Consider the following 51,227-nt stretch of genomic DNA (forward strand, 5'->3'; position numbering starts at 1 on the left):
CGAGGACGCCCCCGCCTCGCCGTCGACAACCTCGGCAACACCAGACTCACCGCCTCCGTCGGCGGCAACGACAACGGCGACCACCTCAGTTACGACATCCACCCCAGCAACATCCAGATCGAACCCGGACGCGCCGCCTTCCTCAAGACCACCCTCAAACCACGCAAGATCATCTGGTTCGGACCCAAAGAACAACGCCCCTACACCCTCACCGTCCAACGCTCCGGCACCACCCCCCTCCCCGTCGAAGGCACCTACATCCAGCGGGGCTTCCTCCCCCGCTGGCTCGCCACCTTCCTCGGCATGCTCCTCGCCCTCGCCATCACCTTCGTCATGATCTGGATCTCCTACAAACCCCAGGTCAAAAGCCTCGCCACCGAAAAACTCCAGGACGCCGGCGTCAGCACCCTCGCCCCCAGCCCCTCCGCCACCCCGGCCCTGGCTCCCGCACCCTCCCCCGCCGCCCCGACGTCGGAGGCGCCGAAGTCCGGCTCGGGGAACGGCGACGGGGGCGGAGGCGGCGGGGGCGGCCCGGCGCCCAGCAAGAAGGCCGGCCCGCCGCCCGTCGTCCCGGCGAGCAACGTGCTGCTGCGGAACACGACGACCAAGAAGTGCGTCGACATCCCGGGCTACGACCAGGGGAAGATCAACGGCGGGGTCGGCCAGTTCACCTGCGACCAGACCACGGCGGACAACCAGCTCTGGAACCTGGAGGTGCGGTACCCGAAGCTCGGCCCCGGTGGAACCCCGCTCTTCCAGATCCGCAACGTCAAGGACCAGTTGTGCCTGGACCTTCCGTACTTCGGGGAGCAGCCGATCAGGACGCCGCTGTCGGAGTTCACCTGCAACGGGACGACCGCCGACAACCAGCTGTGGTGGCTCGACAAGCAACCGAGCGGCGCCTACTGGATCCGCAACTACGCCAGTGACAACAAGTGCCTGGACGTGGCCGGATACGCCGACGACGGCAGCGACGCGAAGAACGGCAACAGGCTCACCCTGTTCGACTGCTCCAACGTCGACGACCAGGAGTGGGAGATCATCCACCCCTCCGAGGGCTGAGTCTCCTGGCGGGGCGTCACCAGGTGCCTTCCCCCGGCACCAGGCGCCCCGCCTTGCGGTACTCCCGTCGGGCTCCCTCCAGGAGGTCCGCCGTGGTGACCGGTTCGTCCCGCCCGGCCGCCCCGTACGCGGCCGTCACCACGGCGCTGCGGATGGATCCACCGGCCAGCTCGAAGTCCGCCGCCAGTGACCCGAGTTCGATGTCCGGGACGTGGGGCACATGACCCAGGCCATGGCGCCACAGGGCGTGCCTCTGGGAGGCGTCGGGGAACGGGAAGTCGATCACGAGGTCGAGGCGCCGGGTGAAGGCCTCGTCGATGTTGGCGCGCAGGTTGGTGGTGAGCAGCGCGATGCCGTGGAAGGCTTCGAGGCGCTGGAGGAGGTAGGCGCTCTCCATGTTGGCGTAGCGGTCGTGGGCGTCCTTGACCTCCGACCTCTTGCCGAAGACCGCGTCGGCCTCGTCGAAGAGCAGGACGGCGTCCGTGCGGTCGGCCTCGGTGAAGATCCGTTCGAGGTTCTTCTCGGTCTCTCCGACGTACTTGTCCACGACGGACGACAGTTGCACCACATAGAGGTCGAGTCCGAGTTCGGCGGCGACGACCTCCGCGGACAGCGTCTTGCCGGTGCCGGACTCGCCCGCGAACAGGCCCAGTACACCGCGGCCCCGGCCGCCGCCCGCGCTCAGCCGCCAGTCGCCGAGGACACGGTCGCGGTGCCGCGCGCGCAGGGCCAGTTCGTGCAACTGGGCCAGGGGCTGATCGGGCAGGACGAGGTCCTCCCAGCCCACGGCGGGGCGGATACGGCGCGCGTGCCGTTCCAGGCCGGACGCGGACTGCTGGCGGGCGGCGAGGCGCAGGTGGGCGGCCGTCAGCGGGGTCCCGTCGAAGGCCGCGAGCGCGAGCGCGGCGTGGGCGGCGCGGGTGACGCGCTCGCCACCCAGGTGGTACGGGGCGACGGTGGCCGCGAGGTCGAACGCGGGCTCCTCGCCGAGCGCCGCGGCCCAGGCGTGGACGGCGCCGGCACGGCGGGTGGGCACCTCCAGGACCAGGGGGTCCCGCTCGCACCAGTGCGGGTCATAGGGCCGCGCGTCCACGATGAGGACGCTCACATCCGCGGCCCTGCTCAACTCCGCCAGCAGGTCGCCCGGTTGTTCGGGGAGCCCGGGGACCACCACGGCCCGGCGGCTGAGCCGTGCCTCCCGGAGCAGGTGGGGAAGCCGGTCGGCCGGTCCCGTGAAGCGCAGGACCGAGGTGCCGGCCGAGCGCAGGGCGGCCGACGCGCAGGCGAGCCCGTCGCCTTCGCGCCGCTCCCGGAGATAGGCCGTACGCGGGCCGCCGGCCAGCAGGGCGGCGAGCCGGCGGGTGAACGCGCCGAAGTCGTCGTCGTCCTGGCCGCCGTCCTCGTCAGCGAGGGTTCCGTCGCCGGTCGGGGCGTGGTCGGCGTCGAGGTCGCCGAAGCCCGCCTGCGGGGTGTCGTCGCCGAGCAGATGGGCCACCACCCGGTCCGGCACGCTCACCTCGCGGCTCAGCAGCGGCCGTTCCGGCTCACCGACCGTGAGCAGCCCCAACTCGGCCAGCGGGGCCGCCGGGTGGAACCTGCCGCGCGCCCAGGCGTCGTGCGCGGGCAGACCGCACAGGTCGAGGACCAGCCCCACGGTGGCCCGGCGGCGGCTGACGTCGTCGTTGAGGTACCCGTACAGCGACTCGAAGGAGCGGTCCAGGTCGGGCGCGAGGGCGATGAGGAGCGCGGTGGTGTCGAAGGAGGTCAGCCGGAAGCGGGTGGACAGCTCGGTCAGCCGGTCGCGCGCACCGTCCGTGTCCGGCGGCTGCGGCTGGACGTCCACGCTCCGGTCGCCGGGTGGCTGCGCCGGGTACAGCAGTCGCCGTACGGCGTCCTCGGACAGATACAGGCCCCGCAGCGGGTCGGCCGCCGTAGGGTCGTCCGCCGACCGGTGCTCGACCAGGGCGGCCACGCGGTCGCGCAGCAGGGCGAGCCGGCTCAGAAGGGCGTCGGTCGTGACGACCGGCGAGGTGAGGTCCGCGGTCATTCCGGAGTCCCCGCCTCGCGCCGCAGCTCCGCCCGGCGGGCCTGCTTCGCCTCGGCGACCTGCCGCGGCCGGTGCGCCCGCTCCTCCGGCGCCGCGGCCGGATCGTCCAGGCGGTCGACCCGGACCATCGCGCCCTCGGTGACGGGTGGTCCGGCGTCGTACTCGGGGTAGGCCGGGAAGGGGGCGGTGATGACGACGTCGAGGGACGGCTTGAGTTCGCCACCGAGGGCGGACCAGATCTCGGCCAGGGAGCGGGCCTCGGTCTGGATGCTGGCCACCGACATGGGCACCGCCATGCCCAGCGCCCCCAGGGAGCCGGGCAGTTCCGTGGCGGCGATGATCTCGCGCGGAATCAGGGTGGCCAACACAGCCGAGATGAGGCGGTGTTCGTCCTCCGGGCGCTTGGTCCACGCCGTCACCAGGTACGACAGGCGGAACCAGCGGGGCGGCTGACGCCGCTTCACCACGACGTCCCGCTCGTCGCGCACGGCGATGTGGCCGCGCTGGCGCCGGTTCACGTCCTCGCGGATGTCGTACAGGTAGGAGTTGATGACGGGCCCGTTGCGTCGGGCCGCCCAGTCACGGGTCGGGGCCTCGAACGAGACATCGATGCCCGAACCGGCCAGCGCGCCGCCCTCCAACAGGCCCTTCAGCACCTGGTCCACCTCGTGGATCACGCCGTACTCATCCCTCCGGATCCACCCGTGCTTCTCGGCCGGGCGGCACTGTCGTCGTCCGCGCGAGCTCCCCGCCCCGCGGCCACGGACATCGTGCGTCGCCCCGCCCCGTCCTCGCGAGCGCGTCCGGGCCGTTGCGCGGGCGAAGCGGAGTGCCCGAGGGTGCGTGCCGGGTGCCCGAACGATCAGATGTAACCTTCCCTCAGGGCATACGCCACCGCGTGGGCCCGGTTGCGCAGATGCAGCCGGGTGGTCAGACCGTGGATCACGTTCTTCACAGTGCGTTCGGAGTACGACAACTTGCCGGCTATCTCCGACGTGTCGAAGCCCTCGGCGACCAGTCGCAGGACATCGGACTCGCGCGGCGTCAGCCCCGAGGTGGAGGCCAGGCCCGGGCCTCCCGCGGCACTGCGGTGCAGCGTGCCCACCTGGTTGATGAGCCGGCCGAGCAGGTCGGCGGGCAGGTCCCCGTCGCCCCGCGCGGCGGCGAGCACCGCCTGCACCAGGCGGGAGGCGGTGGCCTCGCGGCGCCAGACGATGGCACCGACCCCGCACTCGATCACGTCGAGGAGTTCGCTCTCGCGCAGCGCGCCCACCACGAGCACGGCCCGGGCGCCCTCGCTCCGCGCCAGTCTGCGCAGCCGGGTGAGCGTGGGTTCGTCCAGCGTGTCACCGATGAGCAGGGCCACCGTGCCGGGGCCGGAAGCGGACTCCTCCCGCAGTTCGATCTCGGGGTGCCGGCGCAACTGGCCGATTGCCCCCTCGCGCGAGATGGGGTCCGGGGCGTGGACTGCCACAGGTATCCGCGCCGGCGTCTGGGCCGGGCTGTCGGTCGTTCCGGGATGTGTGGTCCGAAAGGTGCTGAGCAACGACGTCCCCCCAGTGCACGAGCCCGCCACCTCTGTGGGGCGGGTGGCGGGCGGGTGTCTCACACCTTCGTTCGACGACCGTGAGCGGCGCAATCGTGGAGCACCACGACATGCACCACGAGATCGGCCGCGCGAAGCCACGATGCGGAAGGGAACACAGGGGTTCCGTGCCCGGGGTAGGAGCCGGGGGTGGTTCTTCTCACGGCGCGGGCCGGGCCACCGGTGTCCTGCTGAGCCCGTCCACATTTATGTCACGAACATGAGGTCCGTCACATCCACGCGAGGAGGCACAAGGCAGTGATGTCCCGACCGCCATCCGAACTGCACGACGCCATCAGCCTGTTGGGTGCCGTGGCGGAGCGCGCCCGGGGCGGCACGGGTCGTCTGGTCGTGGTGCGCGGCTCCACCGGGAGGGGCCGCACCACCGTCCTCGAGGCCGCCGCCGAGGACGCCGCCGCGCAGGGCATGCGCGTCCTGCGTGCCCGCTGCTCGCGCGCCGACCGTGCCATCCCCTTCGCGTCCGTTCTGCAACTGCTGGGTCCCGTGCCCGAGTTCGCCGACCTGGCGGTGGACGGCGACGAGCGGGCCACCGCGGCCGGGCTGTGGCGGGTCCTGCGCTCCTACGCGGAGCGGTCGCCGCTGTTCGTCGCCGTGGACGACGTGCACCTGGCCGACGAGGCCTCCCACCGGTGGCTGGTGGAAGCCGCGCGGCACGTGGACCGGCTGCCGATCGCGCTGGTCGCCACCGAGCGCAGCCAGTACGACGTCGATCCGCCCGCGCAGGGGCTCGCCCACACCCTCTCCCCGGCCCTGGTCAGCACCTGCACCCTGGCCCCCCTCTCCCCCGAACGCGCCGCGGCGAAGGTCCGTACGGCGTTCCCCGAGGCCTCCGCCGACTGGGTCGCCGACTGCGTCCGGATCGCGGGCGGCAACCCCCTGCTGCTGCGCGCCCTCCTCGACGATCTCGCGGAGGGGCATCACCAGGTCGTGCCCGAGAGCGCGGCGGCGCTGTATCCGGGAGCGTTTCCGCAGGCCGTGCAGTGGATGCTGGACAGTGCCGGACCCGGCACCATCGAAGCGGCACGGACGCTGGCCGTGCTGAACGAGGGCTGGGACCACCGGCCCTTCGCCGGCGCGGAGCCGGCCGACGTCGAGCGACCCGGGGGCCCCGACGACTCCCCCGACGACGAACAGGCCGTCCCCCAGGCCGACTTCCTCGGCATCGACGTGCCCGCGCTGCTCGCCGAGCTCACCGGAACGGACCCGGTGCGGGTCGCGGGCTGGCTCACCTCCATGACCGGCTTCGGTGTGCTGTGTCAGGACGCCTCGGGCCGCGCCCGCTTCGGCCACCCCCTGATGCGGGACGCCGTGCTCACCGCCGTCCCCGTGGCTCGGCGGCGTGCCGTGCATCGGGCGACGGCCGAGGCGATGCTGCGCCACGGCGCCTCCACCGAACTGATCGCCCGTCAACTGCTGTTGTCCGAGACGGTCGACGCTCCCTGGACGCTCCCCGTGCTCCAGGACGCGGCCTCGGTGGCACTGCGCGAGGACCGGGTGGACGACGCGGTCGCGTTCCTGCGCCGCGCCCTGGACGAGCCCCTGTCCGACGAGGGCAGGCAGCGGCTGCTGACCGAACTGGGCTCCCTGGAGTACGCGGCGCCCGGCTCCGCGGCCGGCATCCTGCGGCTGAGCGAGGCACTGCGGCTGCCGGGGCTGCCGCAGGACCGGGTGCGCGCGGCCGTGGCACTGGGGACGGCGCTGACCGGCCGCGGCAGGACCCGGGCGGGCGTCGAGGTGCTGCGCTCGCTGTACGGCGCCCTCGACGACCGTCCCGACCTGGTGCGCATCCTGCGGCAGGCGTTCCTGCAGCTGTCCGACCGGGACCAGCTGGTCCGGCACGACGCCTACAAGCGGCTGGCCGAGGCCGCCGCGCGGTCTCCGGAGTCGATCAGCGCCACCGGCAACGCGTTCATGGTCAAGTACGCGGTCACGGCCGGCCTGACCTCGGCGCCCGAGGCGATGCAGCGGCTGCGGGGGCTGCTGGCCGAGCCGGCCGACCCGCTGTCGGAGCCGTACCTGCTGGGGACGGCCGGCTCGGTCGCCCAGTGGGCCGACGAACTCGACGAGGCGGAACGGCTGGTGGAGCGCGGCCTGGCCGGGCAGCGGCCCGACGTTCTGCACCCCATGCAGGCGGCACTGCTCGACACCCGGCTGGACATCCTGGCGGCACGCTCCGACTACGCGCGTCTCCTGGCCCAGCCACCACCGGACACGGAGCACCCCACCAACGCCCATGCCCACACCGTGACGGCACTCGTGGAGACGAGCCGCTTCGCCGAGGCCGAGCGTCTGGTCGACTCCTTCGACCTGCGGACGGCACCGGCCTGCTGGGAACTGAACCGCTTCCTGTACGCGCGGGGGCTGCTGCGGGCCGCGAGCGGTGACCCGGCCGGGGCCCTGCACGACTTCCTGGAGTGCGGGCGCCGCCAGTCGGCCCGGGAGGTGGTCAGCCCGGTCGTCACCCCGTGGCGTTCGGCCGCCGCCGAGTGCCATCTGGCGCTGGGAGCCCCCCAGGAGGCGCTCGCCCTGGCCGAGGAGGAACTGCGTCTGGCCCGGGTGTGGGACACGCCCCGCACGGTGGGCCGGGCCCTGCGGGTGCTCGGCGCCGCGACCGGGGGGCGCCGCGGCCTGGAACTGACCGAGGAGGCGGTACGGCTGCTGCGCGAGGGCCCCGCCGCCCTCGAACTCGTGGCGGCGCTGATCGCCCTGGGCCACCGTCTGACCGTCTCGGGCGAGTCCTCGCGCGCCCGCGACGTGCTGCGGGAGGCCGCCCGACTCGCCGAACGCCAGGGCGCCGTACGGCTGCGGGACCTGGCGGAGGACGCGCTGCGGGCGGGCGGGGCGCGGCGCCCGACCACCCGCACCGGTGCCGCCTCCCTCACGGACAGCGAGCGCCGCGTGGCCGAACTGGCCTCGCAGGGGCGCACCAACGGGGAGATCGCGGATCTGCTGCATCTGGCCCGCCGCACCGTGGAGACCCATCTGACCCACAGCTACCGCAAGTTGGGCATACGCAGGCGCGGCGCACTGCGTTCGGCGCTGGCAGGGAAGGACACCGTCGGCGAACGGGAAGGCGCCCGGTGACCGGGTGAGCCCTGACCATGAATGACGGCAGGGCCGGAGTGAGCCCCCGGCCGTGACCGGCGTGTCAGACGACGCCCGCGCCCCGGCCCGGGGCGAGCACGGCCTTCAGCTCGGCGAGCGCCTCCCGGATCAGCGGTGCCAGCCCGCCCTCCTCGTCCGCCCCGATCCAGCGCTCGAAGGCGACCTTGAAGACGGCGATCCCCGCTTCCGCGGCCAGGCTCGCGGCGGGCTCCGACACCCCGCGCGCACGCAGGGTGTCGGCGAGCTCGTCGGCCATCGAGGCGAGCTTGACCAGCTCGCGCTCCTGGAGTTCCGCGTTCGCCGTGATCACCTCCTGCCGTACGCGGGAGAACGCACGGCGGTCGGACGGGAACGCCTCGCCGAGCGCCTCCAGGCCCAGCGCGACCGCGTCGACGGGCGCGGCGGCCCCGGGGGCGTCGGCGACCGCCCGCGTGAACAGGTCCCGCAGCGGGACGACGCCGGAGAACAGCACCTCGCGCTTGTCGGCGTAGTGGCGGAAGAAGGTCCGCTCGGTGAGTCCGGCCCGCCGGGCGATCTCCGCCACGGTCGTCTGCTCGAATCCCCGCTCGCTGTAGAGCTCCAGCGCCGCTTCCGCCAGGCGCCCGCGCGCGTTCGGCTCCCATCGTCCCATGGGCGGATTCTATGCGATGACAGTGTCTGACATCAGGTGCTACTGTCGATGACAGTTACTGACATCAGTGGCGATCGAGCGACAAGACTCAGGACTGGGGTACTTCCATGCGCATCTTCGTGACCGGAGCATCCGGCTGGATCGGCTCCGCCGTCGTCCCCGAGCTCATCGGCGCGGGGCACGAGGTGACCGGGCTCGCCCGGTCCGACGCCTCCGGCGCGGCACTCACCGCCGCCGGGGCCAAGGTGGTCCGCGGCACCGTCGACGACCTGGACGTCCTGCGAGACGCCGCCTCCGCCTCGGACGGGGTCATCCACCTCGCCTTCAAGCACGACCTCGCCTTCGGCGGCGACTTCCCCGGCGCCGCCCAGGCCGACCGCCGCGCCGCCGACACGATCGGCGACGCGCTCGCCGGCAGCGACCGCCCCTTCGTCCTGGCGGCCGGGCTGATCGGGCTGGAGCCCGGGCGGGTGGCCACCGAGCGGGACAAGCCCGTCCTCGACGGCTCCCCGATCTCGATGCGGTCCGCGACAGCCGCGTCCGTGCTCGACCTCGCCGCACGCGGTGTGCGCTCCTCGGTGGTCCGGCTCGCCCCGACGTGCCACGGCGACGGCGACAACGGCTTCATGGCCGCCCTGGTGGCCATCGCCCGCCAGAAGGGCGTGTCGGGCTACCTGGGCGACGGCACGAACCGCTGGCCCGCCGCCCACCGGCTGGACGTCGCACGCCTGTTCCGTCTGGCGGTCGAGAAGGCTCCGGCCGGCTCGGTGCTGCACGGCGCCGCGGAGGAGGGCGTCGCGATCCGCGACGTCGCCGAGGTGATCGGACGCCACCTCGGTCTGCCGGTGACCTCCGTGGCCCCCGAGGCCTCAGCCGACCACTTCGCCTGGCTCGCCGGCTTCCTGGGCTCCGACTCACCGGCGTCCAACACGCTGACCCGCGAGCTGCTGGGATGGGAGCCGGTCCAGACCGGGCTGCTGGCGGACCTGGACGAGGGCCACTACTTCCGCGCCCCTGCCGCCGGTTAGACCGTGCCGACACACGGCTGGGCCGCCGCCCGGAATCCGGGCGGCGGCCCAGCCTGTGGTCAAGGAGATCAGGGCCTCCCGCGACCCGTCACGACGTCACGCGCCCGGTGCACCAGGCCGGATCCGGGAGCCGAGAGCCCGGTACCCGGCGGTGCGCCCCGAGCGCTGCGTCGCGACGCGGGCCGACCGGCGCGAGGCGGGGAGATCAGCCGCTGCGCCTCCTCGGCCACGCACTCGGCCGCACGCGCGTGCCCGGGTGACCGCACCCGGGTCCGCGCGGCCGGTCAGATCCGGCCGCCGGTGAGCCGGGTCAGCGGACCCAGATGGGGCCTCGCCGTACGACGGCCCACCGCGAACGCCGCTCCCGCGACTCCCGCCACGGTCGCCGCCGCTCCCGCCGCGATCGCCTTGCGATGCTTGACGACCGTCCACGCCGAACCCGCGACCGCCGCGACCTTGGCGGCGTTGGCGGTGACGGCCTGCCGACCGCTCTCCAGGCTGACGGCCGCCATCTTGCCCACGCCCTGCGCGGCATCACCGGCCGACCGGGCGCTGGAGGCCGTGGACTTCTTCGCGTCCCGAGCCGTCTCCTTGGCCTCACGGGCCGTCTCACGCGCCGCCGCGGTCCGCGTGGCGGCGGTCTTCTTGGCCGCCGAGGCGGTCGCATTCCTGGTGTTCTTGTTCTCGGTGGTCATGATGCTCCTTCTGCCCTCAACTCATCGGTGAAAACAAGGTGCTTCCGCCTTCTCCACCCGCCCGCCCGTACCGTCACAGATCACGGGGAAGCAAGGAACCCAGAGGGCCCAGATCCAAATTCAGGTCATTCATCGTGAGGCCGTACCGCTCGCACAATTCCTCCATCCGTTCCTGGAGGATCATCAGAGTCATGCCGATGCGCTCCTCCTGCTCCTCGCCCAGATCGCCCTGTTCGACACGGTGGATCGCGGTCCTCTCCATGAGCTGGCGCAGCAGCTCGACAATCGTGAGGACCAACTTGATGAGATCCCGCTCCACCGTGTCGGGGTCCGTCTTCCAGCGCTGGTGTACGGGGTTTTCCGGCATGGTCAGAACTCCTGGGTTCGCGGCTGCGGAATGCCGCATCGGGGCGCCGGATCGTCCGAGGTGATCGACCGGATGACAGCACGCAGATTGATATGGACCAGATCCACGTCGGCGATGCTCAGGACCAGATCGCCGGTCAGCACCGCTCCACCGTTCAGCAGGCGGTCCAGCAGGTCGATGAGGGCGACGGGCGGTCCGGCGACGTGATCGGGCGGCTGGGTACCCGGGCTGCGCGCCGTCATGCTCGCTCCGGCGCGGTCTCCGGCGCCGTCGCGAAGGAGTACGGGGCCCACGGCCCGGTCACCTCGACGCTGACTCCCTGCTCGCCCCGCGCGAGCCCGCTCAGCTCCTCCCGGAACTCCTCGACCGCCTCCAGGGGCACGAGATACGACTCGTTGGCCACGTTCTCACCCCGCCCCTCGGACCATTCGCCCTGTTGGGGCCGGTGCACCGCACGGGCCCTGGCGAGCGCGTCCGCCTTGTCCACCACGGCATCCGCCAGCTCGGACGCGGCGTCGTAGGCCCGCCGTACGGTGTTGCGCTGCGTCTGGCGTCGGCGCAGGTAGGCGCGGCCCGGCGTCGACGCGGGCGGCTCGGTCTCCGGCGGTGCCGGCGAGGCCTCCGGTACGGCGTAGACCTTCACCCCCATCTCCACATGGCCCTCGAGCACGCGCAGCGTCTCCTCGAAGTACGCGTGCCGGTCCTCGAGCACGGCGGCCACCCCTGCCTCGTCGCGATACACCGTGGCGAGGCGCATCGGCAGCACCGTCGCCTCGGCGAAGGCGGCGTCCACCACGGCGTGGTGCGCCCGGGCCAGGCCCTCCAGCCTGCCCAGGTCCTCCAGTTGCGCCGCGAGGCCCGCCTGCCCGAACCGGTCGGCGGGGACGGCCGACACCACGGCGACCAGACGGTGGCCGCCCACCAGCCGCAGTGCGTGGCCGTCCACTCCGGTGAGCAGGCACGTCATGCGGTCCAAGGCGTGGTCGTCCCGGCCGACGGCGTACACGTACAGCAGCTGTTCCTCACTCATGGTCGGCCTTCCCCTGTCCGGAGCCGGCGCTTCGCCCTTCCTTCGTCACCGGGGAGGCAGGGGCCCGGGCGGCCGCCTCCAGTTCGGCCGCGGCGCGCAGGTGGGCGACCTCGGCGCGCAGCCGTTCGTTCTCCACGGTCAGGTCGGCGGCCGAGGCGGCCGCACTCGGATCGGTGGCCGAGGCGGCGCGCGAGGCGGACGAGGCGCCGGAGGACAGGGACGGGTCGTGCTCCCACCAGTCGATGCCCATCTCCTTCGCCTTGTCCACTGACGCCACCAGCAGACGGAGTTTGATGGTCAGCAACTCGATGTCGAGCAGATTGATCTTGATGTCGCCCGCGATCACGACGCCCTTGTCGAGCACGCGCTCCAGGATGTCGGCCAGGTTGGCGGACGATCCCTGGCCCGCGTAGGCGGGTGCGGAGCGCGTGGGGGTGGGCAAACGGCCGCTGAGTGAATCGGACACGTCGTCAACCTCTGTCTTTCGGCCGGACCCGGATCAGGTCCGCGCGTCGGCGCGACGCCGACGCCGGGAGGCGCGGGGTGCCGGCTCGTCGTCGTGTTCGGGCTCGCCGTCATCGTCCGCGAGGTCGTCCGGCTCGCCCTCCTCGTCCTCGTCCTCGAACTCGTCCTCCTCGTACGGCTCCTCGTCGTCGTAGGCCTCTTCGTACTCGTCGGTGAACTCGTCGTCCTCGGAGCCCTCGCCGTCGCCCTCGTCGTGAGGAGGCTCATCGTGCTCGCCTTCGATCTCCTCGATCTCCTCGTGCTCGGTGTCCGAGCCGTCGTGCTCGTCGCTCTCGTACCCGACCGCCTCGGACGCCCCGGACTCTTCCTCTTCCGACTCGTCCGACTCCTCGGCATCCTCGGCCTGCTCGCGTTCGACGGCGTCGTCGTGCGTGACGACGACCTCCCCGTCGCGGATCTCTCCTCGCCAGCCGTCCGTCGCCTCCCCGCGCATCATGATGAACTTGCGGTAGAGCTTCAGGTCGAGCCTCGCGCGGCGTCCCTGGGCACGCCAGATGTTGCCGGTCTTCTCGAACAGGCCCTTGGGGAAGTACTCCAGGACGAGCAGGACCTTGGTGAGGTTGTCGGTGACCGCGTGGAAGGTCACGACGCCCTTGACCGTGCCCTTGGCGCCCTCAGTCGTCCAGGTGATCCGCTCGTCGGGAACCTGCTCGGTGACGTTCGCCTTCCAGCTTCGGGTGGACTTGGCCACCTTCACCTTCCAGTTGCTGGTGGTGTCGTCCGCCTTCTCGACACTCACCACCCCCTTGGCGAAGGTGCTGAACTCCTGGAACTGGGTCCACTGGTCGTAGGCCTCGCGCACCGGCACGCCCACGTCGATGTCCTCGACGATGGTGACGCTCTTCGACTTGCCGCCGCCCGACTTGCGTCCCTTGCCGAACAGCCCCTTCACCTTGTCCTTCACCGTCTCCTTGAGGTGGGAGACGCCCGCGGTCATCACCGCCTGGGCCGGGCTCTTCCCGTCCTTGAGAGCCTGGCCGCCCTTGGCGAGACTCTTGAGCGCACCGCCGGCGCCGCCGGGCTGGGCCAGGCCGCTGACGCCCTCGCCCAGGCGCCGGCCGATACCGGTGACGGTGTGCTCGGCACGTGCGAGCAGGTAGTTGCGCAGTTCCTCCTTGAGCCGGTCGGCGGCGGGGCTGGCGAGTACGTCGCTCCTGACTTTGCCGAGGGTGGAGTCAGGCATCGCCCTCACCGCCGCTCTTGCGGCTCGGGGCGGTCCGCTTCCGGGCGGCGCCCGACCGGCTCCCACCCGCCTTCTCGGCCCCGGACTTCGCGGAGGAGGTGCGCTTGCGGGCGCCGGTTCCGGCCCGGCGGGCACCGCCCGACGCGGCCGAGGCGGCTCGCTTGGCCGGCGTCCGCGCGCCGCCCGACGACGTCTTGCCGCCGCTGCCTCCCGACGTCCTGCGGCGGGCCGGCGGGTCGTCGCGTTCCTCGTCGTCGGAGGTGTCCTCGTCGTCGGAGGTGTCGGCGGAGGCGTCCTGCGCGGTGTCGAGCGCCTGGGTGCGCCGCGCGAGCGAGGCGGCGAGTCCGGACGCGCGCTGGGTGATCGCCTCGGTGGCAGCGGATCGGGTGGCCTCCACCAGTTCCGTGCGCACCTGCTGGTTGAGACCGTCGAGCGCGGGCGAATTGGCGATCATCTTGCCGATCCGCCCGGGGTCGAGGTCCAGTTTCTTGCCGGCCAGGAACAGGCCGAGCCCCATGGCCATCTTGGCCTTCTTCGTTCGCCCCAGCAGGTATCCACCCACCAGAGCGACACCTATCTTGACGTTCTTGGTCATGCCGTGTGCACCTCGGTCTCTTCCCCTCTTCTCGCGTCGCGGACCGTCACGTGCTCGCTCCGCCTGTCCGCCGCTGAAAGTGCTCGATCTCCTCCAGCCGGTCGAGCAACTCGTCCTCGCGGCGGTCGTACTCCTCTTCGTCGATGCGTCCCTCGGTCAACGCCCGTTCGAGCTCCGCCAGCCCGCGCCGCACCGGCTCGGGGTTGTAGTACTCCTGCTCCGCGGCCGTGAGGACCTGGTCGACCACCCAGGCGGTGCCCCGGACCGGGGCCAGGGGCAGAGTGAGGAGGCTGGTGATCAGGCCCATGGCCGGCACATCACACGAAGCTGTACGGCGGCAGCGGGCCGGTGAGGGTGAACGTGTAGGCGTCCCCGAGCCGATCGGCCTCACGCCGCACGGCCTCGACCAGTTCCTCCGTCTTCGCGTCCTGGACCAGGAACGACAAGCTGAGGAGATGGTCGGCGCCGGCCTCGCCCACGGACACGCTCGTGGCGGCGGGAGCCAGCGTGTTCAGGAGCGCCTCGCCCTCGGCCGCGCGCCGTGCGTCCACCTCATGGGAGATCAGCTCGCCGAGAGCGAGGCGCTCCTCCTGGGCGGCCGGGTCGGCCAGGGTCCGCTCGCGCAGCTCCCGTGCCCGGGGGGAACTGGTGACGATCTCACGCAACAGGTCGTCCTCGTCGCGGGCGACCTTCAGGTTGAACTCGACGTGGCCGTCGAGTTGCCGCAGCCGGGTGCGGTAGCCGTCCGCCTCCGCGTCGAGTGCCGCCGCGAGTTGGTCGTCGTCCGGGGCGAGAAGCCCGAAGCGCATGGGAAGGGTCGCGCCGTCGGCCATCAACCCCTCCAGAACGGCCTGGTGAGCTCGCACATCGCGGCGCTTGGCGCGCAGTCCCTCGGGCGCGTCGCTGACGACAGCGGTGAGGGTGTCCGTCCGAACCGTGCGCAGGGCGGTCGGGGGTTCACCGACGCCCTCGACGCCGTCGAGACGCAGCGGGTGGTCCGCACCGGTGATGCCATAGACGTAGGTGGGCACTTCTTACTCCTCGCGGCGGCTGGACTGGCGGCTGGACGTCGATTTGCGCGGGGCGCGCTTGCGGGGTTCTTCCTCGGGTTCGTCGCGACCGCCCTGAAGGGACTCCGTGAACGCCTCGACCGCTCCGGTCAGCGCTCCTTTGGACTTGCCCTTCGCGCCGCTCTCCGTCATGTCGCCCACGAGGTCGGTGAGTTTGCTGGGGGCCTTGCGGCCCGATTCCAGATCGAGGCGGTTGCACGCTTCGGCGAACCGCAGATAGGTGTCCACGCTGGCGACGACGACACGAACGTCGATCTTGAGTATCTCGATTCCCACGAGAGACACCCGCACGAACGCGTCGATCACGAGTCCCCGGTCCAGAATGAGTTCGAGGACGTCGTAGAGATTTCCTGATCCACTTCCACCGGAGGTGGCGCTGCTCTGTTGAACGACGGTCATGGTGACCACTCCTTCCGTAGATCTGTGGGGCTTTCTTCCGCGCCGACTCAGCGGCGGTCGATCTGGCCCCGTGCATAGCGGCGTATCCGCTCATAGGCGAGAAGGCGGCCCTTCGCGTCGAGTTCGATGTGGTAGGTCGCCATGACGCTCATCGTGTCCGGCACCCTTTCCAGTTCGACCACCTCGACCTGTGCCGACCAGCCGTCGTCCGTCGCTCTGACCGAGGACACGGCCGCCGTCTCGTGCTGCAACAACGCGGAGAGCTGAACACCCGCCTGACGTATCACCGTCGGCAGATCAAGGCGTTCCTCCTCGGCGTCGTCGGACCGGCTTCCGCTCTCGTGGTTTCCGTCATCTTTCTTGGTGGTGCTCATGGGCTCCGCCCGCCGGAAGGTTTCTTGAAGTCGTCCGTCATCTGTTCGCTACGACTTCACCTCCGATTGCCCATGGGTCGGACACGTATGCATGGGTGGCGACATCCGAGGTGTGTGAGCGTGTGTGAGCGGACACGGGAACGTCGCGGCCCGAGCGCCGCGCCACGGTCCCCGGGCCAGGTACGGGTAGCCTCTGCGGCATGAGCTCCGATGTGCCGACCCTGCACGGCCGGCTGGGCGTCGTCCTGCGGGCCGCCGAGGAGCGGGACGTGGCGGCGCTGGCCGCGATCCGGGCCACACCCGAGGTACGCCGGTGGTGGCGGGGCGGCCCGGACCTGGCGGCGGAGGTGGCCGGCGACCTCGCCGACGCGGACACCGAGGTGTTCGCGGTGGAGCACGAGGGGCGGGTGGTCGGGCAGATCCAGTGGTACGCCGAGGACGACCCGGAGTACCGCCACGCGGGAATCGACGTCTTCCTCGACCCCGCGGTGCACGGGCGGGGCGTGGGCACCGAAGCCGTCCGGACGCTTGCCCGCCATCTGATCCAGGGCCACGGCCACCACCGCCTGGTCATCGACCCGGCGGCCGACAACGCGGCGGCCATCGCCTGCTACCGCCGGGCGGGGTTCCGGCCGGTCGGCGTCATGAGGTCGTACGAGCGCGGCGCGGACGGGAGCTGGCACGACGGCCTGTTGATGGATCTGCTCGCCGCCGAACTGACCTGACCTGAACCGATGGCGGGCGGACGCCGGGGCCCTCCTCGACCCCGACCGCTGTGAACCAGCTGTGCGTTCCCCTTGACTCGGCATACCGCGACGGCGATCCTCAGGGGCGTATCTCGCGATGAGCATGACAATGTCAAGCCAAGTCCACGGGGACGTCGGCCGGCCCGGACCGTCGACCGCGCGTCCCCGCCGACCGAGGGACGTGGGCCGTGACCCCGACCAGTCGCCCGTACCGCGCACGCGCACACGTCACCCTCGTGTCGCTGCTGCTCCTCCTGCTGTCCCTCACGCTGAGCCCCAGCCAGAGCGCGGCGGCGGGCGGCACCTGGTGGGACCCGGTCGCGCGGCCCGCCCCGGACTCCCAGATCGGCGTCACCGGCGCACCGTTCACGGGGACCGGTCCGGACGGCCGTGTGCGGGGCTTCGTGGACGCCCATGACCACCTGTTCGCCAACGAGGCGTTCGGCGGCCGCCTCATCTGCGGCAAGGTGTTCTCCGAGGCCGGTGTCGCCGACGCGCTCAAGGACTGCCCCGAGCACTACCCCGACGGCTCCCTCGCCGTCTTCGACTTCATCACCAAGGGCGGCGACGGCCGGCACGACCCGGTCGGCTGGCCCACCTTCAAGGACTGGCCCGCCCACGACTCGCTCACCCACCAGCAGAACTACTACGCCTGGGTCGAGCGCGCCTGGCGCGGCGGCCAGCGCGTCCTGGTCAACGACCTCGTCACCAACGGAGTCATCTGCTCGGTCTACTTCTTCAAGGACCGCAGCTGCGACGAGATGACCTCGCTCAGGCTCCAGGCCCGGATGACCTACGACCTTGAGGCCTACGTCGACCGGATGTACGGCGGCCCGGGCAAGGGCTGGTTCCGCGTCGTCACCGACAGCGCCCAGGCCCGCGAGGTCATCGAGCAGGGCAAACTGGCGGTCGTCCTGGGCGTGGAGACCTCCGAGCCCTTCGGCTGCAAGATGATCCTGGACGTCCCGCAGTGCGACAAGGGCGACATCGACCGGGGCCTGGACGAGCTGTACTCGCTGGGTGTGCGCAGCATGTTCCTGTGCCACAAGTTCGACAACGCGCTGTGCGGCGTGCGCTTCGACTCCGGCTCGCTCGGCACCGCCATCAACGTCGGGCAGTTCCTGTCCACCGGCACCTTCTGGAAGACCGAGAAGTGCGCCGGCCCCCAGCACGACAACCCGATCGGGTCGGCCGCGGCCCCCGAGGCCGAGGCGAAGCTGCCGCCCGGCGTGGGCGTCCCGTCGTACGCGCAGGACGCCCAGTGCAACAGCCGCGGGCTCACCGGCCTCGGCGAGTACGCCGTGCGCGGCATGATGAAACGCAAGATGATGCTGGAGATCGACCACATGAGCGTCAAGGGCGTCGCCAGTGTGCTCGACATCATGGAGTCGGCCTCCTACCCCGGCGTGCTCTCCTCGCACAGCTGGATGGACAGCGACTGGACCGACCGGGTCTACGGTCTCGGCGGCTTCGTCGCCCAGTACATGCACGGCTCGGAGGGATTCGTCGCCGAGGCCGACCGCACCAAGTCCCTGCGTGACAAGTACGGCGTCGGCTACGGCTACGGCACCGACATGAACGGCGTGGGCGGCTGGCCCGGACCGCGCGGCGCGGACGCCCCGCACAAGGTCACCTACCCGTTCCGCAGCGTGGACGGCGGCTCCCTCGTCGACCGGCAGACCACGGGGCAGCGCACCTGGGACTTCAACACGGACGGCGCCGCCCACTACGGTCTCGTCCCGGACTGGATCGAGGACATCCGCAAGTCCCCCGGCGGCCAGAGCGTGGTCGACGACCTGTTCCGCGGCGCCGCGTCGTACCTGGGCACCTGGGGCGCCACTGAACACCACCAGGCATCGGTGGACCTGGCCAGGGGAGCGCCCGCCACGGCCAGTTCGACCGAGTGGAACCCGTTCGTCAGCTACGCGCCCGATCGCGCCGTCGACGGCACCCGCGACACCCGCTGGGCCAGCGGCTGGAGCGACGACCAGTGGCTGCGGATCGACCTGGGCGCGACCCACCGGGTCGGCCGCGTCACCCTGGACTGGGAGCGCGCGTACGCGAAGTCGTACCGCGTCGAACTGTCCACCGACGGCGTGAACTGGGGGACCGCCTGGTCCACGACCAGCGGCGACGGCGGCCTGGACACGGCCCGCTTCAGCGGTACCGCCGCCCGGTACGTCCGCGTCCACGGCCTGCAGCGCGGCACCGGCTGGGGCTACTCGCTCTACGACGTCGGCGTGTACGGCGACTGAGGCGAGGTTTTCGGCGAACGACGGTTCCAAGACATGAGACCTCGGCCTAAGATCGCCCCGACTCCCTTGGCAGGAACAGGAGTTCGGGAGTCGCGTAGAGCCAGCGGCACGGGGGGATCATGCGCTACACGGTTCTTGGACCATTGGAAGTATTCGTCGGCAACAAGGTGCTGCACATCGAACGCCCGCGAAGACGGGCGGTGTTGACCTATCTCCTGCTGAACGCGAACCGTCGCGTCGGCATCGACCAGCTGGTGGACGCGCTGTGGGGCGAGCGTCCACCGCGCAGCGCTCGCGGCCAGGTGCACACCGCGGTGTCCGCCCTGCGCAAACAGCTCCCCCAAGGCGACGGGACGGCCGTGCCGTTGGCCTCGCTGGACCGGGGCTACCGCCTGGCGGTGGGCCGACACGACCTGGACACCGCCGACTTCGGCCGCGAGGTGGCCGAGGCGCGGCGGCTCACCGACCGGGGCGATCACACGGAGGCCGTCCGCCATCTGCGGGCCGGGCTCGACCTGTGGCGCGGAGCGGCACTGACCGGGATCGACGCACCGTTCGTGGAGTCCTTCCGGGCCCGTCTGGAGGAGGAGCGCTTCGCCGCGTACGAACTGCTCGCGGACATCGAACTCGGCGCGGGCCGCCACCGGGAGCTGATCCCCGAGCTGACGGCCCTGGTGGACCGGTATCCGGCGCGCGAGCAGCTGGCCGAGCGGCTCGTCCTCGCCCTGTACCGCAGCGGCCGCCAGACCGACGCCCTGGCGGTGGCCCGGCGGCTGCGGGCGCTGCTCGCGGACGAGTTCGGGCTGGACCCGGGTCCCGCGCTGGCGGAGCTGGAGGGCGCGGTCCTGCGGGGCGACCCGGCGTTGCGGAGGCAGATCGGGCACCCCGCCTCCGTCCTCGCCAGGTCGCCGAGGCTCTGCGCCCACCCGCTCCGCCCTCGGCCGCCACGCCGCTGCACCGGCCTGTGACCCGCCGTCCCCGGCGTCGCGCGGTGGCCGCGCGACGTCAGGGACGGGCCGCCGGTGCCGGGCCGCGCAGCAGGTAGACCAGGTCGTCCCACCGCACGACGAGGGTGCCGGCGACCACGCCCGCCCCGACGGCCGCCACCATCCGCGCGGGACCCGCGGGCCCGCCGGGGGCCAGCGCGGCGGCGAGCGCCGCGGCGGCCAGCAGGCAGTTGCGCAGGACGAAGGCCCCGGCGCTCCCGCGGGCCGCGCGCGAGGCCGCCGAGAAGCACCGGCAGTCCGCCGCCCGTCCGGCACGCAGCGTCGCGAGGGTGAAGCCGGCCAGCAGGACGAGCACGAGCGCGGCCCCGGCCTGCCGCACGGCCGCGAGCAGCACCACCGCCAGCACCTCGGCGCCGACCACCGCGACCGCCGTCGGCCGCCGCAGCCCCGCGGGCAGCCAACGGAAGTCGGCGAGGTCGGCGGTGAAGGCGGCCAGGGCGGCCCGGCCGCGGCCCTTGTTGATCGCCGCGGCCCCGAACACCACCACCAGCAGGACCCGTGCGGCGAGTTGAACGGTCGTCATGCGATCCTCCGGGGGCGGTTCAGGGACTGCGCGGGGCGTCCGTCGCGGGCCATCCGGCGGATCGCGACGCCCAGGGCGGTCCGGCTGGGAACGGTCCCGAAGGCCCGGGAGTCCAGGCTGCGCGGGTTGTCGCCGAGGACGGCGAGGTGACCGGACGGCACCGCGGGACACCCGTCCGCGGCCGGATCGCCGGCGATCGCGCTGACCCGCTTGACCAGCCAGGGCACCTCGCGAGGAGCGCGCGGCCCGTCCGGGACGGGGATGACGACCACGTCGCCGCGGCGGAACGCCCTGGTACGGCGGACGAGCACGCGGTCTCCGTCCAGCAGGGTGGGCTCCATGCTGCCGCCCTCCACGGTGACCAGCACGAAGGCCCGTCGGAGCGCCAGCGCGCAGGCGGCGGCCCCGGCCAGCACGCCGGCGGCGCCGACGGCCAGGGCCGCCGCGGGCAGGGGGATCGGGTTCATCGGGCACCTTCCGGGACGTCCGGGACTTCGGTGGCGGAGCGGGGGGCGGGGGTCGGTACGGGGGTGGGCACCGGGTGCCGCGCGAGGTCCCCCGGGCCGTCGGGGTGATCGGGGTCGTCGCGGTACCCCTCGGCCTGTGCGGCGAACAGCTCGGCGTACCGCCCGCCGAGCAGGATCAGTTCGTCGTGGCTGCCGCGCTCCACGACCCGCCCCTCGAAGAGCACCGCGATCAGATCCGCCTCCCGCAGCGCGGCGAGGCGGTGCGAGATCAGCAGGCTGGTGCGTCCGGCCCGGTGGCGGCGCAGCGCCTGGTGGACCTGGCGTTCGGCAAGCGCGTCCAGGCCCGAGCTGGGCTCGTCCAGGATCAGCAGTTCGGCGTCCTCGCGCATGAGGGAACGGGCCAGCGCCACCCGCTGCCACTGGCCGCCGGACAGCAGAACTCCGCTCTCCTCGTCCTCGTCGGTGAAGGCGCGGCTGAGCAGGGTCCGGTAGCCGCGCGGCAGCCCCTTCAGTTCGCGGTCGATGCCCGCACGGGTGGCGGCGACGCGGACCCGGTCGAGATCCCCGAGGTGCTCGGGGGCGCCCAGGGCGATGTTCTCGGCGGCCGTCAGGTCGTACGTCATGAAGTCCTGGAACGTCGCACCGATCCTGCGCCGCAGCTCCTTGACCGGCATCGTCCGGATGTCGGCGCCGTCCCAGAGGATGCGCCCGCGCTCCGGGTCGTAGAACCGGCACAGCAGCTTGACCAGCGTGCTCTTGCCCGCGCCGTTCACCCCGACCAGGCCGACGGCCCGGCCGTGCGGCAGGTGCAGGTCGACGCCGCGCAACGCCCAGGGGCCGCCCGGGGTGTAGCGGAACCACACGTCCTCGAAGGTGATGCCCTGCCGAAGCGGCGCCGGCACCCGGTCGCCGTCCTCCAGGTCGGGCGGGGAGCCGATCAGCGCCAGGTAGTGGCCGAAGAGCTGCAACGCCTCCTCGGCGCGGCCGAGTTGCATCACGATCGCGGACAGCGCGCCCTGGACGGCGGCCACGGCGGCGGTGAACAGCGTCATGTCGCCGAGCGTGATCCGGCCGGCGAGCACCTGGCGCGCCACGACCACGGCGGCGACACCGGCGACCGCGGCGGTGACCGACGCCAGTCCCGACTGGACGAGGACCCCCCGGCGCAGCGCGGCCAGGCTCGCGCCGGTCGTCTCGCGCAGCCCGTCCAGCGCCCGCCGGCGAAAGAGCGGCCCGGTGCCGAAGAGCCGGATCTCCTTGGCCGCCCGGGCGTCGGTGAGGAGCCTGCGGTAGAAGAACTGCCGCCGGGTGGTGGGCACCACGGCGGCGGCCGTGTCGGCCATCGCCCGGGAGGCGCGCACCTGTCCGAGGACGGACACCGCGACGCACCCGACGAGCAGGCCTCCCATCGGCGGCCAGAACACCAGTACCGTGCCGAGGAATCCGGCGATCGTGAGCGTGCTGCGGACGAGGTCGAGCAGGAAGTCCAGGACGTCGTGCGGGGCGCCCTGGGCCGCGGACTCGGCGAGTTGGATACGGTCCTGGGTGGCCGGGTCCTCGAAGGGGCGCAGCCCGCGGTAGGCGTTCACCCGCTCGTAGAGCCGGTCCTGCACCTCCAGGTTCACGGACCGGCCGACCAGGGCGGTGACCAGCGTCGACAGGTGGTTCAGGACGGCCGTGGCCCCGGTGAGGACGGCGCCCGCGGCGGCGAGCCACGCCACTCGGGTGCCGTCGGCCGCGTGCGGGCCGCCCGCCCCGGTGAGGGCGTCGACGAGGAGTTTCGCAACATAGGCCACCACCGCGGGCAGGACCCCGGTGAGCAGGGCGAGGAGGAGCTGGAGCAGCACGCCCCGGGGGGAGGCCCGCCAGCCCAGCCGCAGGGCCGCCGCGGCCGCCCGCACCCGGCCCGCGACCGCTGTGGTCACACCAGTTCCTCGGCCTGTGCCGGACGGGTGGCGGTGGCCGCCGGCCGGGCCGTCGCCGGGAGGACGACGTCGCCCAGGTCGTGACCGGCCGCGGCGATGACGCCGTCCTTGAGCCGCAACAGGGTGGGGAAGGCGCCGATCCGGCCGAACGCGGCGGTGGCGGAGGAGTGCTCGGCGACGACGGCCACCCGGCCGATCGCGCCCAGCGTGCCGGCCATCCGCCGGGCCTCCTGGCTCTCCGGGTCGCCCACGACGAAGAACAACGGGTTCTCGGCCCCGGTGGACGCGCCGCCGGCCAGCGACTCGATCAGGTTGCCGCACGGCGTGCAGCCGACCATGACGAAGGCCGCGAAGGCGTCGCCGCCGGCCACGTCGGCCGCGGTCACCTCCTCGCCGGTGGTGGTGACGGCGCTGAACTCGGCGACGGCGGTGCCGGTTGAGGGCAGCACGGCGGCGGCACTCGTGCCTCCCTCCTCCAGCACCCGCAGCCGGCGGACGACCGCGAAGGTCAGGGCGAGGTTGGCCGCGGTGGCGACGCCGAGCAGCACGGCCAGGACGATGAGCGTGGTGAGCATGGGGGTTCCTCTCGAGTCCGGTCGAAGGGAAGGCGCGGGGCGGGGGCCTGCGGGACCCCCGCCCCGCGCCTCGGGCCGTCAGCAGCCGTACGCGACCTTCTTGTTGTACTGCAGACCACCCGTGCCCTTGCAGGCGCCGGTGCAGTTGTAGTAGCCGTTGCACATCGGCTGCCACCACCAGCCGCCGGAGCAGTAGCCACTGCGCGAGGTACAGGCGACGACACCGCAGTAGTCCGGCGGCACGCAGGCCCCGGCCCTGGTCTGCTTCAGCAGCGCGCCCAGCATCCGGTCACCGAGCGCCGTCATGACCTTGGTCATGTGAACTCCTCATGGTCTGGACCCGTCCGATCGGGTCGACACCATGCTGTCCGCGCCCCCTCTCCATCGCCTTCCCACCGACTCCTCGTCCGCTCTGCGCGGCCGCCCCCCTACAGGCGGCCTCCCTCGTCGACGAAGCCGATCAGGTCCTGGATCCGGTCCATCGCGCTCACGCCGTACACGTCCTCGACGGCGCGGGAGACCACATGGCAGACGAGGTTGCGTTCCAGTTCGCCGATGCCGAGCCGGTACATGTTGAGATACAGCCAGTTGAGCACCACCCGGTACTGCTGGAAGGTGTTCCAGCCGCCGAGTTGCTCGGCCGCCGCCCGGTGGCCGCCGAGTGCCTGGTGGAAGGGGCTGCGGTCGGACCAGGCGCCCCAGGTCGAGCCCCACGCCTCCGGGTCGCCCTTCTCGTCGGTGTTGAGCGTCAGCTCTCCGCGGTCCAGGAGGTCGGCCGCCTGGGCGCGGTAGCGGAGCAGGGTGTCCAGGAGGGCGCCGAAGGGGAGGACGTCGTGGAAGTCGGCGGCCGCGGTGATCTCTACGACACGCTGCCGGAAGTGCCGGGCGCTCGCCTCGTAGACCCGGTCGAACCGGTCGCGCAGGCCGTCGGGCATCTTCGCCATGAAGGCGTCGGCGTGCCCGCGGAAGGACATGTAGCCGTAGGTCACCGGCGGGAGGAACCGGTTGGCCACCGCGATGAACAGGTCCACGGCGAGCGCCATCCTGGAGCCGCCGTCCCGGACCCAGTCGAGGATGTCGAACACCACCTCGTTGGTGTCGGCGTAGTAGGCGGCGAGGAGGTCCGCCGCCTCCTGCCCGCCGAGCACGTGGAGGCGCTGGTCGTGGGGCCCGATCTCGACGCTGTTGTCGGGTGCCCAGGGCGTCAGCGGCCCCCGCTCCCGCTCCTGTTCGGCGAGCCGGACGTGCTGGGCGTGCGCGGCCCGTTCGTCCAGGGTCGCGGTGGACGGATGCGCGCGCAGGTACTCCTGGAGGATGCCGGTGACGGCCGGTGCGACGACGTCGGCGAAGGCTTCCTCGCTCGCCCGGACGGGGATGCGGACGTGCGGCCCGCGCCTCCAGTGCGGCTGGTAGTACACCGTGGACACCGCGGGGGCCACCGCCGTGACGAACGGGCGTACCGCGTCGAGCAGCAGGCCGGTCCGGTCGCTGTCGTGGTGGAAGACGTTCACGCTGCGCCACGAGGACTCCGTCATGCCCCATCTCCTTGGCAGTTCAGTTCGATCACGTACTCGGTCACTCGGGGCAGGCCCTGGTGGTCGACGACGGCCGTCTCCGGCTCCGGCGCGACCTCGTGCAGGACCGCCGCGTCGGCCGGGTCCCTGGCCAGTCGCTCGAAGGCCAGGACCAGGGGTGGTGAGCCGATGTCGACGAACATCGGCTTGCGGGTGCGGTCCTTGGCGACCAGGCCCGTCGTCAGGGCGCCCGTCCGCAGCACGGACACGAAGAACCGGGGTGGGATGCCGTGTTCGGCCAGCCAGGTCGCCAGCACGAGCAGGAAGTCCGCGTCGGACTGGCCGGCCGCGCGGCGCGGAAGCGTCCCCGGCTGCGCCACCCAGGTGGCGCGTCGGAGCACCACGGGCCCGATGCTCAGCCGGGGCGCGTGCAGGACGCGTCCCGGCGCGCTCGCGGATGCGGCGGCGTCGTGCCGCAGCGGTTGGTCCGGCCGCAGCAGCGTGGGGTTCTCGCCGAACGCCTCGATCAGCAGGGCCATGACCGGTGGCAGCTGCCGCTCGTAGGACAACCCGGTGTGGACGGGGCGGACCGCCGCCGCGCCGTCGCACAGGACCGGCAGCCCGTCGTCGCCCACCCCGACCGTCAGCCGCGCGGGCGGCGGGTGGTCGAGCCGGTACGGCAGGGTGAGTTCGCGCTGGTTGAGCGAGGTGGCGAGGGTCTGGGGGAACTCCGCGTAAGTCGGTGCGGCCGGGTACACCGCGTCGACCGGGAGCGGGTCGTCCCCGGCCAGGCGCAGCAGACGGCGGACGTGGGACCGGCCGCGGCCGAAGCCGGAGTTGACGGTGTTGACGACCAACTCGCCCGCGCCGTACTGGGCGTAGACGGCGACCGACCCGACCGGACGCACCCACGCCGGCAGCGCGTCGAGCACCTGCTCGATCCGTTTCCGGTCGGGCAGCGCGCGCCGGACGTCGGCGATCAGGCCGGCCAGCCGGCGTACCTCCGCGACCGGGTCGGCCAGGAGGGTCTCGGTCAGCCCGCTCGTGCCGAAGGCGAGCGCGGCGGGGTGCAGGCGCATGGCCGCGCGACCGCTGTGCACGAGTGCGTCGTAGAACCGGTCGAAGGGCACGGGTGCGCCGGTGCCGAAGTGCTCCCGGACGAACGCGGCGATCGCCAGCTTGAAGGGCAGCGTGCGGTCGAAGACCGCGAGCAGCCGGCAGGCGACCGCCAGGTGATCCAGGGTGTCCTGCCACGAGGGCAGTCCCGCCTCGAGGACGACTCCGGGGACGACCGACTGCTCGGTCACGACGTCCCGCAGCCTGCCGCTGATGCCCACGGCCTCCAGGCGTTCGGTCAGCACCGGGCCGAGCGCGACCCGTTCGGATCCGTCGGCGCTCTCGTAGGCGCGCAGGCCCTCCCGGATCCGTTCCAGGCCGGGGTCGCGGTCGGCCGGCCGTCCGAGCGGATCGGCACCGTGCTCGTCGAGGTCCGGTCGGAGCAGGAGCAGTCCGGCGGCCACGAGGGAGCGCACGTATCCGGCCGCCGCGTCCGGTGGCGCGGGAATGCCCGCGGTCAGTTCGGCGAGCGTCGGCTGCGCGGCTGCGGCGCGCAGGCAGTGCCGCAGCGGCGGGGTCAGCGCGAGGGTGAGGAGTTCCTCGGCCGGTGCCGGGCCGAGGAACCGGACGTCGCCGGCCACGAGTCGCGCGCTCGGGTTGACCCGGACCCTCGTCCCGTCGGGCCCCGGGGCCAGCGGGGCGAGAGCCGACAGGTCGAGTGCGACGACCGAGCGCGGCCGGCCGGTGGCGGTCCAGCGCAGTGCCGGACCGTGCGGGACGAAGCGGCCGAGGCCGCTGGCGGTGAACGTGCTGAAGGGGCTGGTCTTCACGGCGGCGCGCGCGGTGTAGGCGGCCAGCCGGATGAGTTCCTGCCGCCCGGGCCCCCGCCGCAGGACGTCGCGCAGGGTGGGGCTGGCGTGCGCCAGGCCCTGGTCGAAGCGGTGATCGGTGCTGATGTCGCGCAGATGGGCGTGGACGGCCCGGTCGGCCGCGGCCAGCAGGGCGGGCAGTCCGGCGCGGTCGGCGCGGTACCGGGCCGCCGCCCGGGCGAACTCAGCGGTGTCTGCGGCGAGTTTCTCGCCGAGGGCGGCGGCGACCAGGGGCTGGGCGAGCAGTCGGGCCGGATCGCGTCCCTGGTGCACGGTCCGGCGCAGGGCGACCAGGTGCGGTTTGGCGGCGGGGTCCTCCAGCGCCCCGATCACGGCGTAGTAGCGGTCGGACAGCGCCGCGGCGTCGGCTCGCAGCCCGACCGCCGCGCGCGCCGCCGCCAGCAGGGCGTGCCGCAGCCGCTGGTCGACGAGTCGGTCCAGGACGGTGGCGGGCAGGCAGGCGACGCGTACCCCGAACGTGGTGGCGTGGTCGGTCATGGGAACGGGTGGGGGTGGGGATTGACGTCGGCGTCGGTCAGCGGGCGTGGCGCGTGTCCGAGCCGGTGGGGCACCTCCCGCAGCCGGGGCAGTCCGGTGACCCGCCGGTTGCGGTGGCCGAAGGTCATGGGCAGGGCGCCGGGCACGATCACCTTCACGCAGTGCAGGTCGGCGGCCTCGTGCAGCGGCGAGGTCTGGTCGACGACCACGACGTCCATGCCGCCGGCCAGCATCCGGTCGACGGCCTCGGTCAGGTCGTCCCGCAGGTCGGCGTGGAACGGCCAGGGCCGGCGGCCGACGCGGTCCCAGTCGATCAGGCGGTCGCCGGAGAGCAGGAAGGAGAAGCGGTCGAGGGCCTCGGGTGTCGCCGCGCACAGCGCGTGGTCGGTCATGACGCGCACCAGTGCGGGATCGGCGGCCATCTTCCTGGCGCGCTCGACCTGTTCGGCGTACCGGCGCGTCTCCTGTTCGACGATGGGCGCCAGTTCGCCGAGCGCGGTGAGGACGCCGGCGAGGGGGTCGAGGGCGGACCCGCTGGTGCAGACGACTCCCGGCCGGGTGTCGTCCGATGTGGTGTCCTGTGCGACCGCCCAGAACGCGGGAATCGCCTCGGACAGGGTGGTGTCGAAGACCCGCACCCGGTGTCCGCTGCGCTCCATGCGCTCGACGACGAGCCCGACGCGGGGGTCCGGCGCCCGGGAGAGGTCCACCTCCGGCACGGGCATCCGGGCGTACCAGGTCATCAGGAACGCGTCGCGCTCCACGACCTCCAGGATCCCGTGCAGGACCGCCTCCTCGACGCAGGCGCCGAGCGCGCAGCCGTTGGAGATCTCGAAGGTGAAGGGCTTGTCCGCCCGTGTGCCCGGCCGCAGTTCCGTCCGGTAGTACGCGTACGTCTCCGGGACGAGCACCGGGCGGGCCCGGCGGAACGAGTACGCCCACACCCAGGACACCACGGTGTCCTCGGTGAACGGCTGGTAGGGGCAGTCCGGCTCCTGGTAGCGATCCGGAGGGAGCAGGCCGAGCGAGCGCGGATCCAGGGCGTCGTCCGCGAGTTCGGCGTAGCTGCCGCGTACGGTGGTGCGCTTGCCCCAGGGCCACTGGCCGCCGAGCCGTTCCAGTGCCTCGGCGACCGCGGTGGCCCGGCAGGAGGCGAAGTCCTGGGCGCGTCCGAAGCCGGCCTCGCCGCGGTAGCCGTACTCGGTGAGGACCGCCTCGGCCAGCGGGAACAGCGTGTCGCGCAGTCCGCTCGGCGGGGCGACCACACCGGTCTCGGCGTCGACGTAGAGCCGGCTGAGCCGGGGCTCGGACAGGTCGCGGATCCTGGTGGCGCGCGCCCGGGGCTTGGGCCGGGGCCGCGGCGTGATGGTGGCTCGGGCGGCGGTGTCCTCGGGGGGCGAGCCGCACACCGGGCACAGCGGGTCCGGGAGGAACGGGTGCCGGGTCAGGGACAGGTCGCGCAGCTGGAGGTACCAGCAGCAGTCCCTGGCGGCGCCCGCGTGCACGAGTTCGCGCACGGTCTCGGCGGCGAACGCCGACAGCCAGTGCGAGGGCCGGGCCGCGATCCTGTCGTCGTCGAGCAGTTCGGTGGTCCACGGGTCGCGGCGGGGCGCGCTGGACCGCCATTTCTGCACGCACCAGACGCAGCCGTGCTCGCCGGGTCGTACGAGCGGGCCGATCACGACCCGGTCGAGTTCGGTCCACACCGGCAGCCAGGGCTCGCCCCTGTCGTGCGCCGCGGCCCAGTCGCCGGTGTCCCAGCCGTCGCGCGCCACCACCAGCATCGACGGCGGGCGCTGGGCAAGGGCGCCGGCCAGCAGGCCGTCACCGATCACCGTGTCGCTCACGTGTGGTTCTCCCTCACCATGTCAGCCGGAACTCGGGGCGCGGCCCGGCGGGGTGCTCGGTGCCCAGTTGCGCCATCAGCAGGCTTCGCTTGCGCCCGGTCAGGCCGAACCAGTCGTCCAGCAGATGGGTGAGCACGTCGTTCTGGATCCGGCTGGCCACGTCGACGGCCGCGGCGGCCAGGCAGGCGCGGTGCAGCGCGGCACCCGCCGCGGCCTGCTGCACGCGGTACCAGCGGGCGCCGAACCGCTCCTGGGCCGCTTCGGCGTCCCCCACCGGCAGCAGCCACACGTTCGCCGTGCGGGCGCCCTGCTGGGTCAGCGCGGCCAGGGCGGCCTCGCGCAGGCGCTCGCGGGGGTCGCCCTCGCTCACCAGCTCCAGTTGGTGCGTGTCGGGAAGGTAGCGGTAGGCGCCGGCCGGGACGCCCGTCACGTTGGCGATGACGCAGTAGAACTCGACCAGGTTCGCCGGCAGGTCCCAGCGCATCTGCCGGCCGTAGGCGGTGAGGATGGTGGCCAGGTCGGCGCTCGTCATGGTCGCGCCGCTGAAGCCGCGCATGGCGGCATGGCGGGTCCGTGCCCCGGCCACCAGGTCGGGTGTCGCGTGCGGCAGGCTGATCCGGGTGCCCTCCGTTGCGGGCGGGGCCGGCATCGGCTCGGGTCCGGGGCGGCTGTGCGCGAGCACGGCGGCGTGGGCGTCGAACGCGCGGGGGAAGGCGGACAGCGACGGGCCGCCGAACGCGGAGGGCACCGGCGGGACGAGTTCGACGACCGCGTGGACCCCCTCCTCCCTCGGATCGAGCCCGAGCAGCTCGGTGACGTCGGCTTCGGGGAAGCACAGGCGGGCCGAGGCCTGCTGGTCGTCCGCGACGGTCAGGGCCTGCGCCACCTGGATCCCGGCCTCCAGGCAGGCCAGGCGGTAGTACATCTCGCCGTACTTGGCGGCCAGCCGCCAGAACACGGTGGTCCCCACGAGGACCGTGGCGGCCGGGCGGGACGCCACCCAGCTGCGGTAGTCACCCGAACGCAGGCGCACCAGGGCGTGCCGGGCCGGGTCGTAGTAGTGGACGCCGGTGGGGACCTCCGAGTCCGGACCGGCGACGACGTACCACTCCGCGCTGTACCGGGCGCCTCCCGAGGGCGTCGGACGCCGGGTGACCAGCCACTGCAGCGGATCGGAGTCGGGGATGGCCTCGAAGCTGTCGGTGAAGGGCAGCATGTCCAGCGGTGTCAGCCACTGCGACCGGGTGATGCCGCCGAGATCGGCGAGCAGCCGGCCGAGCCGGTGTCCGGCCTTCTCGGGGGGCCAGGGCAGGGGGTGGCGCGGTGCGTCCGGGTAGCTCTTGACCACCCGGGGCGGGTACGCCTGCGGGTTCGCCACCTCGGTCGGCGTGTGCACGTTCTCCTGGTAGCGCGTCGCCTCGTCGCTCATCGCTCACACCGCGCACAGGTCGAACACGGTGCGCGTCAGCAGCAACCGCAGGTGGGATTCCTGGGCGAGGCCGATGCCGAGCCGGTTGCACATCAGGTGCGCGCACCGTTCCACGATCAGCTGGGGCACCAGGTGGTTGATGTGCTCCAGTACGTCGGCGGGCGCGTCGAAGGCGGGAGAGGCGTCCAGTGTGCCCAGCAACTCCAGTTCGACCAGGGTCTCGTTGAGGTCCTGCACGGTGCGCAGCCAGGCGTTCACCAGCGAGGTGTCCGGCAGGGCCCCGCCTCGGGTCACGGCCCACACCGTCTCCAGGCCGGCCCGCAGCTGGGTCTTGTTCGCCTCGAAGTGCCGCTCGAAGTCCGCCGAACCGAGCACCTGCGAGGCCGTGCCGCCGATCTCCGATATGAACCGTGCCTGGTAGGCGAGTTCGGGCAGGATGCTGGTGAACAGGGTGCGGTTGGCGGCCAGCATGGCGAAGACGTCCATGGCGCGCTGCCCGGCCGTGCGTCCGCGGGCGATCAGTTCGACGGCCAGCGTGCTGGCGGCCATGAGCTGCTTCTCGACGGCTTCCAGGGCGCGGCCCGTGCCGAACGCCTCGCTGTCGGGCACGTACGGGATGAACTCGACGGAGTTGTCCGGGTGGAGCACCGGGTCGTAGGCGGTCATGTGCTCTCTCGCGGCGAGGTCGGCCGCGGTCCTGGCGTACTCCTCCTCGGTGATCGAGGAGGACGAGGGTGTGGTGCGGTAGAACTCCGCGGCCGTCTCCTCGACGGCCGCGCGGACCTCGCCGTGGTGCTCGGTGCGTGCGCGCACCCGCAACCGGACGTGCGGGCCGCCCTCCCAGTATCGGAGGAAGAAGAAGCCGTCGGCGTGTCCGGCGCGGCGCAGCCGGTCGACCGCGGGCTTGACGGCACCGGCGATCAGGGCGTCCTGATCGCCGTGGTGGAAGAGGTGGGCGCTGACCCAGCCGCGGTCAGACATATGCGACTCCAGGCTCGTTGAGTTCCACGATGTACTCGGCGACGCGCTCGCCGCCGACCTGAACGGGATCCGGCACCATCTCGCTGATCTGCACGATCGCGTTCGGCTCGGTGAGCCGGCGCTCCAACCCGAGCAGCAGCAGCATGCTTGCGAAATCCACGTAGTTCGGTTTGTTGTCGTTGCCCGGCCGCGGGGCGCCGCCGCCCTGGCCGAGGGCGGCGGGATCGAGCACGGTGACGAAGCACCGCTCGGGGATGCCGTGTTCGGCGAGCCAGCCGGCCACCTTCAGCATCCAGGCGGCGTCGGTCGCGGATCCGGCCCGCCGTGGCAGCCGGTCCGCGCGGGTCATCCACATGGCACGCCGCAGCACCACGTTGCCCACGGTCAGCCGGGGCAGATGGCGTACGCCGTCGTCGCCGCGCGGGTCCGACGTCATCCGGAGTTCGGTGTGCGCGCCGAACCAGCTGTTGGACTCGCCGAAGGCCTCGACCATGAACCGCGCGGCGGGCGGCAGCAGCCGGTCGCCGAGGCCCGGGTGCACCGGGCAGATCCGCCGGCCGAGGCGCCGGGACACGAGCGCGATCAGCCCGTCGGGGCCGCGCCGCACATACAGGTCGTTGACGGGCAGCAGGTCGTCGTGCGCGCGCACGCTGCGCACCCCCGGGTAGTCGACGACCAGTCGGACACCGGGCTTTCTGACGTTGACCGCGGAGCGGGCCACCGCCTCGAACTCGGCGAAGAGCACATCGTCCCGGCCCGAGGCCAGTCCGGGTTCCGCGGGGGCGTCGGCCCGCAGGTCGAGCGTGTCCAGGATGTGCCGTACCCGGTTGCGGCCGCGTCCGAAGCCGCAGCTGACGTTGTTGACGACCAGGTGCGGACCGTGCGCCGTCCGGGCGAGCTGGCAGTAGACCGCCACGGACGTGGGGGTGCGGACCCAGCTCGGCCACTCCTTGGCCAGCGTGCGCACCTCCTCGGTCCCGATGCGGACCACGCCGTCCCGGTCGGCGGCCCGTCCGCCCAGCAGCCGCTTGCTCGCGGCGCGCAGGCGGTGCAGCTCGCGCACCGCCTCGACGGGGCTGTCCTCGGTGGTGAACCGGCTGTGCGCCGCGAACGGTCCGCCGGCCGACTGCTCGGCCAGCACGTCCCGGTAGAACCGCACCAGCGGAACCTCCGCGCCGACCGGGTACCGCTCGTCGAACAGCGAGCTGAGCGTGAGCTTGAACGGCAGGTCGGGCCCGATCAGGCCGAGCAGCGTGCGCACCGCGTCGAGGTCCTCGAGCAGCGGCTGCCAGCCCGCGCGGTCCAGCACCGCGGTCGTACCGGGGTGCACCGCGTTCTCGTAGAAGCCGTACCGGGCGAACTCCTGGGTCAGCTTGGGGCTGTCCAGGTGTGCGTGGTCGCCGACCTCGCGCAGCGCCGTGTCCAGTCCGCGGATCACGGCGCCGCGGATGGCCACCCGGTCCGCGGGGGCGACGGTCGCCGAGTAGCCCGACAGGGCCTCGTGGACGCCGTGCAGGGTCCGGTCCAGCCGTTCCAGGCCGGGCCGGCGCAGTTCGTGCAGCCACGCGCGCAGATCGGCGACCGGGTCCGGGCTCTGGTCGGCGAGCGGCGGGACGGGCTCCAGGACGCCGAGCGCCACCAGGCGGTGCAGGAACACGTCGACCTGGCGGGTGTCGGCCGCCCGGGCCGGGAGCCGGTCCCGCAGTTCGTCCAACGTGCCCTCACCCGCGGCCAGTTCCATCACCCGGCGCAGGGTCGGGGTCAGGGCGAGGGCGTGCACGTGCTCCACCGGGCGGCGGCCCAGGAACAGCAGGGTGTCGTCGCTGACCGTGGCGCTGGGGTTGATGCGGACGCGGCAGGCGCCGACGACCTCCGGGCGTTCGTGGACGGCGCGCGCGATCCGGTGCAGCGATCCGACGCTGATCTCGGTGGCGGTGGCCGGGACGACCCGCTCCTCGGCCGGGCGCGCGGACAGCTCGGCGAGGGCGTCGGCCCGGCCCCACGCGGCCAGTCCGCTGCTGGTGAACGTGCTGTACGGGCTCGTCTTCGCCGCGGAGCGCACAAGGTACTGCGCCAGGCGCAGCACGGTCTGGCGCTGGGGCGTGCGGCCGCCGCCGAGCCACTTGTGCAGGGCCTGGAACATGTCCGGGTTGGCGTGCACGAGGCCCAGTTGGAAGGCGGGCAGTCGGGCCGCGGACCGCAGCGACTCGCAGCTCGCCTGCCAGTCCTGCTCCAGTTGGTCCGGCAGCCCGGTCATCAGCCGGTCGCGTGCGGCGAGCAGCGCCGTCCAGTCCCGGATGGGGGCGACCAGGTCCACGGGCACGTCGGCCAGTCGCGCGAGGTCGACGCGGCGGCCGCGATGCACGGCCCTGCGCACCGCGACGAGCCCGGCCTTGAGTTCCCCGTCGCCCGCGGCGCCGATCGCCGTGTGCAGCAGGTCCGACAGTCCGCCGGCCGCGGTGACGATCTCGGCGCGCAGGCGCACCAGGTCCTGGGCGGTGCGCCAGCTGCGTGCGCAGCGCAACCCGTCCAGTACGGCGACCGGGCTCGCCGCGAGGCGGACCACGGCGGCCGGGCCGAGCACGTAGCGCGGCGGGCCGGGGTGGTCGTGCGGGAGCGTGCTCATCGGTCCACCGCCTCGGGCTCGACGGGCACGATCACGCGTCCGCCCGGTCCCGTGCCCGCCAGCAGGATCTGGAAGACCGGGGTGTGGCGCTGCTCGGTGAGTCCGAGGGCCGCGCGGACCCCCTCGGCGTGATAGGCGTTGATCACCCGGCCGGACATGCCCTGTGCCGCGGCGGCGACGCACACGCGGTGCGCGAGCAGCCCGGCCTCCTGGTTGATCACGCGGTAGCCGCGGTCGCCGAAGGTGTCGAACGCCCAGTCGCGGTCGCCGACGAGGTGGACGACGGCGTTCATGTCCTTGAAGACCGGTCCGGGTATGGTGACGCGCTCGATCGCCGTGACGGCGTCGACGCCGGTGTCCGCCCGGTCGACGGGGTGCAGCGCGCCGGTGACCTGGTCGAGCCGGTAGCAGCCCGGCGGTACACCGGTGAGGTCGCCGACGGTCAGGAAGATCTCCAGCGGTACGGGCGCGCCCGCGGGGACCGCGTCGCTGGTCGCCCCGGTGCGGGCCCGGGCCAGCCGCGCCCACAGCTCGATCCCGTCGACCTGCGTCGGGGCCGGGCGGAAGATCCCGGGGCCGGAGTCACGGGCGCGCAGCAGGTCCGCCGTGTTCGCCTCCGGGATCCCCTTCTCGGGCAGTGGCAGCGGTTCGGCGCCGGGGAGGCCGGGCGCGACGGGGTCGGCGGTCGCGAAGGCCGCGGTGTCCGCGCGCAGTGAGGCGCGGTTGACCTCGGTCAGTGTCGGGCAGGTCCGTGCGACGTCCAGTGCGCCGCCGACCACGGTCGGTGCGATCGGGTCGATGGTCGCGGCCAGCGCGGCGGCCGTCCGCGGAACGGGGTCGCGCCTCATCCCGTGGTCGGTGTCGTGCAGCGGCAGGACCATCAGCGCCGGTTCCTGGTCGCCGTCGAGTCCGAGCAGCTTGTGGACCGGCTCGTCGAGGAACTGGTGGTGCACGTGCGTCCGCAGGCCCATGGACCGCGCGACCAGGTCGAGGTTCCCGGCGAGCAGGCCGGCCTCCTGTGTGCACAGGCGGTAGGCGTAGTCGCGGTAGATGTACGCGGTCTTGGCGAGCAGTCCGCTGAGCACGAACACGGCCGGCGGCAGGGCGCCGGTGGTTCCGGTCGCCCCGGCCAGCAGGCCGCGGTGGTCGCCGACGCGCAAGCGAACCAGCGCGTGGTGCGGGGCGTCGTAGTGGTGGACGCCGTCGGCCAGGCACACGTACAGCTGGACGCCGAACAGGCAGCGCGCCGAGGCGACCATCCGGTGGTAGGGCCAGGTTCCGTTGGTGTCGAACTCCTGGCGGGAGATGCCGTAGCCGTAGCGCAGGAGCGTCGACAGCGCCGGCTCGTCGAGCGTCTCGACCTCGGTCAGCCGCCGCGGCACCCTGATCGTCAGCGGGCGGCGCGGCAGGCCGCGGTAGATCTTGAACTTGAGTGGCTCGTCCGGGTTGCCGTACTCCGACTGCCTGCCTTCCATCGCCTCGGCGAGGTCTTCCAGGGTGACCCGCCAGAACTCACGGCCGACGCCGTCCTCGCGGCCGGTCACGGGAAGGGGTGCGGGTGCGGGTTGCGCACCCGGGGCAGCCGGGGCAGTCCGGTCACCCTGCGGGCGGTGTGTCCGAAGGTCATCGGAACCGAGCCCGGGGCTATTACCTTGACGCATCTGAAGCCTCCCGAGGCCTGTTCCGTGGAGGTGGTGTCGACGGCCACGACGTCCATGCCGGCGGAGGCGAAGCGGCGGACGGCCTCGTCTAGGTCCGCGCCGATGTCGGCGTTGCCGGGCCAGTGCCAGCGTTCGAGCCCCTGCCGCCAGGTCGAGACCACCGGATCGTCGAGCAGGAAGGAATAGCGGTCGAAGGCGCCCGGATCGGCCGCGCAGAGCAGGTGGTCGGCCATCGAGACGACGTCGTCGGGGTGGTCGGCCAGGTGCCGGGCGCGCTCGCGCCAGCCCGGGTCGAGCGCGAGAAGGGTGACGTACTCGACGGTCTGGCTCAGTTCGTGCAGCGCGGCCAGGATCGCCTCCGCCGGGCGCAGTCCGCTGCCGCCGGTCGACACGGCCCGGGGGCGTGCGGTGCCGGTGGTGTCCTCGGCGAACGTCCAGAACGACGGGATGCCGTGCTCGCGTGTGCTGTCGAAGATCCGCACCCGGTAGCCCTGCCGCTCGATGCGCTCGGCCACGAGCGGGATCCTGCGGTCGGGCACGGTGGCTGGGTCGAGTTCGGGCAGGGGGGTGCGGCCGTACCAGGCCATGAGGAACGCGTCGCGCTCGGCGACCTCGAGCACGCCGTGCAGCACCGCCTCCTCGTAGCAGCCCCCGAGAGCGCAGCCGCTGGAGATCTCGCACGCGAATCCGGGCTCGCCGCCCGCCCTCGGCAGCCGGTAGTAGACGAAGCTCTCCGGCACCAGCACCGGCCGGTCCCGGCCGAACGAGTGCCCCCAGACCCAGTTGGCCACCGCGTCCTCGGTGAACTCCCGGTAGGGGAAGCCCGGGAGGCGGTACCGGTCCGGGGGGTACAGGCCGAGGGTGCGGGGGTCGATCGCGTCGTCGGCGATGTCCGCGTAGCCGGCCGTGACGCCGGTCCGCCGGGCCGGCGCGTACGCGGCGAGCCGTTCGAGCGACTCGGCCACCGCGACGGCCCGCGCGGACGCGAAGTCCCGGGTGCGGCCGTATCCGGACGCCTCCACAGGGACACCGGGCACGGCCATGGCGGCTTCGGTGAACGGGAACGCGTGCCGCGTGTAGGAGGTGACGGAGGGGATCAGGCCGCTGTGCCCGTCGACGTAGAGCGCGTCGAGTTCGCCCTGGTCCAGCGCACGGACTCGGCTCGACTCCACGGCGAGCTTGGGGCGCGTCTCACGGGTGATCCTCGCGCCCCGTTCGGTGTCGGCGGGCATGGCCGAGCACTTCGGGCAGCGCGGATCGGTGAGGAAGCCGTGCCGGGACAGGGTGAGCGTGGCCGTCTCGACGATCCAGAACCGCTGGGTCGCGGGCTCGGCCGCGCTCAACGCGGTGACGGTGTCCGCCAGGAAGGTCGGCAGTTCCCTGTCCGGCACCTCGGCGGCCATCTCGGCGGCGCGTTCGGCGGACGCCGATGCGGCACGCCGGGTGCGCAGGCACTCGGGGCAGCCCGGGGGCCACGGTCCGACGATCACCTGATGGGGTTCGAGCAGCACCTGGGGCAGGTCAGCCATGGACGATCACGGCTCGCGCCACGAACGGACACAGCCGGGCGAGCTGCGGATCGTGGTCGAGCGGTACGGCGACGACGCGACCGCCGTCGGCCGTCAGGCCCGTGACGGCCTGCTGGAGGGTCACGGACGTCGGCCATGCCCCGGTGTCCCCCCGCAGGTGCACGGGCAGGTCGGGCACGGGTGCCGGCGCGTAGGCGGGCTGCCGCGCCGTCCGCGACTGGTAGGCGAGCAGCGTCCGCTCCAGTCCCTTCTCCAGCGCGGCGCCGACCTCGAGGTCGCTCGCGCAGGCGACGGTGCCCGTCGAGGTGGTGAGGACGAACGTGGGCAGCCCGAGCAGGCCGGACAGGTCGTGGATCTCGAACCGCTGGTCGACGATTCCCAGGAGCTTCGTGTACCGCTCCCCGCGCGGGGTCAGCTCCGCACCGTCCAGGTCCAGTCGGCGCAGGGGCTCGGTCGCGGTCGAGAGCGCCGCCACGGCGTTCTCCTCGGCCAACGCGACCACCGCGGCGCGCAGGGCCTCGGACCAGTCGCCACCGGAGGCCGCGGCGCGCGCGGGGAAGACCTGCGCGGCGTCGACCGCGACCGGTTCACCGGTCAGGACGTCCACCCCGTGCAGCCGGTCGCCCCTGCGCGGGTCGGCCATGACGGCCGCGTAGCGCTCGAACGCGTGCCGGACGGCGCGCCGGCGCGACTCGACCACGTTCTCACCGCAGCCGTGCACCGCGAACGGGGCGCCCGCCAGGCCGACCGGGTCGGAGACCATGACCTCGCTGACGAACAGCGGCAGTTGCTCGTAGTCGCGTTCGGTGATCTCGGCGAAGACGCCGGTGCGGGGATCCACGCAGTCGACCGCGCGCCGGGCCAGTTCCTCGTCGTCGACGGGTGCCGCGTCGGCCAGCGCGGTCAGGCGCGCCGGGTCGTCTGGGGCGGCGGGCAGGGCGAGCGGGTGGGGCAGGAACGCGTGCCGGGTGGTTTCCAGGCTCTCCAGGTCGAACCGCACCAGATGGTTGTCGCCGGGGCTCCGGTCGATGCCGGTGAGGTGCCGGAAGGCCGCGAAGCACAGCTGGTTCGCGACGAGGGCGACCGTGGGGCCGCGCAGGAACTCGCTCGGCGCCGACTCCGGGTGGTCGCCCAGATCCGCCCCCTCCATGTCGGGGGCGAGCGCGCGCAGCCGGCGCCAGGCCGACTCCCAGGCGGTGGCGTCGCCGTCCTTGCCGATCACCGGCCCGATCCAGGCCTCGTCACCCGCCACGACCGTCTGGGCGCACGCGGCGCCGGCGGCGATCGCGCGGTGGGGCAGCAGCCGTGCGCGTTCTGCCATGGGGCGGTCCGCGACGTGCAGCACCATGGTGGTGCCGGCCGCGATCTCGTCGAGTCGGCCGCCGTCGGTGTCCAGGTAGGCGATCCGCTGCTCGGGGTCCTGTTCCCGGGCCGCGGCGAGGTGCTCGGCGACCCGGTCGCGGTCGAAGGGCGACTCGGTGAACGGGGCGAGCGACACCGTGCGGACGCCCGAGCGCAGCTGCGAGTTGGTCAGGGCCTGGAGCAGCGGGCCGGAGCCGGTCAGCAGGAGGGTGCTGTCGCGGTAGCGCTCGAAGCGCAGTTCCGGCGACTCGGTGAAGTACTCGATGAAGGCGATGTTGGCCGCGTAGGTCTTGGCCAGGTCCTCGGACAGCGTGTGCGGACGATCGTCCGACACGTTCTTGACGTATCCCTTGCCGAGCAGCAGCATCGTCAGCTTGGCGAGCGCGGCGCGGCTGGACTCCGGTACGGCCGCGCACAGTTCGCCGAGCGTTCTGGTGCCGTCCAGCATCGGCGCCATCCGCTGGATCCACTCGTAGGTCGACGCGCCCTTGAGGATCGACCCGCCGAGGTTGCTGCGGATGTAAGCGCCTTCCGGCACGCGCATGACGTAGACGTCCCCACGCAGGCGCGGCCGTATCCGCTCGACGTTGACTTCCATGACCACCGTTCTTCGTGCGTTCATTGATGACGGGTCAGGAGGAGGACCGAGAGCCACCCGGTCCCCGTTGACGAACACGCACCGGCTAGAGCACATGTGCCAGGGTCATCAGCACCCGGATCAGGTGCAGGAGCAGCACGGGCAGCAGCAGCAACAGCTGCTCGCACCGCCGGAAGCGGACAGCTCCGTGAGGCCGTAGCCGGCCGTCACGGACGCGGGCACGACTTCACCCAGGTCCACCAGTTCGAAGGCGCTGTCGTCCAGCACCAGGTTCTCGAACTCCTCCATGTCTTCCACCTCCCTTCTCACAGTGACGTCACCTCGGGCAGCACCTTGGCGCAGAAGATCTCCAAGGTCTGCCGAGCCTCGGCGAGCGGCATCGCACCGAAATCGATCTGCCACAGGATCTGGTCGACGCCGCCGATGTGGTCGTTGAACGCGCGGATGCGGTCGATGACGGTGGCCGGCGATCCGACGATCGCGCCACCGTCGGTGAAGAGTTTGGCGGGCTGCAGGCCGCGCAGCATCCAGCCGAATCCGGAGTAGCCCCGGTAGGCAGAGGACTCCCTTCTGTCCCACGGGCTCACGGCCTGCGCCCACACGTCCAGATAGCGGCGCAGGTAGGTCTCGGCGATCTCCTCCGCGCGCTCGTCCGTGTCCGCCACCACCAGGGGCAGGCTGGCCGCGACGCGGGGCCGCGGTCCGCTGTCGCCGTGCGCGGCCCGGAACGCGTCGCGGTAGAGGGTCAGATGGTCGCGGAACTCGTGCGGTGAGATCAGCGGGGTGATGAGCAGCCCCAGCCCCTGCGTGCCCAGCCAGGTGAAGCTCTCCGGCGTACGCACCGCCGCGCCCCACACCGGCGGGTGCGGTCGCTGGGTGGGCCGCGGCAGTCCGGTCACATCGGAATAGGAGAAGAAAGGCGTCCGCTCGGTGACCTTCTCCTCGGTCCATATCCGCAGCACCGCGCGTATGGTCTCGCGGAACCGGTCGGTGCTCTCGTCCATCTCCAGGCCCAGTGCGTCGAACTCGTCGGGCAGATAGGCCCGAGCGAATCCCACGTCGAGCCGGCCCCCGCTGATCGCGTCCACCTGCGCGGCTTCCGCGGCCAACTGAACCGGGTGATGGAAGACCGGGAGGACGCAGCCGGTCATGAGTCTGACCGAACTCGTCCGCGCGGCCACGGCGGAAAGGAAGCCGAGCGGGCTCGGGCAGTATCCGCCGTAGTGATGGAGGTAGTGCTCGGTCATTTTGACTGACTCCAGGCCGCCCAACTCGGCCTGGACCGACAACTCCAGCGCATCACCGAAGTAGGTCTGCGGAGACTTTGTCTCCGGCGTACAGTCAGGAAGAAAAGAAAGACCGAAGCGCACCGATATCACTCCCTAACAGCCGGACTTTGCCGGATGTTTGCCAGATCAATTTCCGAGGCACGCGTCAATACGGTCCGGAGAGCTTGTCGGCATCACCGAGTTGATTCGCGGCCGACGCTACAACGAGCCACCTGAGCAGTCAATATACGTCGCCCGAACTCCCTTGCCCGGCAATACCCTCAGGTCCGCGCCGGTATTCTCGGAGATACTTAGGAGCAGTATCACCGGGGATACTTACAATGCAAAGTGCGCGTTATTGACGCATCCGCTCGGCACTGCGACCGTGTGCGTCTGCCGCCGGCTTGTACAGGGCCCGGTCGAGGGCGCCGTACCGTCCGGCGGATCTCGGGGCGCGAGTCGGCGAGGCCGCGTCAACTGACTCTGCGCGGACGGATGTGCGGCTATGACCTCCACCATGGACACGACTCACGCCATCGGCACCGGGGAGCCGTCGGCGCCGAGGTCCCCCGGGAAGAAGTCCGTGCAGCTCGTGGAATTCACCGCGATGCACGGCGTCCGGTACAGCGTCACCCTCGGCTACCTCAAGGCGACCGCGATCGCCGACCCCGAGCTGGACGCGGCCTGCGACTTCCGGATCAGCGTGCGCGAGCAGAGCGGCGGCGCGCGGGCGGTGCGGGAACTGCTCGACTCCTGGGACGAACCGTTCGCCGTCGCGCTCACCGTGTTCTTCTGGAACCGCGCCCAGTCCCTGGAGTTGGCCCGCCAGGTGAAGCAGCGCTGGCCGAACTGCCGCGTGGTCGTGGGCGGGAACGACGTCAGCCATCAGCAGGAGGCGCTGTTCTCGGAGGCGCCCTGGGTGGACGTGCTGGTGCACGGCGAGGGCGAACTGCGCTTCCGCGACCTGATGCGCCGCCTCCTCGCCGACGGGGATCTCGCCGCGCTTCCCGGCATCAGCCACTGGGCGGACGGCGCCGTCGTCACCAACCCGGACGCGGACCGCATCACCGACCTCGACCAGGTCGTCTCGCCGATCCTGACCCCGGTGTACTCCGACGAGGAGATCACCGGCTCGTCCATGATCGTCTACGAGACCAACCGGGGCTGCCCCTACAAGTGCGCCTTCTGCTACTGGGGCGGCGCGACCAACTCCAAGGTGCGCCAGTTCGACCTCGAGCGGATCTTCGCCGAGTTGGACCGGTTGATCCGGCTGATGCCCACGGACGCCACGCTGTTCATCGCGGACGCCAACTTCGGCATCCTCGCCCGCGACCGGCAGATCGCGGAGCGGATCGTGGACCTCAGCCGGCGCTACGACAAGCGGCTGATCATCAGCACGAACTGGGCGAAGAACAGCAACGAGCGCATCGTCGAGATCGCGAGCATGCTGCACACCGCCGACCTGACCGGTGCGATCACGCTCTCCGCGCAGTCCTTCGACACGGAGGTGCTCAAGATCGCCAACCGCGCCAACATCCGCACCGACCACTACCGCAGGCTGCTGTCCCGCTTCCGCGAACTCGACGTGCCCACCTACACCGACCTGATCTGGGGCCTGCCCGGCGAGACCTACGACTCGTATATGAACGGTGTCGAGGAGGTGCTGACGGCGGGCGGCTCACCGGTGATCTATCCGCTGCTGCTGCTGAACAACACCGACTACTCGCGGGAGTCGTTCCAGGACGAGCACCAGGTGAAGACCCGCTGGATGCCCTGCGACGTCACCAATCCCGAACTCGTCGCCGACGTCGTGGTCGCGCACGACGCCATGACGGCCGAGGAGTGGGCGCGCGGCATGGAGTTCCGGGTGGCCATGACGCTGTTCCAGAAGGTCCTGATGCGCTGCGCGCTGCGCGTCCTGCACGCGACCACGGGCGTGCGCATGGTGGAGTTGTGCCGGCGGCTGTGGTCGTTCCTGCTCGACGACTGCGCCGACCCGTTCCTGCGGGCCGTCGCCCGCAATGTCGCCGCCACCTACCAGGAGCCGACGGCCGTGGACATGGCGCTGCTCCGGACGGTCATCGGCGACCAGATCGTCGTGCCCGAGGAGATGCACTTCCAGGCACTGCTGTGCCGCGCCGTCACCACCGAGCGCGCCACCGGCGACCTCCTGCGCGCCGCGGTCGACCGGCTGTGCGCGGGGCTGGCGGACTCCGGGGTCGAGGTCGACCGTGTCCTGGTCGACGGCGCGCTGACGGTGGACCTCGCGGCGAGCACGATCCTGCGCGCGAGCATGCGCAAGGAACTCGTCGAGGCGGAGTTCGCCGTGCCGCGGCGGGGCTGGGACCTGCTCGTCTCCTCCGGTGACGTGCCGTCGAGCCTCGACACCGGCGGGCAGGGGGGCACCGTGCGGGGCACGGTGTGGGCACCGCCGCGCTGGGTGCACTACCCGATCAGCGTGTACGCGCTGTCGATCTGGCACGGCACCGGCCGGCCGCTGCACGACCTGCTGTTCGCCCTGCCCGACCCGCTCCGGGTCACCGCCTGACCCCGGCCGGGGCCGCCGCGGCCGCCCGCCCCTCCCGCCGTCCCCGTCGGGCGACCGGACGGGCCTCAGAGCCAGCCGCGCGTCCGCGCGGTCCTGGCGGCCTCCGTCCGGTTGCGCGCGCCCAGCTTGGCCATCGCACTGGACAGGTAGTTGCGCACGGTGCCCTCGGCCAGGAACAGCCGTGCCGCGATCTCGGCGTTGCCCGCTCCCTCCGCGACCGCGCGCAGCAGCTCGCGTTCCCGGTCGGTCAGCGGATCCGCCGCGTCCCACGCGGCCACCGCCAGTTCCGGCGTGATCACCCTCTCGCCCGCGTGTACCCGGCGCAGCGCCGCCGCCAGTTCACCGATCGGCGCGTCCTTGAGGACGTACCCGGCCACCCCCGCGTCCACCGCGCGGCGCAGATACCCGCTGCGCGCGAACGTGGTCACGATCAGCACCCGGGTGGGATCGCCTCGGGCGTGCAGCTCGGCGGCCAGGTCGAGCCCGGTGCGGCCGGGCATCTCGATGTCGGTCACCAGCACGTCCGGCCGGTGGTCGCGCACCGCGGCCAGCGCGTCGTCGCCGTCGGTCGCGGTCGCCACCACCGTGATGTCCGGTTGCAGGTCCAGCAGGGACGCGAACGCGCCCAGCACCATGCCCTGGTCCTCGGCCAGTACCACTCGGATCATCGGGCCACCTCCACCGGCACCGTGATGGTCAGCGTCGTGCCGGCCGAGCCGGTGCGCTGCACCGCGCCGCCGAGCTTCGCGACCCGCTCCCGCAGCCCGGTCAGTCCGGTGCCCTCCGGGGTGTCACCGCCGACGCCGTCGTCCGCGATCACCAGCGACACCCGTTCCTCGTCCGCGTCCAGTCCGATGCGGCAGCTGGAGGCCCGCGCGTGCCTGGCCACGTTCGTCACCGCCTCCCGCAGCGCCAGTCCCAGTTCGTGCTCGGCCGCCGCGACCAGGATCAGCCCGTCGTCGTAGTCCACCCGCAAGGTCACCCCGGTCACGGCCAGCGCACGCCGCGCCGCCTCCAGTTCCGCGCGGATGCTGGTGCGCCGCCAGCCGGTGACGGTGCTGCGCACCGCGGCCAGCGCCTCCCGGGCGTTGTGTTCGATCTCCTCGGCCTCGGCGCGCGCCCGCTGCGGGTCGCCGTGCACCAGCTCCTTGGTCAGCTGCGCGCGCATCACCACCGCGGTCAGCGAATGCCCCAGCAGGTCGTGCAGGTCGCGCGCGATCCGTTCGCGTTCCGCGAGGGTCGCGAGCAGTTCGACCTGCGAGGTGCGCAGCCGCTGGTTCTCCAGTTCCCGCCGCCGGTCCCGCTGCCCCAGTTCGAGCAGTCCGATCACCCAGATCAGGACGAGCGCCGATCCGAAGCCCCACAGCCGGTAGGGCATCGGCACCTGGGAGACCAGCGCGGTCGCGCAGTCCAGCACGGTCAGGCCCGCGAACCACCGGCGCGCCTGGTGCCAGGGCAGGGTGTCGCCCGCGATGGCCGCGGCGTAGACGAACACCACGCTCGCGTTGGTGTTGAGCGGCGTGGCCAGCGCGCCGACCACGGCCATCGGCACGATCGACGTCCAGACGTGCCGCGCGGCGGGCCCCCGGAGCAGGGCCGTCGCGTACAGCGCGGCGGTGGCCGCGCACACCGCGAGCGCCAGCGGCCACTCCCACCACGTCTCGTCCCCGGAGAAGTACGGCTGCGCCGGCACGAACAGCAGATAGCCGAGGTACACCCAGTCCCAGGTCCGCAGCCGCGCGGCCGCGAACCGGGGAGCGGGGGCGTCGTCGTCGCTCATGTCCGCGCGTGGCGGTAGGACATCGCGGCCACGGCACCCGCCACCACCGCGGTGACCACCAGGGCGAGCACATGGATCCCGGCAGTGCCCTGGCCGAGTTGGGCGAGCCCCAGCTGCGCGAGGTGATAGGTGGGCAGGAACTTCGCGATGCTCCGCACCGTCGAGGGCAGGAACCGGATCGGGATCCACAGCCCGGACAGCACCGCCAAGGGGAACAGCACCGCGTTGAGCAGCGCGATCGTCGCCCCGGTGCGGAACCGCAGCCCGACGGCCACGCTGAACAGCGTGAAGGGGACGGTGCCGAGGAGCAGGACCGCCGCCAGCCGCAGCAGCGCCCAGGGCGAGGCGTGCAGCGTGCCGAACGCCGCGGCGGCCACCCCCATCAGCACCAGCACGCCCACCCCGTACAGGAGCGCGGCCGCGGCCTTCGCGGCGAGGCTGATCCCGATCGGCACCGCGGACACCCGCTTCATGCGCAGCCAGCCCAGGTCCCGGTCCTGCGCGACCCCGATCCCCGGTTGCAACGCGGCCACGGTGATCGCCCCGTAGGTGCCGAACGTGGCCACCATCGCCGTACCTGCCGAGAGTCCCTGGGTCACGCCGTGCCCGTAGAGCAGGTTGAACAGGACGAAGAAGCCGACGGGCATGAGGATGCTGAAGAACAGCGACATCGGCTCCCGCACGATCGCCCGCAGTTCGTCCCGCACCTCCACGCCGAAGATCCGCACCATCATCGCGCTCCCGCCGTCCCGCTCCGCCGCGGGCGTTCCCGTCGTCGCCATCAGGCGGCCACCTCCTGGGCGTCGGTCAGCGCGAGGACGGCTTCCTCCAGGCCCGCGTCCCGCACCCGCAGGTCCGACAGGTCCGGGTCCCGGTCCAGGAGTACGCGCAGCAGTTCCTCGGGCGAGCGGGTCTGGATCGTGACCCGGTCGTGCTCGGACACGACCGAGAGCACGCCGGGCAGTTGCTCCAGGGCGCTCCGGTCCAGCCCGGTCCTGACCGTCACCGTGCGGTCCGGCAGCCGGGACACCAGCTCCTGGGGCGGCGCGTCCGCGAGGATCCGGCCGTGGTCGAGCACCACCACGCGGTCCGCGACCGCGGCCGACTCCTCGATCAGATGGGTGGTCACCAGCACCGCGGCGCCCTGTGCCCGGCGCCGTGCCAGGATCTGCCAGAAGTGCCGCCGGGCGGAGGTGTCCAGACCGACCGTCGGTTCGTCCAGCACCAGCAGGGCCGGTTCGGTCACCAGCGCCATCGCCAGCTGCACCCGCTGCTTCTGCCCGCCGGAGAGCTTGGCGACCCGTCTGCGGGCCAGATCGCCCAGCCCCAGTTCCTCCAGGACGGGGCGGGCCGCCGCCGCCCGCAGTCCCCCGCGGACGGCCGCGCCGGTCACCAGCTCGTTCACGGTCAGGGTGTTGGGGAACCCGAGCGTCTGCTGCGCCACGCCCAGCCGGCGGCGGGTCGCGGCGCGGCGCGGATCACCGCCCATGATCCGCACACTCCCGTGCTGGGGCGCGAGCAACCCGACCGCGATCATCACCAGGGTCGACTTGCCCGCCCCGTTCGGCCCGAGCAGGGCGACGCACTCCCCCGGTTCGACTCTCAGGTCCACGTCGTCCAACGCGACCGTCTCCCCGTATCGGTACCGCAGCCCTTCGGCCGTCATCACCGTCTGTGTCGTTCCCATGCCGCCACGCTTCCGTCCGGCGAACCACACGGGTAGTGCTGCCCTGTCACGCCCTCGTCATGACAAATGTCAACTCCTGGCCGCGTCAGCGCACGTGCGCGTCCAGCGTCTCCTGCTCGGAGTTGTGCCTGCGGTCGTACTCCGTCTGGTGCGCCCTGATCCGGTCCGTGTGGTCGACCGTCCAGGCGTACAGCCGCCCCAGGGTCTCCCTGAGGGACTCACCGAGGGGTGTGAGGGAGTACTCGACGCCGACCGGCGAGGTCGGCAGCACCCGTCGCACGACCATGCCGTTGCGTTCCAGGCGCCGCAGGGTCTGGGTCAGGACTCGCTGGGTCACGCATTCGAGATGCCGCCTTATCTCGTTGAAACGTCTGGGCTCGTCGAGGACGGCCAGGACGGCCATCGACCACTTGTCGGCGATCTGGTCGAGTATGGGGCGGCTGGGGTGCTCGGGCCGGTAGACGATGTCGACGACGGCATTGGTTTCGTGCGTGGCCATGCCGGTAACCTCCGTGATCCATACGCTTGGCAGCACAGTGATATCTGCATGCTCAGGTGGTGGCGGAGCGTAAGATCACGTCACCCACTACCTGAAAACCCCGTGACCGACATTCCGTCATCGGGGTGTGGGGGGTCGTGGGTTGGAGTTGTGCAGCATGCCCGCGCTCGTGCTTTCCCGTTTTCTCGCCCCGGTGGGGCGATGAAGCGACTGGATTTCCCATGATGTTCCACCGGTCGAGTGGTCCTGGTCATTCGTCCCGCGGTGCGCACCAGGATCGACTGGTCGTCAGGTCACGCGATGGACCGATCGCAAGGGTCCGGCCCGATCGCCGATTCCCAGTTGCGGAGATTCCGCGAACGCCGCCCCGTCGCGACTGTGGCCGCGCGAAACGCCCCATCGCGCCTGCGCCTGGTGTGGTGGCATGATGACTACGCTACGGATCTCCCCCGCAGGACGTTGTGTGAAAATAGCACATTTGGCCGATAGTTGGGGAATCGTGGCCGGTTCCCGCCGCGATACGGCCGCTCGGATCACCGTCGGCCGCCGTGCGGTCAGGGGATTTAGTCCGGCGACCTGAGTTTCATTCATATGACGGTGTGCGCCATGCCGCTTTCGGCGTAATGGGCCGGTCGGGCTCCGGGGCGCGGCACCCTGTGCGAGTCGATCACGGTCATGTCAGGAGACTGTGGGTGCACCGATCGCGTGAATGGCCGTACGAGCGGGCCCGGCACCTCGGGCTGCCCGCGTTCCACAGGCGGTTCGTGCCGGTCGTGGCCGCCGTGGACGCGTACCGGTCCTCCCGGCGCGCGTGATGGCGGTCGGCGACGAGGGCAAGGGGGCGAGGCAGCCGCGCCGGCCCGACCTGCTGGCGCGCCTGGACGCCGAGTTGGGCCGGATCGACCGGGAGCTCCACTCACTCGCCGTCGCCAAGAGCCGGATCCAGAGCCTGCTGGACGCGGTGGTGGCCATCACCCGGGAGGTGGAACTGCCCGCGGTGCTGCACCGCATCGTCACCACGGCCATGGACCTCGTCGGCGCCCGCTACGGCGCGTTGGGCGTCCTGGACGAGTCCGGCGAGCACCTACGGCAGTTCATCGTCGCCGGCATGCCCGCGCAGGAACGCGCGGCCCTGGCCGAGGTGGCGTTCCCACGGGGCCTGGGCGTGCTGGGACACCTGATCCGCCACCCCGAGCCCCTCCGCGTCGACGACATCCCCTCCCACCCGGCCTCGGCCGGGTTCCCGCCCGGCCACCCGCGCCTGCACACCCTGCTCGGCGTCGCCATCAGCGTCCGCGACGAGATCTACGGCGATCTCTACCTGTCCGAGCGACACGACGGCCGCCCCTTCGACGCCCACGACGAGGACATCGTCGTCGCCCTCGCCAGCGCCGCCGGCATCGCGATCGAGAACGTCCGCCTCCTGGAACAGGTGCGCGCCGGATCCGAGCAGTTCCAACGGCGCCTGCTGCCGACCCTGCCCGACATGCGGCCCTTCGACGCCGCCGCCATCTACCGGCCCGCCGCCGAACCCCACCATCTGGGCGGCGACTGGTACGACGCCATCCCGCTGCCCGACGGCGCGGTGGCGGTCGTCATCGGCGACGTGGTGGGCCACGACCTGCACGCGGCCGCCGCCATGGCCTCCACCCGCAACATGCTGCGCGCACTGCTGTTCACCCTGCGCACCCCGCCGAGCGCCGTCCTCGCCCAGCTCGACCGCACCCTGCAGGCCATCACCGACACCCCCGTGACCACCACCGTCCTGGCGCGCATCGAACCCGAAAGGGCCGCCTGGAGACTGCACTGGAGCTCCGCGGGCCACGTCCCGCCCCTGCTGGTCACCCCCGACCGCGGGGCCCGGTACCTGGCCGGCGAGCCCGGGCTGCCGCTGAACGTCACCAGCGAGCAGCCCCGCCCCGACCACATCCACCCCCTGCCCCGGGGCACCACCGTGGTCTTCTTCACCGACGGCCTCATCGAGCATCCGGCACGCCCCATCGACGAGGGGCTGGACGAACTCGCCGCACTCGCCACCGCGTACGCCTCCCTGCCCCTGAAGGACTTCGTGCGGGCTCTCGCCGACCACCACCCCAGCGACGGGCACGACGACATGGCCATCCTCGCTCTGCGCACCCCGCGCTGAAGCACTCCTCGAAAGGTCGCACGGATGAACGGCGGTGTGGTGGATCCGGCGGGATCAGCGGGCAAGGGACGGGCGGGCACGGCCGGCCGGAAGGCCTCCCGATGACCACCACCCGCCACGACAGGCTGCGGCGTACCGGTGTGACGGTCCTGCAGATCGCCGCCGTCGCCGCGTTGTACTTCGCCTCGGGCAAGCTGGGGCTGCTCCAGCAACTCGTGCGCGGCCAGGTCACCCCGCTGTGGCCGCCGACCGGCATCGCCCTGGCCGGCCTGCTGCTGATCGGCCCGAGGATCTGGCCCGGGATCGCGCTCGGTGCCTTCCTGATCAACGTCTCCCTGGGGCCGACCCTCGCCGCCGCGTCGGTGATCACGGCGGGCAACACGCTCGCCCCCCTGTGCTCCTACGCGCTGCTGCGCCGCGCCGGGTTCCGCACCCGGATCGATCGCTACCAGGACGCGCTCGCGCTGGTGTTCCTCGGCGGGCTCACCGGCACGCTCATCAGCGCGACCGTGGGCAGCGGGATCCTGCTGCTCGCCCACGCTCTGCCCGCCGGCGCGTTCTGGCCCACGTGGTGGGTCTGGTGGACCGGTGACGCGACGGGCGTCCTGGTGCTCACTCCGGTGCTGCTCGTGCTCCGCTCGGCGCGCCGGCCTCGCCGCACGCCGCCCAGCCGTTGGGAAGAGGGCACGCTGCTCGCGGCGGCCACCCTCGGCTTCGGGCTCCTCGCGAACGCCCCGGTCCCGCTGCTCTTCCTCGCCTTCCCGCTGCTGATCTGGGCCGCCTTCCGCTTTCAACTCACCGGAGCCGCGCCCTGCGCGCTGGCCGTCTCCCTCAGCGCGATCCTCGCCGCGACCCGCAGGACCGGCCCGTTCGTGGGCCACAGCCTGCTCACCGACATGATCGCGCTGCAGGCGTTCAACGGCGCCGCCGCGATGACCGCGCTGCTGCTCTCCGCGGCCGTCACCGAACGCAACGAGACCCTGCGGAAGATCGAGGAGACCTGCAGACGGCTCGCCGAGCTGGCGACGGCGATCGCATCGGACGCCGGTGGACCGTCCGCGCCTCCCGACGACCGGGACGACGCCGGGGAAAGCGACGGACCTGCCCGTCCGTGACACCGGACGGAACCGCCGCACCAGGGTGGCGGCTTTGATCCGGCGCGTCCGGGGCCGGGCGCGTCCCGCCCGAACCGCGATCACGCGTTGCTACGCTCCGTGTTCAGCAACTGCTCTGCGTGACATCCGGGTGGACCTTCCGTGCCCACCCTCCATGGACAGCTGAAGGAAGACCCATGCGCATCCGCTTCGTCATGCCCGCTCTCGCGGCAACGGCCGCCCTCGCCGCCGCCACCGCCGCACTCACCGCTCCGACGGCGGCGGCCACCTCCAAAGCCCCCAACGACCTGACCTACGGCAGCAACATCCTGCTGGAGAACCAGTACCGGGGCGACGGCGGTTACCTGGACACCAACGGCCTGTCCCACCACCAGGGCGCCGCGTACGACGTGAGCACCAACAGGAGCCCCAACAGCCGTGGCCCCAGGACGTCCGTCTGGAAGATCCTGTCCGCGACCGGTATCGCCAACGGCACCCGTGTCACCAGCGGCGACGTGGTCTACCTCGTCAACCAGTACGCCGGCGGCACCTACCTGGACACCAACGGCGTCTCCGCCCGCTCCGGCGCCAAGTACGACGTCTCCACCACCGTCACCAAGGACCGCGGCCCCGGCACCGGCAGGTGGCACATCTTCGGCAAGACCTCCTCCCCCACCGACGGCCACATCCGCACCAACGACGTCGTCAACCTGCTCAACGACTACGGCGCCGCCAACGGCGGCTTCCTCGACACCAACGGCCTGTCCCACCAGCACGGTGGCGCCAAGTACGACGTGTCCACGAGCCACTACGCGGACCGCGACCACGGCACCGGCTCCTGGAAGGTCCTGCACTCCTCCTGACCCGGCCACCGGCCGCGCGGACGCCCCCGACCGAGGCGTCCGGCGCCGGTCCCACCGACGGCTGACGGGGTCGCGCCCGGGCGCGACCGCCGTTCCCGCTCGGTCATCCCGCCCCAGATGCCGTGCTCGATGCGGTGATCGAGCGCATGAGCCAGGC

At 72.3% G+C, this 51,227-nt stretch carries 48 protein-coding genes; 11 read left to right on the plus strand and 37 right to left on the minus strand.

Annotated features, from left to right (window positions below):
* Positions 1-1,062, plus strand: a 1,062-nt coding sequence (locus AB0C59_RS17625) for an RICIN domain-containing protein (RefSeq protein WP_363005383.1), incomplete at its 5' end; no start/stop codon positions are given.
* A 16-nt stretch (positions 1,063-1,078) separates the two neighbouring features.
* Here the strand turns inward: AB0C59_RS17625 and AB0C59_RS17630 are convergent.
* The 3 genes from AB0C59_RS17630 to AB0C59_RS17640 form a co-directional block, all read right to left on the minus strand.
* Positions 1,079-3,109 carry an ATP-binding protein gene (locus AB0C59_RS17630; protein WP_363005385.1) on the minus strand — a complete coding sequence of 677 codons (2,031 nt, stop codon included), beginning with the start codon at positions 3,107-3,109 and terminating at the stop codon, positions 1,079-1,081.
* Complete coding sequence (locus AB0C59_RS17635; protein ID WP_363005387.1) at positions 3,106-3,786, minus strand: DUF4255 domain-containing protein; 681 nt, start codon at positions 3,784-3,786, stop codon at positions 3,106-3,108. The genes AB0C59_RS17630 and AB0C59_RS17635 overlap by 4 nt, the downstream gene beginning before the upstream one ends.
* Positions 3,787-3,971: 185 nt before the next feature.
* The gene (locus AB0C59_RS17640; RefSeq protein WP_363005489.1) at positions 3,972-4,589 is read right to left on the minus strand and encodes a response regulator transcription factor; all 618 of its coding nucleotides are present in this window, start codon (positions 4,587-4,589) and stop codon (positions 3,972-3,974) included.
* A gap of 366 nt (positions 4,590-4,955) precedes the next feature.
* Here AB0C59_RS17640 and AB0C59_RS17645 point away from each other — a divergent pair, with 366 nt between their 5' ends.
* Positions 4,956-7,799, plus strand: coding sequence for a LuxR C-terminal-related transcriptional regulator (locus tag AB0C59_RS17645; RefSeq protein ID WP_363005389.1), 2,844 nt, complete (start codon positions 4,956-4,958; stop codon positions 7,797-7,799).
* Positions 7,800-7,863: 64 nt separating this feature from the next.
* Here AB0C59_RS17645 and AB0C59_RS17650 read toward each other — a convergent pair whose 3' ends face one another.
* The gene (locus AB0C59_RS17650; RefSeq protein WP_363005391.1) at positions 7,864-8,451 is read right to left on the minus strand and encodes a TetR family transcriptional regulator; all 588 of its coding nucleotides are present in this window, start codon (positions 8,449-8,451) and stop codon (positions 7,864-7,866) included.
* A 107-nt stretch (positions 8,452-8,558) separates the two neighbouring features.
* On the opposite strand from AB0C59_RS17650, the gene AB0C59_RS17655 reads away from it, so the two are divergent.
* On the plus strand, positions 8,559-9,479 hold the full coding sequence (locus tag AB0C59_RS17655; RefSeq protein WP_363005393.1) for an SDR family oxidoreductase: 921 nt from the start codon (positions 8,559-8,561) through the stop codon (positions 9,477-9,479).
* A 284-nt stretch (positions 9,480-9,763) separates the two neighbouring features.
* On the opposite strand, the gene AB0C59_RS17660 is transcribed toward AB0C59_RS17655, so the two are convergent.
* The 11 genes from AB0C59_RS17660 to AB0C59_RS17710 form a co-directional block, all read right to left on the minus strand.
* A complete protein-coding gene (locus tag AB0C59_RS17660; protein WP_363005395.1) occupies positions 9,764-10,174 on the minus strand; it encodes a hypothetical protein in 411 nt (136 codons plus the stop codon).
* Positions 10,175-10,247: 73 nt separating this feature from the next.
* Positions 10,248-10,541, minus strand: a complete 294-nt coding sequence (locus AB0C59_RS17665; RefSeq protein WP_363005397.1) for a gas vesicle protein K — start codon at positions 10,539-10,541, stop codon at positions 10,248-10,250.
* A 2-nt stretch (positions 10,542-10,543) separates the two neighbouring features.
* A complete protein-coding gene (locus tag AB0C59_RS17670) occupies positions 10,544-10,783 on the minus strand; it encodes a gas vesicle protein (protein WP_363005399.1) in 240 nt (79 codons plus the stop codon).
* Positions 10,780-11,571, minus strand: a complete 792-nt coding sequence (locus tag AB0C59_RS17675) for a GvpL/GvpF family gas vesicle protein (protein ID WP_363005401.1) — start codon at positions 11,569-11,571, stop codon at positions 10,780-10,782. Before AB0C59_RS17675 ends, AB0C59_RS17670 begins: the two co-directional genes overlap by 4 nt.
* A complete protein-coding gene (locus AB0C59_RS17680; protein WP_363005403.1) occupies positions 11,564-12,037 on the minus strand; it encodes a gas vesicle protein in 474 nt (157 codons plus the stop codon). The genes AB0C59_RS17675 and AB0C59_RS17680 overlap by 8 nt, the downstream gene beginning before the upstream one ends.
* A gap of 33 nt (positions 12,038-12,070) precedes the next feature.
* Entirely contained in the window at positions 12,071-13,279 is a 1,209-nt protein-coding gene (locus tag AB0C59_RS17685; protein ID WP_363005405.1) for an SRPBCC family protein, read from the minus strand.
* Entirely contained in the window at positions 13,272-13,874 is a 603-nt protein-coding gene (locus AB0C59_RS17690; RefSeq protein ID WP_363005407.1) for a hypothetical protein, read from the minus strand. The genes AB0C59_RS17685 and AB0C59_RS17690 overlap by 8 nt, the downstream gene beginning before the upstream one ends.
* A gap of 46 nt (positions 13,875-13,920) precedes the next feature.
* Positions 13,921-14,181 carry a gas vesicle protein GvpG gene (locus AB0C59_RS17695; protein WP_363005409.1) on the minus strand — a complete coding sequence of 87 codons (261 nt, stop codon included), beginning with the start codon at positions 14,179-14,181 and terminating at the stop codon, positions 13,921-13,923.
* Between the two features lie 10 nt (positions 14,182-14,191).
* Positions 14,192-14,905, minus strand: coding sequence for a GvpL/GvpF family gas vesicle protein (locus AB0C59_RS17700; protein WP_363005411.1), 714 nt, complete (start codon positions 14,903-14,905; stop codon positions 14,192-14,194).
* 3 nt (positions 14,906-14,908) lie between these two features.
* Positions 14,909-15,343: a gas vesicle structural protein GvpA gene (locus AB0C59_RS17705; protein ID WP_363005413.1), complete on the minus strand. Its 435-nt coding sequence runs from the start codon at positions 15,341-15,343 to the stop codon at positions 14,909-14,911.
* Between the two features lie 47 nt (positions 15,344-15,390).
* On the minus strand, positions 15,391-15,717 hold the full coding sequence (locus AB0C59_RS17710; protein WP_363005415.1) for a gas vesicle protein: 327 nt from the start codon (positions 15,715-15,717) through the stop codon (positions 15,391-15,393).
* 200 nt (positions 15,718-15,917) lie between these two features.
* Here AB0C59_RS17710 and AB0C59_RS17715 point away from each other — a divergent pair, with 200 nt between their 5' ends.
* From AB0C59_RS17715 to AB0C59_RS17725, 3 genes are all read left to right on the plus strand, one after another.
* On the plus strand, positions 15,918-16,442 hold the full coding sequence (locus AB0C59_RS17715; protein WP_363005417.1) for a GNAT family protein: 525 nt from the start codon (positions 15,918-15,920) through the stop codon (positions 16,440-16,442).
* A gap of 209 nt (positions 16,443-16,651) precedes the next feature.
* Complete coding sequence (locus tag AB0C59_RS17720; protein ID WP_363005419.1) at positions 16,652-18,718, plus strand: discoidin domain-containing protein; 2,067 nt, start codon at positions 16,652-16,654, stop codon at positions 18,716-18,718.
* Between the two features lie 143 nt (positions 18,719-18,861).
* Positions 18,862-19,686 carry a BTAD domain-containing putative transcriptional regulator gene (locus tag AB0C59_RS17725; protein WP_363005421.1) on the plus strand — a complete coding sequence of 275 codons (825 nt, stop codon included), beginning with the start codon at positions 18,862-18,864 and terminating at the stop codon, positions 19,684-19,686.
* Positions 19,687-19,723: 37 nt separating this feature from the next.
* On the opposite strand, the gene AB0C59_RS17730 is transcribed toward AB0C59_RS17725, so the two are convergent.
* From AB0C59_RS17730 to AB0C59_RS17805, 16 genes are all read right to left on the minus strand, one after another.
* Positions 19,724-20,248, minus strand: coding sequence for a MauE/DoxX family redox-associated membrane protein (locus AB0C59_RS17730; protein WP_363005423.1), 525 nt, complete (start codon positions 20,246-20,248; stop codon positions 19,724-19,726).
* Entirely contained in the window at positions 20,245-20,715 is a 471-nt protein-coding gene (locus tag AB0C59_RS17735; RefSeq protein WP_363005425.1) for a S26 family signal peptidase, read from the minus strand. The genes AB0C59_RS17730 and AB0C59_RS17735 overlap by 4 nt, the downstream gene beginning before the upstream one ends.
* Entirely contained in the window at positions 20,712-22,640 is a 1,929-nt protein-coding gene (locus AB0C59_RS17740) for an ABC transporter ATP-binding protein (RefSeq protein ID WP_363005427.1), read from the minus strand. Before AB0C59_RS17740 ends, AB0C59_RS17735 begins: the two co-directional genes overlap by 4 nt.
* Positions 22,637-23,215: a hypothetical protein gene (locus AB0C59_RS17745; RefSeq protein ID WP_363005429.1), complete on the minus strand. Its 579-nt coding sequence runs from the start codon at positions 23,213-23,215 to the stop codon at positions 22,637-22,639. Before AB0C59_RS17745 ends, AB0C59_RS17740 begins: the two co-directional genes overlap by 4 nt.
* A 78-nt stretch (positions 23,216-23,293) precedes the next feature.
* Complete coding sequence (locus tag AB0C59_RS17750; protein ID WP_363005431.1) at positions 23,294-23,533, minus strand: hypothetical protein; 240 nt, start codon at positions 23,531-23,533, stop codon at positions 23,294-23,296.
* Positions 23,534-23,643: 110 nt separating this feature from the next.
* Positions 23,644-24,750 (minus strand): thiopeptide maturation pyridine synthase, encoded by a 1,107-nt coding sequence (locus AB0C59_RS17755; RefSeq protein ID WP_363005433.1) that lies wholly within the window; start codon positions 24,748-24,750, stop codon positions 23,644-23,646.
* Positions 24,747-27,152 carry a lantibiotic dehydratase gene (locus tag AB0C59_RS17760; RefSeq protein ID WP_363005435.1) on the minus strand — a complete coding sequence of 802 codons (2,406 nt, stop codon included), beginning with the start codon at positions 27,150-27,152 and terminating at the stop codon, positions 24,747-24,749. The genes AB0C59_RS17755 and AB0C59_RS17760 overlap by 4 nt, the downstream gene beginning before the upstream one ends.
* A complete protein-coding gene (locus AB0C59_RS17765) occupies positions 27,149-28,999 on the minus strand; it encodes a TOMM precursor leader peptide-binding protein (RefSeq protein WP_363005437.1) in 1,851 nt (616 codons plus the stop codon). Before AB0C59_RS17765 ends, AB0C59_RS17760 begins: the two co-directional genes overlap by 4 nt.
* Before the next feature lie 13 nt (positions 29,000-29,012).
* Positions 29,013-30,428 carry a nitroreductase family protein gene (locus AB0C59_RS17770; protein WP_363005439.1) on the minus strand — a complete coding sequence of 472 codons (1,416 nt, stop codon included), beginning with the start codon at positions 30,426-30,428 and terminating at the stop codon, positions 29,013-29,015.
* A gap of 3 nt (positions 30,429-30,431) precedes the next feature.
* Complete coding sequence (locus AB0C59_RS17775; RefSeq protein ID WP_363005441.1) at positions 30,432-31,409, minus strand: lantibiotic dehydratase C-terminal domain-containing protein; 978 nt, start codon at positions 31,407-31,409, stop codon at positions 30,432-30,434.
* A complete protein-coding gene (locus tag AB0C59_RS17780) occupies positions 31,402-34,035 on the minus strand; it encodes a lantibiotic dehydratase (protein WP_363005443.1) in 2,634 nt (877 codons plus the stop codon). The genes AB0C59_RS17775 and AB0C59_RS17780 overlap by 8 nt, the downstream gene beginning before the upstream one ends.
* The gene (locus AB0C59_RS17785) at positions 34,032-35,579 is read right to left on the minus strand and encodes a nitroreductase family protein (protein WP_363005445.1); all 1,548 of its coding nucleotides are present in this window, start codon (positions 35,577-35,579) and stop codon (positions 34,032-34,034) included. Before AB0C59_RS17785 ends, AB0C59_RS17780 begins: the two co-directional genes overlap by 4 nt.
* A complete protein-coding gene (locus tag AB0C59_RS17790) occupies positions 35,576-37,225 on the minus strand; it encodes a TOMM precursor leader peptide-binding protein (RefSeq protein WP_363005447.1) in 1,650 nt (549 codons plus the stop codon). The genes AB0C59_RS17785 and AB0C59_RS17790 overlap by 4 nt, the downstream gene beginning before the upstream one ends.
* The gene (locus tag AB0C59_RS17795; protein ID WP_363005449.1) at positions 37,218-39,185 is read right to left on the minus strand and encodes a hypothetical protein; all 1,968 of its coding nucleotides are present in this window, start codon (positions 39,183-39,185) and stop codon (positions 37,218-37,220) included. The genes AB0C59_RS17790 and AB0C59_RS17795 overlap by 8 nt, the downstream gene beginning before the upstream one ends.
* A gap of 120 nt (positions 39,186-39,305) precedes the next feature.
* Positions 39,306-39,473, minus strand: coding sequence for a thiomuracin/GE37468 family thiazolyl RiPP peptide (locus AB0C59_RS17800; RefSeq protein WP_363005451.1), 168 nt, complete (start codon positions 39,471-39,473; stop codon positions 39,306-39,308).
* Between the two features lie 17 nt (positions 39,474-39,490).
* Complete coding sequence (locus tag AB0C59_RS17805; RefSeq protein WP_363005453.1) at positions 39,491-40,564, minus strand: LLM class flavin-dependent oxidoreductase; 1,074 nt, start codon at positions 40,562-40,564, stop codon at positions 39,491-39,493.
* Positions 40,565-40,970: 406 nt separating this feature from the next.
* Between AB0C59_RS17805 and AB0C59_RS17810 the strand changes: the two genes are divergently transcribed.
* On the plus strand, positions 40,971-43,001 hold the full coding sequence (locus AB0C59_RS17810) for a radical SAM protein (protein ID WP_363005455.1): 2,031 nt from the start codon (positions 40,971-40,973) through the stop codon (positions 42,999-43,001).
* 65 nt (positions 43,002-43,066) lie between these two features.
* Here AB0C59_RS17810 and AB0C59_RS17815 read toward each other — a convergent pair whose 3' ends face one another.
* From AB0C59_RS17815 to AB0C59_RS17835, 5 genes are all read right to left on the minus strand, one after another.
* Complete coding sequence (locus AB0C59_RS17815) at positions 43,067-43,669, minus strand: response regulator transcription factor (RefSeq protein WP_363005457.1); 603 nt, start codon at positions 43,667-43,669, stop codon at positions 43,067-43,069.
* Positions 43,666-44,781, minus strand: coding sequence for a sensor histidine kinase (locus AB0C59_RS17820; protein ID WP_363005459.1), 1,116 nt, complete (start codon positions 44,779-44,781; stop codon positions 43,666-43,668). Before AB0C59_RS17820 ends, AB0C59_RS17815 begins: the two co-directional genes overlap by 4 nt.
* Complete coding sequence (locus tag AB0C59_RS17825) at positions 44,778-45,563, minus strand: ABC transporter permease (protein WP_363005461.1); 786 nt, start codon at positions 45,561-45,563, stop codon at positions 44,778-44,780. The genes AB0C59_RS17820 and AB0C59_RS17825 overlap by 4 nt, the downstream gene beginning before the upstream one ends.
* A complete protein-coding gene (locus AB0C59_RS17830) occupies positions 45,563-46,468 on the minus strand; it encodes an ABC transporter ATP-binding protein (protein ID WP_363005463.1) in 906 nt (301 codons plus the stop codon). The genes AB0C59_RS17825 and AB0C59_RS17830 overlap by 1 nt, the downstream gene beginning before the upstream one ends.
* 85 nt (positions 46,469-46,553) lie before the next feature.
* The gene (locus AB0C59_RS17835) at positions 46,554-46,967 is read right to left on the minus strand and encodes a helix-turn-helix domain-containing protein (RefSeq protein WP_363005465.1); all 414 of its coding nucleotides are present in this window, start codon (positions 46,965-46,967) and stop codon (positions 46,554-46,556) included.
* A gap of 692 nt (positions 46,968-47,659) precedes the next feature.
* Between AB0C59_RS17835 and AB0C59_RS17840 the strand changes: the two genes are divergently transcribed.
* From AB0C59_RS17840 to AB0C59_RS17855, 4 genes are all read left to right on the plus strand, one after another.
* The gene (locus AB0C59_RS17840; RefSeq protein ID WP_363005467.1) at positions 47,660-47,782 is read left to right on the plus strand and encodes a hypothetical protein; all 123 of its coding nucleotides are present in this window, start codon (positions 47,660-47,662) and stop codon (positions 47,780-47,782) included.
* Positions 47,782-49,113 carry a GAF domain-containing SpoIIE family protein phosphatase gene (locus AB0C59_RS17845; protein ID WP_363005469.1) on the plus strand — a complete coding sequence of 444 codons (1,332 nt, stop codon included), beginning with the start codon at positions 47,782-47,784 and terminating at the stop codon, positions 49,111-49,113. Before AB0C59_RS17840 ends, AB0C59_RS17845 begins: the two co-directional genes overlap by 1 nt.
* 101 nt (positions 49,114-49,214) lie before the next feature.
* The gene (locus tag AB0C59_RS17850; RefSeq protein ID WP_363005471.1) at positions 49,215-50,228 is read left to right on the plus strand and encodes an MASE1 domain-containing protein; all 1,014 of its coding nucleotides are present in this window, start codon (positions 49,215-49,217) and stop codon (positions 50,226-50,228) included.
* Between the two features lie 176 nt (positions 50,229-50,404).
* A complete protein-coding gene (locus tag AB0C59_RS17855) occupies positions 50,405-51,070 on the plus strand; it encodes a hypothetical protein (RefSeq protein ID WP_363005473.1) in 666 nt (221 codons plus the stop codon).
* On the opposite strand, the gene AB0C59_RS17860 is transcribed toward AB0C59_RS17855, so the two are convergent.
* The gene (locus tag AB0C59_RS17860; protein ID WP_363005475.1) at positions 51,016-51,225 is read right to left on the minus strand and encodes a WhiB family transcriptional regulator; all 210 of its coding nucleotides are present in this window, start codon (positions 51,223-51,225) and stop codon (positions 51,016-51,018) included. The genes AB0C59_RS17855 and AB0C59_RS17860 overlap by 55 nt on opposite strands.
* Positions 51,226-51,227: the final 2 nt, after the last annotated feature.

Origin of the sequence: Streptomyces sp. NPDC048664 (genome assembly GCF_040650555.1) — a bacterium.
Classification (GTDB): domain Bacteria; phylum Actinomycetota; class Actinomycetes; order Streptomycetales; family Streptomycetaceae; genus Streptomyces.

What these genes read in the sequence shown, in the direction of transcription:
- AB0C59_RS17630 (WP_363005385.1), bottom strand. Translation starts at nt 3,109, where the DNA reads ATGACCGCGGACCTCACCTCGCCGGTCGTCACGACCGACGCCCTTCTG.
- AB0C59_RS17645 (WP_363005389.1), top strand. Translation starts at nt 4,956, where the DNA reads ATGTCCCGACCGCCATCCGAACTGCACGACGCCATCAGCCTGTTGGGT.
- AB0C59_RS17650 (WP_363005391.1), bottom strand. Translation starts at nt 8,451, where the DNA reads ATGGGACGATGGGAGCCGAACGCGCGCGGGCGCCTGGCGGAAGCGGCG.
- AB0C59_RS17655 (WP_363005393.1), top strand. Translation starts at nt 8,559, where the DNA reads ATGCGCATCTTCGTGACCGGAGCATCCGGCTGGATCGGCTCCGCCGTC.
- AB0C59_RS17660 (WP_363005395.1), bottom strand. Translation starts at nt 10,174, where the DNA reads ATGACCACCGAGAACAAGAACACCAGGAATGCGACCGCCTCGGCGGCC.
- AB0C59_RS17665 (WP_363005397.1), bottom strand. Translation starts at nt 10,541, where the DNA reads ATGCCGGAAAACCCCGTACACCAGCGCTGGAAGACGGACCCCGACACG.
- AB0C59_RS17670 (WP_363005399.1), bottom strand. Translation starts at nt 10,783, where the DNA reads ATGACGGCGCGCAGCCCGGGTACCCAGCCGCCCGATCACGTCGCCGGA.
- AB0C59_RS17675 (WP_363005401.1), bottom strand. Translation starts at nt 11,571, where the DNA reads ATGAGTGAGGAACAGCTGCTGTACGTGTACGCCGTCGGCCGGGACGAC.
- AB0C59_RS17685 (WP_363005405.1), bottom strand. Translation starts at nt 13,279, where the DNA reads ATGCCTGACTCCACCCTCGGCAAAGTCAGGAGCGACGTACTCGCCAGC.
- AB0C59_RS17690 (WP_363005407.1), bottom strand. Translation starts at nt 13,874, where the DNA reads ATGACCAAGAACGTCAAGATAGGTGTCGCTCTGGTGGGTGGATACCTG.
- AB0C59_RS17695 (WP_363005409.1), bottom strand. Translation starts at nt 14,181, where the DNA reads ATGGGCCTGATCACCAGCCTCCTCACTCTGCCCCTGGCCCCGGTCCGG.
- AB0C59_RS17705 (WP_363005413.1), bottom strand. Translation starts at nt 15,343, where the DNA reads ATGACCGTCGTTCAACAGAGCAGCGCCACCTCCGGTGGAAGTGGATCA.
- AB0C59_RS17710 (WP_363005415.1), bottom strand. Translation starts at nt 15,717, where the DNA reads ATGAGCACCACCAAGAAAGATGACGGAAACCACGAGAGCGGAAGCCGG.
- AB0C59_RS17715 (WP_363005417.1), top strand. Translation starts at nt 15,918, where the DNA reads ATGAGCTCCGATGTGCCGACCCTGCACGGCCGGCTGGGCGTCGTCCTG.
- AB0C59_RS17730 (WP_363005423.1), bottom strand. Translation starts at nt 20,248, where the DNA reads ATGACGACCGTTCAACTCGCCGCACGGGTCCTGCTGGTGGTGGTGTTC.
- AB0C59_RS17735 (WP_363005425.1), bottom strand. Translation starts at nt 20,715, where the DNA reads ATGAACCCGATCCCCCTGCCCGCGGCGGCCCTGGCCGTCGGCGCCGCC.
- AB0C59_RS17745 (WP_363005429.1), bottom strand. Translation starts at nt 23,215, where the DNA reads ATGCTCACCACGCTCATCGTCCTGGCCGTGCTGCTCGGCGTCGCCACC.
- AB0C59_RS17750 (WP_363005431.1), bottom strand. Translation starts at nt 23,533, where the DNA reads ATGACCAAGGTCATGACGGCGCTCGGTGACCGGATGCTGGGCGCGCTG.
- AB0C59_RS17755 (WP_363005433.1), bottom strand. Translation starts at nt 24,750, where the DNA reads ATGACGGAGTCCTCGTGGCGCAGCGTGAACGTCTTCCACCACGACAGC.
- AB0C59_RS17760 (WP_363005435.1), bottom strand. Translation starts at nt 27,152, where the DNA reads ATGACCGACCACGCCACCACGTTCGGGGTACGCGTCGCCTGCCTGCCC.
- AB0C59_RS17770 (WP_363005439.1), bottom strand. Translation starts at nt 30,428, where the DNA reads ATGAGCGACGAGGCGACGCGCTACCAGGAGAACGTGCACACGCCGACC.
- AB0C59_RS17775 (WP_363005441.1), bottom strand. Translation starts at nt 31,409, where the DNA reads ATGTCTGACCGCGGCTGGGTCAGCGCCCACCTCTTCCACCACGGCGAT.
- AB0C59_RS17780 (WP_363005443.1), bottom strand. Translation starts at nt 34,035, where the DNA reads ATGAGCACGCTCCCGCACGACCACCCCGGCCCGCCGCGCTACGTGCTC.
- AB0C59_RS17790 (WP_363005447.1), bottom strand. Translation starts at nt 37,225, where the DNA reads ATGGCTGACCTGCCCCAGGTGCTGCTCGAACCCCATCAGGTGATCGTC.
- AB0C59_RS17795 (WP_363005449.1), bottom strand. Translation starts at nt 39,185, where the DNA reads ATGGAAGTCAACGTCGAGCGGATACGGCCGCGCCTGCGTGGGGACGTC.
- AB0C59_RS17800 (WP_363005451.1), bottom strand. Translation starts at nt 39,473, where the DNA reads ATGGAGGAGTTCGAGAACCTGGTGCTGGACGACAGCGCCTTCGAACTG.
- AB0C59_RS17810 (WP_363005455.1), top strand. Translation starts at nt 40,971, where the DNA reads ATGGACACGACTCACGCCATCGGCACCGGGGAGCCGTCGGCGCCGAGG.
- AB0C59_RS17815 (WP_363005457.1), bottom strand. Translation starts at nt 43,669, where the DNA reads ATGATCCGAGTGGTACTGGCCGAGGACCAGGGCATGGTGCTGGGCGCG.
- AB0C59_RS17820 (WP_363005459.1), bottom strand. Translation starts at nt 44,781, where the DNA reads ATGAGCGACGACGACGCCCCCGCTCCCCGGTTCGCGGCCGCGCGGCTG.
- AB0C59_RS17825 (WP_363005461.1), bottom strand. Translation starts at nt 45,563, where the DNA reads ATGGCGACGACGGGAACGCCCGCGGCGGAGCGGGACGGCGGGAGCGCG.
- AB0C59_RS17830 (WP_363005463.1), bottom strand. Translation starts at nt 46,468, where the DNA reads ATGGGAACGACACAGACGGTGATGACGGCCGAAGGGCTGCGGTACCGA.
- AB0C59_RS17835 (WP_363005465.1), bottom strand. Translation starts at nt 46,967, where the DNA reads ATGGCCACGCACGAAACCAATGCCGTCGTCGACATCGTCTACCGGCCC.
- AB0C59_RS17845 (WP_363005469.1), top strand. Translation starts at nt 47,782, where the DNA reads ATGGCGGTCGGCGACGAGGGCAAGGGGGCGAGGCAGCCGCGCCGGCCC.
- AB0C59_RS17850 (WP_363005471.1), top strand. Translation starts at nt 49,215, where the DNA reads ATGACCACCACCCGCCACGACAGGCTGCGGCGTACCGGTGTGACGGTC.
- AB0C59_RS17855 (WP_363005473.1), top strand. Translation starts at nt 50,405, where the DNA reads ATGCGCATCCGCTTCGTCATGCCCGCTCTCGCGGCAACGGCCGCCCTC.